The following is a 41,640-nucleotide window of genomic DNA, read 5'->3' on the forward strand; positions in this document are numbered from 1 at the left end:
TGACCGCGACCGCCGATCTGGATGGCGATGAGCTCCTTGCGCCGGACCAGCGCATAGGCCTGCGACCACGAGACGTTGAGGATCTCGGCGACGTCGTCGAGGGTCAGGAAGCGCGGTGTGGGCATCGAGGTCTCCGTCCGGTCGCGCACAGTCTGGCAGCCCCGTCCGGGTGGCATGCGCGCCGTCCACACCCGAACGTGTGGACGGCGACTGCACGGATCAGCGTCCATATCGCATCATCTGCGTCCGACCGTGGTCCACCGGGCTCGTCCACGGGTCGTCGCAGATCGGAGGAACCGCTGGCCGTGACCGCTGCGCGTACCACACCTCCCGCGCCATCGGCAGCCGATCCCGTCCCGGGGCCGGTACCGCGACGGGTCCGCCCGCCGCGGTGGCTGGACCTGCGGTTGGTGCTGGGCGTGCTGCTCGTGCTCGGGTCGGTCCTGCTCGGCGCCCGCGTCGTGTCCGCCGCGGACGCCACGGTGCCGGTCTGGTCCGCCGCGGGTGACCTCGCGGCGGGCACGGTGCTCGCCGAGTCAGACCTCGTCCCGGTCGACGTCCGGCTCGATGACGCGGCCGGCGCCTACCTGGCCACCACCACCCACCCGGAGGGGCGAACCCTCGCCCGGGCCGTCCGCAGCGGCGAGCTGCTGCCGCGTTCGGCCCTGGAGGAACCGGCCGAGCTGGTGCAGCTCGCGCTACCCGTGCAGGCGGGCTACGTGCCGCCGGGCCTGGTGCGCGGTCAGGTGGTCGACGTCTACGCGGTGAGCGACCCGGTCACCGGCGCACGCGCCGACGGCGCCGGGGTGTCCCAGGTCGTCGCAGCGGCTCCGGTGCAGGCGGTGTCCGGCCGCAGCGAGGGCGTGCTGTCGACGGCGACCACCACGGTGCAGGTCGTGGTGTCGGTCCCCCCGCAGGAGGCGCCGGAGGTGCTCGAGGCGATCGGTGGGCGCCCGCTGGTGGTCGTCGTCCACGAGTCGCTGGAGGCCGGGGGCGCGGCGGCCGCAGCGGCGGGCCAGCCGGGCTCGGCGTCGACCGGCCAGGGGTCCGCGCCGACCAGCGCCCGGGACGAGACCGACCCCACCGCGGCCTCGGGGTCCCGGTCGTCCTCGGCGTCGCCGTCCCGGTCGTCGTCGGCCTCGCCGTCCCGGTCGTCGTCGGCCGCGCCGTCGCGGAGCGGTGCGGCGACCAGCAGCACCCCGCAGCGCAGCGAGGCCGCGTCCGCGTCCCGTTCCGGCGGCGCCCCGGAGCCGACGCGCTGATGGCCCTGCAGGTCTTCACCGCCGTCACCGGTGCCGGCTGGGAGTCGTCGCTGGTCGGCGCCCTGGACCGCACCGACCACGGCGTCACCGTCGTCCGTCGCTGCGTCGACGTCTCCGAGCTGCTGGCCGCAGCGGCCACCGGCACGGGCCAGGCGGCCCTGCTCTCGGCGGACCTGCGCCGACTGGACGCCGACACGGTGGCCCGGCTGGCCGCGGCCGGGGTCGCCGTGGTGGGACTGGTCGAGCCCGGCGATGACCGGGCGGTCGACCGGCTGCGGGCGCTCGGCGTCGCCCACGTGCTCCCTGCGGACACCGAGCCGGACGGCATCGCCCGGGCCCTCCGCGAGGCGGTGGCGGGCGGCCTCCCGGCCGGCCGGGACATCGCCGATCCCCGTGCCGCGCTGCCCGCGACGGCCGCACCCGACCAGCCTGCGGACCGGACGGCCGGCCGAGGGCGCGTCGTCGCGGTGTGGGGTCCCACCGGCGCGCCGGGCCGGACCACCGTCGCCGTGGGCCTCGCCGACGAGGCGTCGCGGCTGGACGTGCAGACGCTGCTGGTCGACGCCGACGTGTACGGCGGCGTGGTGGCCCAGGTGCTGGGACTGCTCGACGAGTCGCCCGGCCTCGCCGGCGCGGCGCGCCACGCGGTCGCGGGCACCCTCGACGAGGCCGCCCTCGCACGCCTGGCCTGGGCGGTGCGCCCGCGGCTCCGCGTCCTCACCGGCCTGGCCCGCGCCGACCGCTGGCCGGAACTGCGGCCCCACGGCGTCGCCACGGTGCTCGAGGAGGCCCGCCGGACGGCCGACCTCACCGTCGTCGACTGTGCGTTCAGCCTGGAGGAGGACGAGGAGCTCTCCTTCGACACCGCGGCGCCCCGCCGCAACGGTCTGACACTGACCGTGCTCGAGGCCGCGGACACCGTGCTCTGCGTCAGCGGGGCCGACCCCGTCGCCCTCCAGCGCAGCATCCGGGCGCTCAGCGAGCTCCACGACGTCCTGCCCGACGTCGACCCGGTGATCGTGGTCAACCAGGTCCGGCGGGGACCGGTGCCGGGGGATCCGCGCCAGGAGATCGCCGACTCCCTCGAGCGCTTCGCCGGGCAGGAGGTGGCGTACTTCCTGCCGGCCGACCGGAGGGCCACCGACGCGGCGCTGGCGACCGGTCGGACGCTGGCCGAGGTCGCTCCCGGGTCGCCCCTGCGTGGTGAGCTGCGTGCCCTCGCCGCGGCGGTCACCGGTGTGCGACAGCCGCTGGACGCGCGGCGGTCCCGGCTCCGCCGGCGAGCGGGCTGACGTGTCAGTGGCCCAGCCGTGAGCGGCGGTCCGGGCGGTGCGGCGCCGGGACGGTGGGCCTGCCCCGCCGGTGGCCGGTGCCCAGCAGCGCGTCGTAGCGTGAGCTCCCGACCAGGAGGAGACCGATCGTGGAGCGCCTGACCACCCTGGACGCGTCGTTCCTCTACCTGGAGAGACCCGACAGCCCCATGCACGTCGCCGGGGTGCTCGTGCTCGAGCCGCCGGACGGCGGGGTGGAGGCCATCGCCTCCCTCGTCGAGGCGCGCCTCCCGCTGGTGCCGCGGTACCGGCAGCGGGTCCTGGAGGTCCCGGGGCACCTGGCCAACCCCGTCTGGGCCGACGATCCCGACTTCGACGTCGAGTACCACGTGCGCCGCTCGGCGGTGCCGCGCCCGGGAACCGAGGCGCAGCTGCTCGACCTGGTGTCCCGCGTGACCGCGCGGCCGCTGGACCGTGCCCGCCCCCTGTGGGAGGTCTACCTCGTGGAGGGGCTGGCCGACGCCCGGGTCGCGGTCATCACCAAGACCCACCCGGCGCTGGTCGACGGGCTCGGCGCGGTGGACATCGGTCAGGTGCTGCTGGACGACTCCCCGGACGCTCCGCTGCCCGAGCCCGAGCCGTGGCGGCCGCGGCGGTTGCCCAGTGGCGCGCACCTGGTCCGCGATGCCGTCGCGGAGTACGTGCAGCGGCCGACGGCGGTGGTCGACACCGCCCGGCAGGCGGTCGGCGACGTACGGGCCACCGGCGTGCGCCTGACCGGTGCGGCTCGCAGCGTGGCGCGCACGGCGCGATCCGCCATCTTCCCCGCGCCGCACAGCCCGCTGAACGCCGGCAGCGGCCGTCAGCGCCGGGTCGCGGTGGCGCGGGCGGCGCTCGACGACGTGAAGCAGGTCCGCAAGGCCCACGGTGGCACCGTCAACGACGTGTTGCTGGCGGTCGTCGCCGGAGCGCTGCGGGACTGGTTGCTCTCGCGCGGTCAGGCGGTCGTGGGCTCCACCTCGGTGCGCGCGCTGGTCCCCGTCTCGGTGCAGGGCGAGGGGGAGGAGGCACCGGGCAGCCGGGTGTCCAGCTATCTGGTCGACCTCCCCGTCGGCGAGCCCAACCCGCGGGTGCGGCTCGCGCGGATCAGCTACGCCATGCGCGGGGTCAGCCAGCACGCCCGCTCGGTGGGCGCGGGGACGCTGGTCGCCCTCACCGGCTTCGCCCCGCCGACCCTGCACGCCCTGGGCGCCCGCGCCGCCCGCGGCCTCACCCGGCGGATGTCCAACCTGGTGATCACCAATGTGCCCGGTCCGCAGGTACCGCTCTACGCGGCCGGCGGCCGGATGCTGGAGGTCTTCCCCGTCATCCCGCTCGCCCCCGGTCAGGGCCTGTCGGTGGGCATCACCAGCTACGACGGCCACCTGTTCTTCTGCCTGAACGCCGACCGTGACAGCGTCGGCGACGTCGACGTGCTCGCCGACCTCCTCGAGCAGGAGATCGGCGTGCTGGTCGAGACCGCGGGCTGACCCTCGGGCGGAGGGCCCTCCGCCGGGCCGGGATACCGTCGCGCTGTCCACCAGCGAGGAGGAGCCAGCCCGGTGCGCGTGTATCTGCCTGCGACGACGACCGTCCTCGCGACCCTCGTCGACGACGGCCGCCTGGCCGGTCCGCACACCGCGTTCGCGGTCACCCCGCGGCTGCGCGAGTTCTACGCGGTCAGCGATGCCGAGGCCGACGTCGAGGAGCTGGAGTACGCCGCCCTCCTCGGCGCCGCCCGGGCGAGCCTGCGGCTGATCGACATCGACCCCACCGCGGCCCGGCGTCGTGTCGTGGTCGCCGCCGACGTGCCCGACGAGGCGGTGTCCGAGGTCGAGGACCCCGACGCCGACCGCGGAGCGGTCCGGGTGACCGGCGACATCGCCCTCCGCGACGTCGCGAGCGCGCACATCGACGGGGCCGACGCCGAGGACGACGTGCGTGCGGCGGTCAACGTCGTCCTCGAGGCCGACCTCGGCAGCGAGGACGCGCAGTTCGTCGTGGACCAGGCGGAGGGGCACGAGCTGGCCTGGTACGCGAGCCAGGAGATCGGTGCCGTCCTCGAACTGCTCTGACGGGGCTCGCGGGACCCGGGTCACGGAGCCGCTCCGACCGCCGCGCGGCCCGGCTGCGCCGTCCGGGACGGCGCGCGGCACCGGGCCACCTGCACCCGCTGCGCCGCGCCTGCCGTGACCAGCCACCCCGACCCCGGTCGCTGCGGGACCGGGGCCCTAGGGAGCCGGATCCCCAGCAGGTCGCCGTCTCCCGGGACGGGGCAGAGCAACAGGCCGCTGCGGCGGCGGCGCAGCACCGGGACCGGCCCCCGGTACACCGCGGCCAGCTCGGCCGCCGTCCCGCCGGCGAGGAACACGACCGCGTCGACTCCGGGGTCGGACCCGATCGCGGTCAGGACCGGGGACTCGGCGACGGTGCCGTGGTCGTCGACCACCACCGCGCCCGGCGCCCCGTCCAGCGAGGCGAGCCAGGACCTCCACCCGGCGACGTCCGAGGCGACGACCGAGGTGCCCACGGCTTCCTCGTCCTGCGGGAGCGTCGCCCCGCCGCGGACCACTCGGAGCACCGGGACCCCGGCAGTCGTGAGGCGTCGGGCGAACGCGTCCAGCGCGCTGCTGCGGCCGCTGCCGGGTGGGCCTGCGACGAGCAGCCCTGCGGCGGCGGCCAGGTCGACCTCCAGCACGGCACCCTCGTCCCCGCCGGGCCCCAGCGGCAGCAGCAGACCTCGTCCTGCCTGCGGCGGCAGCACCGGGTCGGCCGGTAGCTCCGGAACGGTCAGCGGGCGGGGGGCGCCCGGCGTGTCCCGCCGCGCCGTCGCTGTGGGTAGGGGACGGGGCAGTGCGAGCTGGCACTCGACACCGTCCTCGCCCAGCAGCGCCCGACCGGGCGGTCGGTGCGCGGGGACGGCGCGGGCGGGGATCCCGGCGACGGCGTAGTCAGCGCGGTCGGGCAGGGGCAGGACCAGCCGGGTGCCGACCGCGCTCGCCAGCCGGCCGCCCGGGACGGCGCGGTCGGCGGTGAGCAGGCAGGTCAGCCCGACCGCTGCGCCGTCGCGGACCAGCCGCAGCAGGGCGGTGGCGCCGTGTCCGGGGTCCGCCTCGTCCAGTTGTGCGCTGAGTGCCTCGGCGCCGTCGACGAGCAGCAGCAGGTGCGGCGCCGCCGGTGAGGTCCGCGCGCGCCGGGCGGTCACCTCCTGACCGAGCCGGTCGAGGAGGCGGACGGTGCGCAGCGGGTCCTCGCCGCCGACCGCCGTCCCCGTGTGCGGCAGGCCTGTGGCGGTGGCCGCCAGGGCCCCGCCGCCGTGGTCGAGGACGTGGACGTGCAGCTCGTCGGGAGGATGCGCGGCGATCGCCTCGGCGAGCACCGTGCGGAGGAACGTCGTCCGGCCGCTGCGGGGTCCGCCCATCGCCAACCAGCCACCGCCGCGGCGCAGGTCCAGCTCGAGTGGATCCTGAAGCTGGCGGTCCGGGCGGTCGACCAGGCCGATCCGCAGGCTGGACCGGCCGGTCGCCTCCTCCGTCCTCCCGGAGGAGGACGACGGCAGGTCCTCGGCGCGGACGACGTCGGGCAGCGTGGGACACCACGGGCGGTGCGGACGCGGGATCCCCGCCTGCTGCGCGTGCCGGGAGAGCACCGTGGCGAGCCGGGCCAGCCCCGAGGGGCCGTCGGGTGGCCCCTCGTCCGGTGCGGCATCCGAGGACGGCCACCGCGATGTCCGTACCAGGGGCGCGTGGCGCCGTGTGCCCCCGGCCGGTCCGCAGACGCGCGCGGCCTGGAACAGCACCGCAGACCCGCCCCCCGTGCGCAGCAGGCCCCGCCCCGGGACGTCGGCCGGCAGGCCGGCCGCGGCGGAGCTGCCCAGCACGTCCCGGGAGTCGGACTCGTCGGTCGTCCGCAGGCAGATGCGCAGCGAGCAGTTGGCGCGGATCTCCGGGGACACGACACCGGCGGGCCGCTGGGTCGCCAGCACCAGGTGGACGCCGAGCGAGCGCCCGCGCTGCGCGATGCCGACGAGCCCGGACACGAAGGAGGGCAGTTCCTCGGTGAGCCCGGCGAACTCGTCGACGACTATGACCAGGCGCGGCAGCGCGACGGAGTCCGGCAGGGCAGGGAGGTCCACCGCGCCGTGCGCGGCCAGGAGGGCTTCACGGCGGGTCAGCTCGGCGCTCAGCGACCGCAGGGCCCGGGCGGTCGACGCCCCGTCGAGGTCGGTGAGCAGACCCACCGTGTGTGGCAGCGACGCCGCGTCGGCGAACGCCGCACCGCCCTTGTAGTCGATGAGCAGGAACGAGCAGCGGTCCGGTGGATGGGCCAGTGCCAGGCTCGCGATCAGGGTCTGCAGCAGCTCGGACTTCCCCGCACCCGTCGTCCCGGCCACGAGGGCGTGCGGGCCGGACCGGCACAGGTCCACCGCGGCCACGCCGGCCGCAGTGCGCCCCAGCGTGGCGACCAGCCGGTCCCGATCCCGGGACCACTCGCCGTCGAGGAGCCCGTCCGGCTCCACCTGCAGGCCCGGGCGTGGCAGGTCGAGCAGGGACACCCGGCGGGGGAGTGCGGCGTCCCGAGCCACGGGGACGAGGCCGGCGAGGTCGCGGGCGAGGGTGGTGGCGACCCGCCGGGGCAGGTGGTCGACGGTCACCTCGGCCCTGCCGGCGCTCCCGGCCCGGTGCAGGACCGCGCTCGTGCCCGTCTCCCCGGTGAGCTCGAGGACGGCGTCGACCGCGACGGGCAGCCGCTGCCGCGACGGTCCGGCGGCCAGGACGACGACCCCGGCCGCTCGTGCCTCCCGGAGTGCCGCCGCGAGCCGGGGACCGACCGGGCGGTCGACCACGACCACCGTCCACCGGGACCCGGTCACATCGGTGGAGGCGTGCGTCTCCGCCGGGGCGCGGGACACCCGCCGTCCCCGCGCCACCACAGCGGCCAACCACCGGAACGGTGCGTCGTCGTCTCCGGGCGCCGGTGTGCCGACGTGCACGTCCTCGTCTGCGAGGTGCGGGAGCCAGCGCATCCACGCCCAGGCGGGAAGGCGTTCCCCGGAGGTGAGCAGCGCCAGACCCACGTCGCCGGGGGAGTGCAGCGTCGCCACCTGCGCGACGATGCCGGCGAGCACGCCGAAGGTGCGGGACCTCGGCCCGGTGACGCCCAGCCCGCCACTCGCCGGCAGTGCCACGACGACGGGGAGGTGGTCCGCGGTGACCGGCTCCCGGGTGCCGTCATCGAGCACCCGGGTCACGACGGTCTCGCCCCGTCCCGTACCGACGCGGACGACGAGCGCATCGGCGTCGCCGCCGGACCGTTGCCAGAGCCCGGTGGTGCGCCGGCGGGCGGCGGTGGCCAGGGAGGCGAGGTCCGGGGACGCCGCCCAGGCCCCGAGCACGTCCGTACGCACCGCCTCGGCGACCCGCTCCTCCGCATCCCGCAGGTCAGCGGCGTGCGCGGCCGCCGCCCGCCGCCCGCTGCGCCGCCCCGTCCACCGGTCGGAGAGCCAGGTGCCGACCGCGGCGACGGGACCGAGCAGCGTGAACAGCAGGAAGTGTGGGGTGGAGAGGGCCCAGGCGAGGGCGAGCCCGGCCACGACCGGGAGGAGGACGGCCACCCAGGCCAGCGGCCGCCGTGGCGAGCCCACGGGCGGAGCGGGGAGGCGGACCTCGACCGGTCGCCGGGGCGGGTCCAGGCGGGGCTGCGGACGCAGCCGGAGCCGTCCGCCGGGAGCCGGCTGCACGGCGGCGGGAGCGCTCCCAGGGGTGGCGGTGGCCAGCGTGGTGGCGCCGATGCGCAGCACCGTGCCGGTCGACCAGGACCGCGGCGTGTCGCCCAGCGCCTCGTCGCCGAGCCGGCTGCCGTTGGTGGACCCCAGGTCGGTGACCGCCAGGTCGCCGGCGCCGACCTCCACGAGGACGTGCCGCCGGGAGACGTCGGGGTCCGCCAGTTCGATCCTGGCCCCGCCGCCGCGACCGACGACGTGCCGGCCACGCGCCAGCGGCAGGGTCGTGCCCGCGTCGGGACCGCCCACCACGTGCAGCTCCAGGGCGCTGGACCGATCGGTGTCGTGGGATCGCGGGCCGGGGCGACCGAGCCCGAGCAGCGCGCCGTGCGCCAGCGCGGGCGAGGTCAGCGGGACCTCGTCCCCCAGCCGTGCCGATCCCGCCCACAGCTGCGCGGCCGGCAGCCGCAAGGCGGCCGCGAGGGCGGGCAGCACGGCACCCAGGCGGTCCTCGTCGGCCGCGGTGACCTCGACGTCCACGGTGTTCTCGGCCGTGACCAGGGACCAGCGACGGGAGGCCGGCGGGCCGGGCTCGGAGCGGGGGTGCACGCGTCGACCCTCGCCCTCGGCTCCGCGGACGTCCGGCGAGCCGGCGGATCTGTGGACGGGCGCCGGGCCTGTGGACGACCGGAGCCGGTCGAGGCGACCGCGGCCCTAACGTCCGCCGTGACCGGGAACGGCCCGGGCCGAGGAGGAACAGTGAAGGTCGACATCGCCACCCTGCAGTCGATGGCCGGGCAGTGCCGGTCCGAGGCCGCCGAGAGCGCCGCGCGCCACGCCACCCTGTCGAGCGGCGTCAACGCGTCGGTCCTCGACGGCTGGACCGACAGCCAGGCCGCCGTGCGCTTCGCCGAGCTCTACGAGCAGTGGCGGCTCAGCGCGCAGGGCGTCAGCGACGCCCTGACCGGCATGGGCGGCCTGATCGACAGCGTCGCCGCCTCCTACCAGCAGCACGAGGCGGAGGTGGCCGCCCGGATCGGCGCGCTGTTGTGACCCCGGGACCGGCGCGCCGTCCTCAGCCCGCGGGAGCGGCGCCCGCGGGCGCCGGGGACGGCCGCCGCCCGGCCATCCGGTCGCGCAGCTGCCGAGCCGCGTCGGGCACCCGTTCCCACGGGAGGATCGAGAGGATCGCGATGCAGTGCGGCAGGAAGATGATCTTGACGCTGGCGAAGACCGCGACGTGGAAGCCGAGCAGGAAGACGACCAGCACCACGCGTGCGCGGTTGGACCAGACCAGCAGCATCAGCGGGGCGAGGAACTCGAGGACGAGCATCGCCCACTGCGCGGCCACCAGCAGGCCGGGGATCTCGAGGGTCCAGTCCGACAGGACCGTGCCGCGGCGCACGATCGCCCGGGCAAGCGTCGAGCCGGTGGCCCAGTCCCAGCCGCCGAAGCGCATCTTCGCCCAGGCGGCCAGGAAGTAGGTGAGCATGACAGTGACGAAGACCGCGGCCATCGCGAAGCCGGCCGCCTCCGAGGAGCGGCGGTCGCGCCAGCCGGCCCGTCCGATGGTCGGCAGCACGGCGAGGGCGACGAGGTAGGCGATCCGGTCGTGGTCCACCTTCCCGTAGCTCATCGCGATGACCATCCACTCGAAGTAGAGGAGGAACACCGCGGTGCCCAGCAGGCGGGGTGCCCGGCCGGTGGCCGCCGCCAGCGCCGCGACCACCAGGGCCCACTGGACGACGTGCACGACCGTGGAGGTGGGGACCGGCAGCGGGAGGAGCTGCCCGACCGTGAGCGGCTGGTAGTACTCGGTCGGGACGTCGGCGTGGGCGCGCACCCACGCCGTGGTGAGGAAGACGTCGACCGGGACGAACAGGTAGGCGATGGTCCGGAAGACCGCGATCCGGGCCAGTGGCACCGGCCGGAACCACCAGCCGTGGCGGCGCACCGCTGCCGCATCGGCGGCCACGGCCGGACCGCCGCCGGCGGAGGGGGTGGCGCTCACGGGGTGCCTCCCACGTCCTGGGTGACGAGGACGCTGTCGGTGACCTCGCCGGTCTGCCGACCGCCCTCGAGCGCGTAGTGGCGCTGCACGACCCGGACCTCCACGAGCGGCTCGGCGTCGGGGTGGTGGGCGGTGTAGGTGTCGGCCAACAGGGCCAGCAGCTCCGGCTCCTCCACCAGGCGGGGCAGCTGCCCCTCGAACTCCGCCCGGCGCAGCCCGACCTCGCCACCGGAGAGGCGGACCTCCTCGCCGTCGGCGGTCATCCCGACCACGCGGGTCGAGACGACCGGCCGGTCGGGGTCGGCGCGGGTCGAGTACATCTTGAACGGCCCGAAGGGGAACGACGCGTCGGTGCCCCACACCGAGCCGGCCAGCAGGAGCACCAGGACGACGACGGTGGCCGCCAGCCGGGCTCCCCGGCCGGCGGGGGAGAGCGTCAGGACGCCTGCCTCCCCGGGGTCGTGGACGGGAGGAGCCGGAGGCACCGGGGCATCGTAGGATCGGCGCCCGTCCAGATGGGTCACCGACGCAGCGTGGTGGGCAACTGGCCCCCCGGTCGCGGGAGCCCCTCCCGTCGTCCGTGCCCCGCCGTCAGCGTCGACACCCGGGAGCGCGGTCCATGCAGTTCGGTCGGTACTACGAGGAGTTCGAGGTCGGGGCCGTCTACAAGCACTGGCCCGGCAAGACCGTCACCGAGTACGACGACCACCTGTTCTGCCTGCTCACGATGAACCACCACCCGCTGCACCTGGACAGCCACTACGCGGCGGAGACCACCGACTTCGGCAGGAACGTCGTGGTGGGCAACTACGTCTACTCGCTGCTGCTCGGCATGAGCGTCCCCGACGTCTCGGGCAAGGCCATCGCGAACCTGGAGGTCGAGTCGCTGCGACACGTGGCGCCGACCTTCCACGGCGACACGATCTACGGCGAGACGCGTGTCCTGGACAAGGCCGAGTCGAGGTCCAGGGACGACCGGGGCGTCGTGCACGTCGAGACGATCGGCTACAAGCAGGACGGCACCGTCGTCTGCACCTTCCGGCGCAAGGTCATGGTGCCCAAGCGTTCCTACGGCGAGGCCCGGGGCGGCGAGCAGCCCGGTCGCCCGGAGCCCGCCGCCCGCGACTGAGCGTCCGGCGGTCAGGAGGGGAGCACGCCCCAGCCACGCAGCGTCTCGACCAGCCGCGGCGTGCAGCGCAGCCGCTCCAGGTCGGCGGCGTCCGCGAAGGTGACCGCGTCCGCGTCGTCCCCGGCCACGGGGACGGCGTCGGGGTCGACCAGTTCGCAGGCGTAGTCGATGACGTCGTAGACGACGTCCGCGCCCGGGATCTGCAGCCGGCCCACCGGCGCGGCGGCCCGCACGGCCAGGCCGGTCTCCTCGAGCACCTCGCGCTCCACCGCTGCCTCGGGCGTCTCCCCGGGCTCGACCCGCCCGCCGGGCACCGACCACAGCCCCCGGCTGGGCTCGTGCCCCCGGCGGATCAGCAGCAACCGGCCGCGGGCGTCGTGCACCACGGCCCCGACACAGGCGACCACGCGCGGTGCGGACGCGGGGGAGCGGGACACGCCCCGCACGGTACGCAGGGCCGCCGCTGTCAGCGCTTGACGAACCCCTCCGGTCACAGGACGGTGATGCCCGATGACTGCCACGACGGTCTGTCCCCGCTGCGGCGAACGACTCGTCGTCCGCCCGGGGAACTCGGCCCAGGCCTGGTGCCACGTGCACGGCGCGGTGACGCCGCTGCACCACACGCTGCTGGTCGCGCACGACGCGATCGCCGCGGTGACGGCCGACGCCCGGGTCCCGGCGTGGGTGCCCGACCCGATGCCGCCGGGCTGGACGGTCACCGGGCTGGCGTGGGGTGGGGAGCCGGGAGCGCGCGCGATCGTCGTCGACTGCGCCGGTCCCGCTCCGCTGGGCGGCTCGGCCGAACTGGTGCTCATCGCCGAGGAACCGGGCACCGGGGTGGGCTGCGGCTACGCGGGGCTGCCCGGGCCCGACCCCGGCGACGTCATCTCCGGCCCCTCCTCGGCCGACGTCAAGGCCGCCGGCCAGCACGCTCCGCTGTGGGCCGTGCCCACCTCCGACGACCGCGCGGCCTTCGTCGGGGAGGCCTTCGGCGTCTGGTTGTGGCTGGTCATGTGGCCGATGTCGGCGGCCTGGCTGCTGGCCGAGCAGTTGGAGCTGCTCGACCTTCGCGAGCGGCTCTACCCCGACCTGCCCCTGGGCCCGCCCAGCGAGCACCTGCTGCCGGGGCCGTGACGGACCGGACCGGATCGGCCCGCAACCCCGGCGGCGTGTCCCCGGAGGGGGTCGTGGGGCGTGTGTTACGCATGGTGCTCGCCGCCGGGACACCCCCGTCCCCGCGCCCCACACAGCACCCGCGGAGGTGACGGTGAACCTCAAGAAGGTCCTCACCTGGCTGGTCGTCGCCTTCGTCGTCTTCTACGTCATCCAGGCCCCCGAGAGCTCCGCGGAGATCGTGCGGAGCGCCGGCACCGCCCTCGGCAACGCGGCGTCCTCCCTCGCGGACTTCGTCGGGTCGCTGGTCTAGCCGCCGGATGACCGGCCCGGCACCGCGGCCCGCCAACGGCCGCCGGCCGCGGTGGAGCAAGGACGCCGACAAGTACCTGCTGCCGCACGAGCAGCCGCCGGTGGTCGCCACCCGGCGGCACTGGGCGGTGCTGATCGTGCCGGTCCTCAAGGCGCTGCCCGTGCTGGTCGTCGGCGGCTGGCTGCTGCTGTTCGGCTCCGGCAACATCGGCACCGCCTTCCGCGACCGCGACAACCGGTTCGCCACGACCGCCGGATTCCTCGTCCTCGTCGGCGTGCTCGTCTACCTGGGCCTGCGCGTCGGTGAGTGGTGGATGCGGCACTTCATCGTCACCAACCGACGGGTGCTGCTGACCAGCGGGATCATCGTCCGCACGGTCGCCCTGCTGCCGCTGCGGCGGATCACCGACCTCACGTACAAGGAGACGCTGTTCGGCCAGGTGCTGGGCTACGGCACCTTCCGCTTCGAGTCGGCCGGCCAGCAGCAGGCGCTCGCGGAGATCACCTACCTGCCGCACGCCGACCAGCTGTACCGCAAGGTCAGCGGCCTGCTGTTCGGCGGTGGCGGCGCGGCGTCCTCCGGCGACGACGAGGGCGACCCCGAGCCGCCGTCCTCCCCGCCCCCGCCCCGCAGCCCGCGCGGCACCGCGGACGACGGACGGCGCGACACCGAACCGATCCCGCGGGTGCGCCCGCCGCGCCGCCGGGTGGCCGGACGGCGGGTGCGGCAGGCTGACCGGTGATGCGGATCGACCTCCACACCCACACGTCGGTCTCCGACGGCACCGAGAGCCCCGCCGAGCTCCTCGCCACCGCGTCCGCCGCGGGCCTGGACGTCGTCGCGCTCACCGACCACGACACGACCGGCGGATGGGCCGAGGCGGAGGCCGCCCGCCCCGCCGGGTTGACCGTCGTCCCGGGCATGGAGCTGTCCTGCCGCTGGTTCCCGGCCGGGTCCCCGCCGATCAGCGTCCACCTGCTGGCCTACCTGTTCGACCCGCAGCACCCGGGGCTGGCCGCGGAGCGGGCGCGGCTGCGCACTGAGCGGCTCGGCCGCGGCGAGCGGATCGTGACCGCCCTGGCCGAGGCCGGCTTCCCGGTCGCCTGGAGCCAGATCGTCGAACGGTCCGGGGGAGGGGTGGTCGGCCGCCCGCACGTGGCCCGCGCGCTGGTCGAGGCCGGTGTCGTCGCCTCGGTCGACGACGCCTTCGCCACCCTGCTGCACCACCGCAGCCCCTACTACGTCGCCAAGGCCGACACCGACGTGCTCGACGGCATCACGCTGGTGCGGGCCGCCGGCGGCGTGCCGGTCTTCGCGCACGGCCTGGCCACCAAGCGGGGCCGGGTGGTGGGCGACGAGGCCATCGCGAGGATGGTGGCGGCGGGGCTGCTGGGCCTCGAGGTCGACCACCCCGACCACGACCCCGACGAGCGCGCGCACCTGCGCGGCCTGGCCGGCGAGCTGGGGCTGCTGGTCACCGGCTCCAGCGACTACCACGGCACCAACAAGACGACGCCGATCGCCGCCTGCACCACGGCGCCCGACCAGCTCGAGGCGATCCTGGCCGCCGGCACCGGCGCCGCGCCGTACCGGGACTGACCCGGCCGATCCGTCCGTGCGCCCGGCTAGCGTGGGAGGCATGCAGGGGGCGCAGCTGGAGATGCCCGGCATGCCGCGGCGGCTGTTCGCGGCCACGCCGAGCAAGCTGGCGACGTTCGCCGACTGCCCGCGCCGCTACCGGTACGCCTACGTCGACCGGCCGACGCCGCAGAAGGGCCCGGCGTGGGCGCACAACTCCGTCGGGTCCGCGGTGCACGCGGCGCTGCGTTCGTGGTGGGACCTGCCGGTGCGCAAGCGCACGGCGGTCTCGGCCCGGCAGCTGCTGTACTCGGTCTGGTCACCGGCCGGCTTCCGCGACGCCGAGCAGGCCGACCGCTGGCGGGCACGGGCGGCGGCCTGGCTCACCGACTACGTGAACGGGCTCGACCCCGGCGAGGAGCCAGTCGGCCTCGAGCGCCAGGTCGCCACCACCACCGAGCGGCTGGCCCTCTCCGGCCGCGTCGACCGGATCGACCAGCGGGGCGAGGAGCTGGTCGTCGTCGACTACAAGACCGGCCGGGTGCCCAGCACCGACGACGACGCCCGGGGGTCGCCCGCGCTGGCCGCCTACGTGCTCGGGGTGCGCCGCACGCTGCGCCGTCCGTGCAGCCGGGTGGAGCTGCACCACCTGCCCAGCGGCACCGTTGCGGCGTTCGAGCACACCGACCGGTCGCTGGCCAACCACGTCCGCCGGGCCGAGGACGTCGCCGCCGACATCGGTGCGGCCACCGCGGCCGTGGAGGCCGGTGAGGACCCGGACGTGGCCTTCCCGGCCGCGCCCGGCCGGCAGTGCGGCTGGTGCGACTTCCGGCCCAGCTGCCCGGTCGGTCAGGCCGCCACCCCGGCGCGGGAGACCTGGAGCTTCCTCGCCGAGGAGAGCTGCTGAGGGGTACTCCCGGGAGCGTCAGGCGCCCTGGGCGCCGCGCACGGCCAGGGAGACCGCGAGCGTGACCATGACGACGGCGATGCCCGCGTCCAGCACGCGCCAGGCGGCCGGGCGGGCGAACACCGGCCGCAGCAGCCGGGCCCCGAAGCCGAGGCCGGTGAACCAGACCGCGCTGCCGGCCGCGGCACCGGTGGCGAACCACCACCGCAGGTCGTCCCACGTGCCGGCCAGTGACCCGAGCAGCACGACGGTGTCCAGGTAGACGTGCGGGTTCAGCCAGGTCAGCGCCAGGCAGGTGGTCACGGTGACCGCCAGCCCGGTCCGGCGGCCGGCCTCGTCGGTGACCAGGGCGGCCGGGCGCGCCACTCGGCGGGCGGCCATCAGCCCGTAGGCGAGCAGGAAGGCCGCCCCGGCGAAGCAGACGACGGTCAGCAGCCGCGGTGCCCGGGTGACCAGCGCACCGGCGCCCGCGGTGCCGGCGACGATGAGCGCGACGTCGGAGAGCAGGCAGACGGCGACGACGGCGGCCACGTGTTCGGCGCGCAGCCCCTGGCGCAGGACGAAGGCGTTCTGCGCGCCGATCGCGACGATGAGCGACAGGCCGAGGCCGAGGCCGGACGCGGTGGCGAGCAGGGCTGCGGGCACGCGGACGACGCTAGGTCGCGGCCTGCCGTCAGCACAGCGCGATGTCCTGCAGGACCTGAAGGAGCTCTAATGACGGTGTGGACCTCGACCTGGCCCAGCTGAGGGCGCTGGAGGCGACCGTCACCGCGGGCACGCTCGACGGCGCCGCTCGGGCGCTGCACGTCACGCCGAGCGCGATCAGCCAACGGCTCAAGGCGCTGGAGGCGGCCACCGGCCGGGTGCTGCTGGTGCGCAGCAAGCCGGTGCGGGTGATCGAGTCCGGGCAGGCGGTGCTGCGGCTGGCGCGGCAGGTGGCGGTGCTCACCGCCGACGCGACCCGGGAGCTGGCCGGCGACGGGACGAGCGGGGCGGTCCCCCTGCCGATCGCGGTCAACGCCGACTCGCTGGCCACCTGGGTGCTCCCGGCGCTCGCGCCCCTCTCGGGCGAGCTCGCCTTCGACCTGCACCGGGAGGACCAGGAGCACACCGCCGTCCTGCTCCGGGACGGGCGGGTGATGGCCGCGGTCACCGCCGACCCCGACCCCGTGCCGGGGTGCACCGTGACCCGGCTGGGCAGCATGCACTACCGCCCCATGGCCACCGCGGCGTTCACCCAGCGGTGGTTCCCCGAGGGGGTCGGTGAGCAGGCGCTGTCCCGGGCGCCGGTGGTCGTCTTCGACCGCAAGGACGACCTGCAGTACCGCTACCTGCGCGCCCGGGGCATCGACGCGGGCACGCCCCCGGTGCACCACGTGCCCGCGTCGGCGGACTACGTCACCGCCGTCCGGCTGGGGTTCGGGTGGGGGATGGTGCCCGTGCAGCAGGAACCGGCCGGGGAGCTGGTCGAGCTCGACCCGGGAGGCACGGTCGACGTCCTCCTGCACTGGCAGCAGTGGAAGCTGCGCTCGCCGTCCCTCGATCGGGTCGCGGCCGCGGTGCTCGCCGCCGCGCGGCGCGAGCTGGACCAGCAGGAGGACCCCGTCCTCCCCACCCCTCGCAGGCCCGGGGCCGGTCCAGGGGCCGACCCACCGGGGTCCTCCCTCAGGCGCTGACCGGCACCGCCTGGGCGACGCGCTCGTACCCGGCCCAGACGATGGGGGAGCGCTGGACCCGCTGCGGCAGCCGCAGCATCCCCAGCCGGAAGGCCCGCAGGGCGGCCGTCGCGGCCGCGTCGGTCACCCCGAACCCGGGCAGCGAGTACATCCGGCGCGCCCACCGGGGCAGGGTGGCCACCGCGAGCGAGGCCAGCGAGCCCCACGCCGGGCGAGCCGGCGTGAGGAACCGCACCCACGCCGGCATCGGCGGGTTGAGCACCATGCGCACCGCGTCCCGGGCCGCGGGGGTCACCCGCAGCGACGGGTGGGTGCCGGCGAAGTAGCCGGCCAGCCCGGCGACCGTCCGGGGCACGTCGTCCTCGGCGCACCCCACCAGGACCGCGGCGGTCACCTGCTCGGCGACGTAGCGGTCGGCGTCGGCGTCCCTGGTCACCACCCCGGCCCGGCGCGCGACGTCGAGCAGCGAGTCGACCTCGCAGCAGTGCACCCACAGCAGCAGGTCGGGGTCGTCGACGCGGTAGGCGCGGCCGTGGACGTCCCCGCCCAGCCGGCGGTGGATGCCGCGGACACGCCGCACCGCCCGCAGCGCCTCCCGCCGGGTGCCGAAGGTCAGGGTGTCGACGTAGGCGGCGGTGCGGGCCAGCCGGGGCCACGGGTCGTCGCGGAACAGGGAGTTGGTGGCCACGCCGTCCATCGCGACCGGGTGCAGCGCCTGCAGCAGGAGCGCGCGCAGCCCGCCGACGGAGAACACCGGGTCGGCGTGCACTCGCCAGGTCACGCTGCCGGGGCCGAAGAACCCCAGCAGGTCCTCCTCCGGCGTCCAGCCGGGCGTCGGGCCGGTCACGACCGCGCTCCCGAGCGCGCGGTCACCGACGCCCAGAACTCGAGGAAGACGGCCAGCGTGGCGGCCGGGTTCTCGATCGCCGGGGAGTGGATGGCCCCGGGGATGACCGCGTGCCGGGCGCCCAGCCTCCGTGCCATGTCCTCCTGGACGGCCGGCGACCAGGCGTCGTCCGCGGCTCCGTGCGCGACGAGCACCGGCACGCCCGTGGCCGCGAGCTCGGCCACCCGGTCGGGCTCGGTGGTCATCGCGTCGGCCATCCCGCGCAGCCCGGCGGCGCTGTTGGCGAGGAACCGGCGGGTCAGGAACGCCCGGGTGGGCGCCGGTACCGCCTGCGCCCTCGGGTCGGTCATGGCCAGCTGCTCGAGGGTCTCGTTGACCAGCGGGACGCCGCCCGCGTCCAGCAGCGGGGACAGGTGGTCGAGCAGGTCGGCCCGCGGCCCGACCAGCCGCGCGGGCCCCGACCCCAGCAGGGTCAGCGACGCGAACAGCGACGGCTCGGCCAGGACGGCGGCCCGGCTGACCAGCCCGCCGAAGCTGTGCCCGACGAGGTGCAGCCCCGCGCGGGCCTCGGCCGCCAGCGCCCGGGCCACGGCCACGACGTCCTCGGCCAGGTCCGCGACGGTGTACCGCGCCGGGTCGTCGGGGCCGGGGGACTCGAACTGGCCCCGCTGGTCGATGGCGACCACCCGGTGCCCCTCGGCGCACAGCGGGCGCAGCAGGGGCGCGAAGTCCTCCTTGCTGCCGGTGTACCCGGCCACCATGAGGACGGTGCCGCGCTCGCCGGTGCCGCCGGTGTCCAGCGCGCTCAGTGGCCCGGCGCCCCCGCGGAAGGTGCGGTGGTGCGCGTCGTGGTCGGCCAGCTGCCGGAGGTCGTCCGGGGCGATGGAGAGGGGGGCGCTGTCGTCGGGGCCGGCGGGCATCACCATGACCCAGTCATACCCCCGCGCGGCCAGGGGCGACGTCGGGGGTCAGCGGTAGGCGAGCACGCGGTCGGCCAGCTGCACGACGACGACCGGGCCGGTGACCGTGGCCACCCCGCCGGTCGGCACCCCGGTCGCCGCGGCACGCCCCACCTCCTCGCCGGACGCGAGGTCGCGGAGGACGACGGCGCCGTCCTCGGGGACCGGCACGGCCGCCTCGGCGGCGGGCTGCCCGCCCTCGGCCGGGCCGCTGGGCAGACCGGTCGCCGGGGTGGACCAGCGCACCGCGCCGGTGTCCTGCTCGACCGCGGAGAGGGTGCCGCCGGCCAGCACCAGGAGGACCTCACCGGCGCCGCGGACCAGCACCGGGCCGGCCCCGGGGACCGGCGAGCCGACCGGGACCCCGTCGCTCCCGGCGAACAGCTGCACCCCGGCGCTCCCGGCCACGGCGACGGTCCGGTCGACGCCGACGAGGGTGGCCCCGGTGTCGGGGACGTCGCGGGTCCAGGCGGCCTCGCCGGTGTAGCCGTCGAACAGCCGCAGCTGCAGCGCCGCCGTCTCGGCGCACCGCTGCAGGACGACGACCCCCGCCTCGCCGACGTCGGCACCCAGCAGGCGGCAGCCCGGGGTGGGCGCCTGGCGCCAGCGGGTGTTGTCCCCGACCGGGTCGAGGGTGACCACCCCGGTCGGCGCGGCGGCCAGCACGATCCCGTCGGTGCTCCGCAGCACCATGTCGGTCCGGAGGTCGACGTTGCGGGTCCACTGGCGCACGCCGGTGTCGGCCGCCAGCGCGACGGCCTCGTCGCAGCGGTCCTCCGTGCGGAAGACCGCGACCACCACGCTGCCGACCGCCGTCCAGTCGCACAGCCGGGCGTTGGCCCGGGTGTAGTGCCAGCCCTCCGCGCCGGTGCCCACGTCGAGCGCCCGGACCCCGTGCGCGCCGCCGACGAGGACCCGGCCACCGTGCACCGTCGCCCGCGGGACGTCGCCGCTGTTGGCCGTCGGGGAGGTCCAGGCCGGGGAGAGGGCGCCGGCCGGCGTCCCGTCGGGGACGCCGGCCGGTGCAGCCGTGGTGCTCTCGGTGGCGGCCGCGTCCGAGCCCCGCCAGAGCAGGGCGGCTACGACGACGAGGGCCAGCGTGGCCGCCGTCCAGACCCACACCCGCAGCGGCGGACGCCCGGCCCCCTTGCCGGGTCCCCCCGCGGCCCCGTCCCGAGGCTCGTCCCGAGCGTGCGAGGCGTGAGCAGGACGGGGTCCTTCCCCGGTGGGGGGCAAGGGGGTCCTCTCTCAGGCGGCGGGCTCGGCCGAGCCGCGATTGGCGCCCCCGCGGCGGCGACGGCGGCGACGCGGCTGGCCAGCGGCGCCCTCACCGGACCCGGCCGTCGGGGCCGCGGGCGCATCGGAGCCGGCGCCCGGCTCGGCGGCAGCGGCGATCGCGGCGGCACCACCGCCGCGGGTGCGCCGGCGCGGGCGGCTGCTCCGGCCACCGGCCGGCTTGTCGGCGTCCTCACGGGCCGGGCCCCGCCCGGCGGAGCGGGTGCGCTTGCCGGTCTCGCCGAGGTCCTCGAGGGTCTCGGCGTCCAGGCCCTCGCGGGTGCGCTGGGCCCGCGGCAGCCGGCCGGTCGCACCCTCGGGCACGTCGAGGTCGGTGTAGACCCACGCCGAGGTGGAGTAGGTCTCGCGGGGCTCCTCGAAGTCCAGCCCGAGCGCCTTGTTGATCAGCTGCCAGCGCGGGATGTCGTCCCAGTCGACCAGCGTGACGGCGACGCCGGCCTGACCGGCCCGGCCGGTGCGGCCGATGCGGTGCACGTAGGTCTTCTCGTCCTCGGGGCACTGGTAGTTCACGACGTGGCTGACGCCGGAGACGTCGATGCCGCGGGCGGCGACGTCGGTGGCGACCAGGACGTCGACCTTGCCGCTGCGGAACGCGCGCAGCGCCTGCTCGCGGGCGCCCTGGCCGAGGTCGCCGTGCACGGCGGCGGCGGCGAAACCGCGCTCGACGAGCTCGTCGGCGACCTTCTGCGCGGTCCGCTTCGTGCGGCAGAACACCATGACCAGGCCGCGGCCGCGGGCCTGCAGCACGCGGGCGAGCAGCTCGGGCTTGTCGAGGTTGTGCGCGCGGTAGACGAACTGCGTCGTCTGCGGGACGGTCGAGCCCTCGTCGTTGCCGTGCGCCCGGATGTGCGTCGGCTGGGTCATGAACTGGCGGGCCAGGTTCACGATCGGGCCGGGCATGGTCGCGGAGAACAGCATCGTCTGCCGCTTGTCCGGGACCATGCCGAGGATCCGCTCGATGTCGGGCAGGAAGCCCAGGTCGAGCATCTCGTCGGCCTCGTCCAGGACGAGCACGCGGACCTTGCCGAGGATCAGGTGGCCCTGCTGCGCGAGGTCCAGCAGCCGGCCCGGCGTGCCCACCACGACCTCGACGCCGCCCTGCAGCGCCTGGACCTGCGGCTCGTAGGCGCGGCCGCCGTAGATGGCCTCCACGCGGATGCCGCGCTTGGCGCCGGCGGTGGCCAGGTCGCGCGCGACCTGCACGCACAGCTCACGGGTGGGGACGACGACCAGCGCCTGCGGGACGCCGTCGCCGCCCTCGGCCGCGGGGACGACGCGCTGCAGCAGTGGGACGCCGAAGCCGAGCGTCTTGCCGGTGCCGGTGCGCGCCTGGCCGATGAGGTCGTTGCCGGCCAGCGCCAGCGGGAGCGTGAGCTCCTGGATGGCGAACGTGCGGGTGATGCCCACCTCGGCCAGCGCCGCGACCACGTCGGGGTGGACGTCGAAGTCGCTGAACAGCGGCGCGTCGTCGGCCACGGGGGCGCCGCCGAGCTCCTCGGCGGCCTGCTCGAGGGCCTCGGGCGCCGGTGCGCCGGTCTCGGCGCGCTCGGTGTCGGGCGTGGTGGGGAGGGTGTTGTCGATGGAGGTCAGTGCTCTCGCCTCTGGTTCGCTGGGGGACCGGCCGCGGCGGCGGGAGGCCGCGTCGCGCCTGTCCCGGTCGGTTGTCGCGGGATCAGTTCCAGCGCCGACGCGGCCAGCAGACCGGGCGTCGGATCGGCCCGGGAGACAGCCCCGGAGGGCGTCGTCCAGCGGTCGTCAGCGCACAGATACACAAGCGAACCGAGCGGCTCGCCGATTCCCATCGTAGCGTGCGCAGCGGTTAGCCTCTCCGCGCCGCGCTGCCCGGGAGTCTCGGGGGTCACCCGTCCGGGGCACGCGTGCCCCCTTCCACCGAGCACAGGAGCCGCCCGTGACCGCGGTCGACCCGCGCGCCGTCGTCGACCTGCTGGGGGTCCTGGCCTACGCGGAGCTGACCGCCTTCGACCGGCTCGCCGAGGACGCTCGGCTGGCGCCCACGCTGTCCGGCCGGGCCGCGCTGGCGCAGATGGCCGCCGCGGAGATCGGCCACCACGGCCGGCTCACCGCCCGCCTCACCGAGCTCGGTGCCGACCCGGCCGCGGCGATGGCGCCGTTCGTCGCCGCGCTCGACGCCTTCCACGAGAGCACCCGTCCGCGGACCTGGCTGGAGGGCCTGGTCAAGGCCTACGTCGGCGACGGGCTGGCCGCCGACTTCTACCGGGAGATCGCCGCGTTCCTGCCCGACCCGGACCGCGCGCTGATCCTCGACGTGCTCGCCGACACCGGGCACGCGGACTTCGCCGTCCGCGAGGTCCGGGCGGCCATCGCCGCCCGCCGGACCGTCGCCGGCCGGCTGGCGCTGTGGGGACGGCGGCTCGTGGGGGAGGCGATCACCCAGTCACAGGCGGTCATCGCCGAACGCGACCAGCTGGCGCGGCTGATCATGGAGGGCACCGGCGACCTGGCCGGGATCGGGCGGCTGATCGAGCGGATCACCGCCGCGCACACCGAGCGGATGCGCACCCTCGGGCTCAATCCCTGATCGGCGGCCTCCGGCCGACACCGCGATGACGTGGCGGTCCGCCGGACCGCACCGCGGCCAGGTGTCGTCCCCGGTCTGCAGCTGTCCCGCCCCTCCTCGCGGTGGCCTCCGGCCTCCGCTCAGCGGGACGCCTCGCAGGGCGACCTCCGTTGCGCGCGGGCTCCAGGTGTCCTGGGAGACGGCGACGGGGCGCCCCCCACGTTCGTGAGGGACGCCCCGTCGGGCCCGGTGTCAGCTGCCGGCGATGAAGCCGACGCGGCGCTGGTCGGCCTGGGCGATCTCCACGTAGGCGATCCGGTCGACCGGCACCAGGATCCGCCGGCCACGGTCGTCGACCAGCGTCAGCAGGCCGTCCTTGGTGGCGCCGGACATGGCCTTGGCCACCTCGGCTGCGATCTCGTCGGGGGTGCTGGGGCTGTCGATGACCAGCTCCCGGGGGGAGTGTTGGACACCGATCTTGACTTCCACGGGGGATGCCTCCTCGAGTTGCGCGGCTGCGCACCACGCTAGTGCAGCCGACATCCCCCGACCTGCGGCGCAGCTGCGCCGACAGCGAACGGTCGGTCGCGCTCAGTGCGCGCCGGGGTCGCCCTCCAGACGTGGCCACCCGGAGATGCCGCGCCACGACAGCGCGGTCATCAGCGACACCGCCTCGTCGCGGGACACCGTGCCCTTGCGCGGCAGCCACCAGCGGGCGCTGGTCTCGGCCAGGCCGGTCATCCCGGAGGCGAGCAGCAACGAGCGCTCCCGGTCCAGGCCGGTGTCGGCCTCGATGACCTCGGCGATCGCCTCGACACACGCCCGGTGCCCGCGGTCGGCCAGCCCCCGGACCTCGTCGTCGTTGCGCAGGTCGGACTCGAAGACCAGCCGGAAGGCCGCACCCTCGGCGTTGACGAAGTCGAAGTACGCCCCGACGGCGCCGTTCACGCGGGTGCGGTTGTCGTCGGTGCCCTCCATCGCCTCGCGCACCCGGTCGGTCAGGGAGGTGACCTGCTGCTCCAGCAGGGCCAGGTACAGCTCCCGCTTGCCCGGGAAGTGCTGGTACAGGACGGGCTTGCTGACGCCCGCCCGGTCGGCGATGTCGTCCATCGCGGCGGCGTGGTAGCCCTGCGCGACGAACACCTCCTGCGCCGCCTGCAACAGCTGCAGCCGCCGGGCACCCCGCGGCAGGCGGGACGAGCGGCGGACGGGCTCAGGTGCAGGTCGAGGCAGTGACATGACGCCCGGATGTTACCGGCGGGTCACCGGTGGACGCGCCGCCCGTGGTGCTGACCTACCGTCGGCGGGTGACCTCGTCCCGCCCCGACCCGACCTCGGCCCCGCCCGCACGCCTGTCCACCGCCCGGCTGCCCCATCCCGGAGCGTTGCCGGCGCCGTGGCCGGGGGAGCCGGTGTCGGTGCGCGGCGGCGAGGTCTTCGTCCGGCGGACACCGTGGGCGGGGCCGGCCGACGGTCCCCGGGACGGCGCCCCCCGGGAGCGCGCGCTGTACGTGCACGGCCTGGGCGGGGCCTCGACGAACTGGACCGACCTGGCCGCGCTCCTGGCCGTGCGGTTCGACGGCTGGGCGCTGGACCTGCCCGGGTTCGGCCGGTCGCACCCGCCGTCGCGCAGCTCCTACTCCATCCGGGGGCACGTGCAGGCCGTCGTCGACGTGCTGGAGCGGATCGCCGCCGAGCCGGGGGAGGCGCAGGGCCGTCCGGTGCACCTGCTGGGCAACTCCCTGGGCGGGCTCGTGTCGCTCATCGTGGCCGCCCGCCGGCCGGACCTGGTCGCCACGCTCACGCTGGTGTCCCCGGCGATGCCGGTGTACCGGGTGCCGGCGGCGTTCAGCCGCACCCTGCTGCTGCTCCTCCTCCCCGGCGTCCCGTCGATCGCCGAACGGCGGCTGGCCGGGGTGACCCCCGAGCAGCAGGTCCGCGGGATGGTGCAGATGTGCTTCGGCGACCCCTCCCGGGTGCCCCGGGTGCGGCTGCAGCAGGCTCTGGCGGAGATGCGCGAGCGCGCCGAGCAGCCGTGGGCCGTGCGGGCGCTGACCCGGAGCATGCGCGGGTTGATCACCTCCTACCTGCGGGTCGGGGCGGCCAACGCCTGGCGCATGGCCCGGTCGCTGCGCCCGCCGACGCTCGTGGTGTGGGGTGACCGCGACCGGCTGGTCGACCCCGCGCTCGCGCCGCGACTCGCCGGCGCCGTCCCCGACGGGCGTCTGCTCCTGCTGGAGGGGGTCGGCCACGTGGCGATGATGGAGGCGGCCGAGCCGACCGCCCGGGCTGTCCTGGCCCTTGCCGAGGACGCCGCCGAGGACGCCGCCGAGGACGCCGCCGCTTCCCTCCCCGACGCGCGAGCCTGCTGAGGGCCGTCACCGAGACGGCTCGGTCCGGTACGCGCCGTGACCGGAAGCTCTCCACGGAGGCCCCTCGCTCGTGAGAACCTGACCGGGTGAGCCCCGCGGACGCCCCTCCCGGCCGCGGGCCGGACCGGCGTCCCGGACCCCCGTTCCCGCCGTCCGCCGCGCCCCGCCCCTCCGCGGGCGAGCCGCCGCGGGGCCTGCCCCGCCGACCGCCCCCGCCCGGCCGCGGTGTCGACCGGATCCCGCCCCCGACCGGCCGCGGTGGCGACCGGATCCCGCCCCCGACCGGCCGCGGTGGCGACCGGATCACGCCCCCGCCCGGCCGCGGTGGCGACCGGATCGTCCCTCCGGGCGCCCGCGGTCGCGAGCCCCGGGTCGTGCGCGCTGGCGTCGAGGGCCGGCCGCGGCCCGCTCGGGGGAACTCGCCGCGACCCCCCCGGGAGTCGGCGGACCGCCGTCCGCCCCCGTCCGCCCGGCGGCGCGGCCGGCTGCGCCGGTTCATGGGCCGGTGGGGCTGGCGGGCCTACGCGATCCCGCTGCTGACCGTCGCCACCGTGCTGGTCCTCGCCGACCTGGCGGTCACCGGGACGACGTCGCAGCCCGCCGGGTCGGCGGCGTCCTCCGCACCCGTCGCCCCCTCCGGGCAAGCCGCACCCCAGGCGGTCGCCGAGCCGTCGGAGGGAGCCGAGCCGTCGCAGCCGGCCGGGCTGTCGTCGGAGGCAGGGCCCTCCGCAGGAACCGGACAGGCCGAGGGTGACGTCGGCCCGACCGGAGCGGCGGCACCCTCGACCGGCTTCGTGCAGAAGGGGGCGGGCACGGTCACCGTGGTCCCCGGGACCTCACGGGTCTACGGCACCGGGCCGCTGGAGCGGTTCGTTGTCGAGGTCGAGGACGGGATCGGGGTGGACGGCGCGGCGTTCGCCGCCGCGGTCGAGGCGACCCTCGGCGACCCCCGCTCGTGGGGCGCCGGCGGCCGGATGTCGTTCCAGCGGGTCGGGCCGGAGGAGGCCGCGGCCCGCGCCTACGACTTCAAGGTGACGCTGATCAGTCCCGGCAACATGGAGGTCTACTGCCCCGGCGTGGGCACCGGTGGCTACACCTCCTGCCGCTACGGGGACCGCGCGGTGATCAACCTGGCCCGGTGGGAGACCGCCGTCCCGGACTACCAGGGCGACGTCGCGACCTACCGCCAGTACGTCGTCAACCACGAGGTCGGCCACGCGCTGGGCAACGGCCACCAGCAGTGCCCCGGCCGGGGGCAGCTCGCGCCGGTCATGCAGCAGCAGACCCTCGGGTTGCAGGGCTGCGCGAAGAACGCCTGGCCCCACCCGTGACCTCCGCCGGGATCAGGTGACCTGATCCCGGCGCGTCGTCCGGCACGGTGGACGGTGGGGGAGGACGCGCTCCGGTGGGGGAGGAGGCGCTCCGGCCGACACCGCCACCCGCGGGTGGGAACAGCCCCGCGTGTCAGGCTGTTGTCCCGACGAACTCCGGCCCCCCGCGGGTCGCTGTCGAGGAACTGAGGAGCAACCCGTGTCCCTGCCACCCCTGGTGGAGCCCGCCGCCGACCTCTCGATCGACGAGGTCCGCCGGTACAGCCGGCACCTGATCATCCCCGACGTCGGCATGGACGGTCAGAAGCGGCTGAAGAACGCCAAGGTGCTCGCCGTGGGCGCCGGCGGTCTCGGCTCGCCGGTGCTGATGTACCTGGCCGCGGCCGGTGTCGGCACGCTCGGCATCGTCGAGTTCGACGTCGTCGACGAGTCCAACCTGCAGCGGCAGATCATCCACGGCCAGTCCGACGTGGGCCGGTCCAAGGCCGAGAGCGCGCGGGACTCGATCAAGGAGATCAACCCGCTGATCGACGTCCGGCTGCACGAGACGCGGCTGGACAGCGACAACGTGATGGAGATCTTCAGCCAGTACGACCTCATCGTCGACGGCACCGACAACTTCGCCACGCGTTACCTGGTCAACGACGCCTGCGTGCTGCTGAACAAGCCGTACGTGTGGGGCTCGATCTACCGCTTCGACGGCCAGGTCTCGGTCTTCTGGAACGAGCACGGGCCCAACTACCGCGACCTGTACCCGGTGCCGCCGCCGCCCGGCATGGTCCCCAGCTGCGCCGAGGGCGGCGTGCTCGGCGTCCTGTGCGCGACCATCGGCGCGATCCAGGCGACCGAGGCGGTCAAGCTGATCACCGGCATCGGCGAGACGCTGCTCGGCCGGCTCATGGTCTACGACGCCCTGGAGATGACCTTCCGGACCATCAAGGTCCGCAAGGACCCGGAGGCCGAGCCGATCACCGGGCTCATCGACTACGAGACCTTCTGCGGTGTCGTGTCGGTCGAGGCCCAGGAGGCGGCCGCCGGCTCGACGATCACCGTCGACGAGCTCAAGGACATGATGGACGCCGGCAAGGACTTCCAGCTGATCGACGTCCGTGAGCCCAACGAGTACGAGATCGTCTCGATCCCGGGCGCCAAGCTGCTGCCCAAGGACGAGATCCTCTCCGGGCGGGCCCTGTCCGAGCTGCCGCAGGACAAGCCGATCGTGCTGCACTGCAAGACCGGTGTCCGCTCCGCCGAGGTGCTCGCGGCGCTGAAGAACGCCGGCTTCTCCGACGCCGTGCACGTCCAGGGCGGCGTGACGGCGTGGGCGACGCGGATCGACAAGACGCTGCCCACCTACTGAAAGGACCTCGTCCCTCCCCACGACGCGCTTCGCGCGCCGCGGGTCCTGGGACGAGGCCGTTCCAGCCCCTCGCCAGGTGGCCGTTCCGGTAGGTCACGAGGGCCCGGGTCGCTCCTCGAGGGAGCGGCCCGGGCCCTCGCGCTGTCTACTGACCTCGTGTCAGAGATCTCGCCGTCGGAACTGATCGAGCTCTTCCAGCGGGCACAGGCCTCGTTCACCGACCGGGTCGACGCGGTGGGGCCGGGGCAGTGGGAGGACCCGTCCCTGCCCGGGTGGACGGTCGCCGACCTCGTGGCCCACCTGGTGGACGAGGCGCTGTGGGCACCGCCGCTGCTCGCCGGTGAGCCGTTCGACCTGATTGACGGCCGGTTCCCCGACGAGACGCCGGACCTCCTCGGCGACGACCCGCTCACCGGCTGGGAGAGCGCCGCCGATGCCGCCCTGGCCGCCTTCGCCGAGGACCACGCGCTGCTGCGCACGGTGCACCTGGCCCGCGGGCCCCTGCTCGCCGCGCACTACATCGAGGAGATGACCGCCGACCTGACGGTCCACTCGTGGGACCTCGCCCGGGCCACCGGCGGGGACACCGAGCTCGACCCGGTGCTGGTCACCGCCGGCCTCGTGGTCGCCGACCGGCTGCCCGAGGACGGCGTCCCCGGGCTGATCGACCCGCCGCTGGACGTGCCGGCCACCGCCGATCCGCAGACCCGGCTGTTGGCGCGGTACGGCCGGAGGGGGTGACCCACGGAGGGGCGGAACGGCCCTCTCCCGGGATCGGCGACCTCTAAGCTGCGGGCGCTCTCCAACCAGCAGGAGGTCCCCGCATGAGCACGCCGCCACCGGGTCAGGGTCCCTACGGCCCGCCCGGTCCCGAGCAGCCCGGACAGGGAGGCTGGGGTCAGCCCCCGGGTGGTCCCGGTGGGCAGGGTGGCGCGCCGCAGGGCGGCGGCCCCTACGGTCAGCCCGGGCAGCCGGGCCCTCACGGGCAGCCGGGGCCCTACGGTCAGCCCGGGCAGCCGGGGCCCTACGGGCAGCCGGGTCCGTACCGGCAGCCGGGTCCGTACGGGCAGCCGGGGCCCTACGGTCAGCCCGGGCCGCCGGGTCCGTACGGGCCGCCGGGTGCGTACGGGCAGCCGGGTCCGTACGGGCCGCCGGGGCCCTACGGGCAGCCCGGTCAGCCGGGGCAGGGCAAGGGCGGTCGCGGCCTGGTCATCGGCCTGGTCGCCGGGCTCGTGGCGGTCATCGCCATCGGCGCCATCCTCTTCCTCAGCCTCCGTCAGGACGACGACCCGGCGCCGGTTGCCGAGGGCACGAGTTCCGCGACCACCTCCGCGTCGAGCGGCTCGTCGACCTCCCGGTCCTCGCCGAGCAGTTCGTCGTCCACCGCGCCGGTCCCGGCGGGGGGCGACCTCCTCGCGATCCTCCCGGCGGACATGACCGGCTGCACCGAGGAAGCACCGGGCACCGACGGCGACATCGCACACGCCACGTGCGGGGCGAGCGCCACCCAGCCCGGCGCGGCGGCCGGCGCCTTCTGGCAGTACGAGGACCAGCAGACGCTGGAGACGGTCTTCTTCAACGACGTCTCCGACCTCGGCGTGGCCGAGCAGCCGGAGGGTCAGGACTGCAGCACCGCTCCCGGGATCCAGCGCTGGACGTTCGAGGACAACTCCGGTCTGGCCGCGTGCTGGATCAGCGCCGAGGACGGCGTGGTGAACATCGTCTGGACCGACGACGACGCGTTGGTCGAGGGCCTGGTCAGTGCACCCGGTACGACGCAGGCCGACCTCGCGGCGCTGTACACCTGGTGGACGCAGAACAGCAACTACCAGCTGTGACCCCGCCGGAGCCGCCCGGAGGACGCCCGTCCCCGGGCGCCTCCGCGCCCCCGGAGGACGTCGACGAGGCGGTGTTCGACGCCGTCGAGCAGATCCCGCCGGGCAGGGTGAGCACCTACGGCGCCATCGGACGGCTGGTCGGGGTCGGGCCGCGGCGGGTGGCCCGGGCGCTGTCGCAGGGCGGGGGCGCGGTGCCGTGGTACCGGGTGGTGCGCGCCGACGGGTCGGTCGCCGAGCCGGTCCGGGTGCGGCAGCTGGAACTGCTCGCCACCGAGGGCGTGCCCGTGCGCGACGGCCGGGTCGACCTCGCCGCCGTCGGCTGGCCCTGACTCCCACCTCACCAGCCACACCGGTTCCGGACCTGTCGGCCGCCCGTGGTGTCATCGAAGGGTGGTGGCACTGCGGGGGGCAGAGGGTGCGCCGGTCTACCGGCTCGTGCAGAGCGACCCGGCACCGGTGGCGCCGCCCCGGCTCGACCCCACGCAGCAGGCGGTCGTCGACCACCCCGGCGGGCCGCTGCTGGTGCTCGCCGGCCCGGGCACCGGCAAGACGACGACGATCGTCGAGGCCGTCGCCGCCCGGATCGACCGCGGTGTGGACCCCGAGCAGGTCCTCGTCCTCACCTTCAGCCGCAAGGCCGCCGCCGAGCTGCGGACCCGCATCACCGCCCGGGTGGCGCGCACCATCCGGGAGCCACTGGCCCGCACCTTCCACTCCTACGCCTACGGGGTCCTGCGCCGGGCGGCCCTGCTGCGCGGCGACCTCCCGCCCCGGCTGCTCACCGCGGCAGAACAGGACGCCGTCCTCGCGCAGCTGCTGCGCGGTGACGTCGAGGAGCAGGGGGCGGTCCGCTGGCCGGCGTCCCTCGCCCCGGCCCTGGCCACGGCCGGGTTCCGCACCGAGCTGCGCGAGCTCCTGCTGCGGGCCACCGAGCGCGGCATCGGGTCCGACCGGCTGGCCGCCTGGGGCCGCGAGCTCGGGCACGAGGCCTGGGTGCACGCCGCCGCGTTCGCCGAGCAGTACGAGGCCGTGACGGCGTTCGCCACCGCCGGCCGGGGTGACGCCGCGGGCTTCGACCCGGCCGAGCTGGTGCGCGAGGCGATCGCCGAGCTGGCCGCCGACCCCGAGCTGCTGCGCCAGGAGCGCGCCCGGGCCAGCTGGCTGTTCGTCGACGAGTACCAGGACACCGACCCCGCGCAGGTGGAGCTGCTGGAGCTGCTGGCCGGCGGAGGCGGCGACCTGGTCGCCGTGGGCGACCCCGACCAGGCCATCTACGCGTTCCGCGGTGCCGAGCCGCGGGGCATCGCCGAGTTCCCGGACCGGTTCCGGCACGCCGACGGGCGGCGCGCCCAGCAGGTGTCCCTGGGGGTGTGCCGCCGCTCCGGGGCGGAGCTGCTGCGGATCAGCCGCAGGGTGGCCGAGGGCCTGCCGGGCCCGGCCCAGCACCGGCGGCTGCAGCCGGCAGAGGGCACCCCCGACGGCGCCGCGGAGGTGCACGTCTTCGGCTCGGCCGCCGTCGAGGCCGCCTACGTGGCCGACGTCCTGCGCCGGGCGCACCTGCTCGAGGGCGTGCCGTGGTCGCAGATGGCCGTCGTGGTCCGCACCGCGGTGGCGCTCGGCCCGCTGCGGCGGGCGCTGACGTCGGCCGGCGTCCCCTCGGCCATCTCCGCCGACGACCTGCCGCTGGCCGCCCAGCCTGCGGTCGCCCCGTTCCTCGGCGCGCTCGACGCGTTGCTGCCCGGCTCCGACGGGACGCCTCCCGGCCTCGACGAGCCCGCGGCCGAGGCGCTGCTGGCCTCGCCGCTGGGCGGGGCGACGGTGCTGGACCTGCGCCGGCTGCGCCGCGCGGTCCGCATCGCGCTGGCCCAGCAGGGCGTCGACGCCGCCGAGCGGGGTGCGCCGCTGGCCACCGCCGTGAGCGACGAGCTGCTGCTCGAATCGCTGCCCGAGCACGTGGCCCGCCCCGCGCACCGGGTCGCCGGCGTCCTCGCCGCGGGACGGGTGGCGCTGGCCGCCGACGGCAGCGCCGAGGACGTGCTGTGGGCGATGTGGCAGCGCAGTGGGCTGGCCGGCCGCTGGGCGCGGACCAGTGCCGCCGGCGGAGCCGCGGGGGCGGTGGCCGACCGCGACCTCGACGCCGTGGTGGCCCTCTTCGACGCCGCCGCGGGCTTCGTCGACCGGCTGCCCTCGGCCGACGTCCGCGCCTTCGTCGACCACCTCGCCGCCCAGGAGCTGCCGGGCGACACCGGCGCGGCCCGCGCCGCCAACGACGAGACGGTCCGGCTGCTCACGGCGCACGCCTCGAAGGGCCTGGAGTGGGACCTCGTCTGCGTCGCCGGCGTGCAGGAGGGCGTCTGGCCCGACCTGCGCGAGCGCCTCTCGCTGCTCGGCACCGAGGAGCTCGTCGAGCGCGCCGCGGGGGTGGACGGCGCCCGGGTCGACCGCCGGACGCTCGCCCTGGCCGAGGAGCGGCGGTTGTTCTACGTCGCCTGCACGCGGGCCCGGCGCCGGCTGGTGGTGACCGCCGTGCAGGGCGCGCTCGACGGCGCCGAGGCCGGTGCGACCGCCTCCCGCTTCCTCGACCTGGTCGCCCCGCCGCCGGACGACGGCCGCCCGCTCACCGACCTGCCCCGCTCCCTGACCCTGCCCGCGCTCGTCGCCGACCTGCGCCGGGCGGTGACCGACCCGCACACCCCCGCCGCCCGCCGGTCGGCCGCCGCGGCGGTGCTGCGCCGGCTGGCCGAGGAGGGCGTGCCCGGCGCAGCCCCCGCGCAGTGGTGGGGGCTCTCGCCGCTGTCCGATGACGCGCCGCTGGTGCCGGCCGAGGCGACCGTCCGCGTGCGGCCCTCCGCGATCGAGACCTTCCAGCGCTGCCCGCTGCGCTGGGTGCTCGGCGCGGTGGGGGCCGAAGCCTCGCCGGACGCCACCCGCACCGTCGGCTCGGCGGTGCACGCCGTCGCCCAGCGGGTCGCCGAGGGGCTGCCGCCGGCCGAGGCGCCGGACGCCCTGGCCGCCGAGCTCGACACGCTCGACCTCGGCCCCGGGTGGTCCGACCAGCGCCAGCGCGCCACGGCCCAGCAGATGCTCGACCGGTTCCTGCGCTGGCACGCGGCCAACCGGCGCGAGCTGGTCGCCGCCGAGGAGGACTTCGACGTCGTCGTCGGCCGGGCGCGGCTGCGCGGGCAGGTCGACCGGCTCGAGCGCGACGCCGAGGGCCGGCTGGTGGTCGTCGACCTCAAGACGGGCAAGACGGCGGCGAAGAACGTCGAGGAGCACGGGCAGCTGGCCGCCTACCAGGTGGCTGTCGCCGCCGGCGCCTTCGGGGCCCACGGCACCGCCCCCGGCGGCGCCGCGCTGCTCCAGGTCGGCACCGGTGCCAAGGCCAAGGAGCAGCACCAGGAACCGCTGCCCACCGACGTCCCGGTGGAGCAGACCCCCGCCGGCGAGCTCGTCACCGCCGTCGGCGAGGGCATGGGCGCGGGCGTCTTCGAGGTGCGCACCGGCGCGCACTGCCAGCGCTGCCCCGCCCGCCGCAGTTGCCCGATGCACGAGCGCGGCCGGCAGGTGACCGCGTGAGCCGACCTGGCGGGAGCGCTGCGTCGGCGCTCGCCGTCCCCGCGGGGACCTCCGCATGACGTCGGAGCAGCTGTCCTTCGACGACCTGTTCGGCGTCGACGCCGACCCGGAGCCGCAGCCCCGGCGGCAGCTCACCCCGGCCGAGGTCGCCGCGCGCTGCGGGCTGGCCTACGCGCCGTCGCCGGAGCAGGCCCGCGTCGTCGCCGCACCGGCCGACCGGCCGCTCGTGGTGGTCGCCGGCGCCGGGTCGGGCAAGACCGAGACGATGGCCGCCCGGGTCTCCTGGCTGGTCGCCAACCGGGTCGTCGAGCCCGAGGCGATCCTCGGCCTCACCTTCACCCGCAAGGCCGCCAGCGAGCTCGGCGAGCGCATCCGCATGCGGCTGGGTGCCCTGGCCCGCCACCCGGACACCGAGGCCGACCTCGAGCAGCGGCTGGACATCGCCCAGCCGACCGTCGCCACCTACCACGGCTACGCCGCGTCCCTGGTCGCCGAGCACGGCCTGCGGATCGGCGTGGAGCCCGGCGCCGGGGTCCTCGGCCCCGCCATGTGCTGGGGGCAGGCCGCCCAGGTGGTCGCCGCCTACACCGGCGACATGGAGGACGTGCAGCTCTCCCTGCTCACCACGGTGGAGGACGTGCTGGCCCTGGCCGCGGAGATGGGCGAGCACGACGTGACGCCCGCCGCCCTGCGCGCCTGGACCGCCCGGCTGGAGGCGCAGGTCGCCGGCTACCCGGACGCCCCGCGGAAGAAGGGGCCGTACAAGGAGGTCCAGGAGCTGCTCGCCCGGCAACGGGCGAGGGTCGCGTTGCTGCCGCTGGTGGAGGCGTTCGAGGCCCGCAAGCGGGCCATGGGGTCGATCGACTACGCCGACCAGGTCGCCTCCGCCGCCCGCATCGCCGTCTCCGCGCCGGAGGTCGGCCGCCGCGAGCGGGCGCGCTGGAAGGTCGTGCTGCTCGACGAGTACCAGGACACCAGCGTCGGCCAGCTGCGGATGCTGGAGGCGCTCTTCGGCCGGGAGACCGGCCACCCCGTGCTCGCCGTCGGGGACCCCCGTCAGTCGATCTACGGCTGGCGCGGCGCCTCGGCGGGCACCATCGAGCGCTTCGCCCGCACCTTCCCGGGGGTCCGCGGGCGGGGTGCCGAGCGGCTGACCCTGGCCACCAGTTGGCGCAACGACGAGACCGTGCTCGCCGTCGCCAACGCGGTGTCGGCGATGCTGCCGCCGCCAGAGGTGCCGCTGCCCGACCTCGCGCCCGCGCCCACGGCCGGCCGCGGCGCGGTGACCGTGGGCCTCTACGACACCGTCGCGGAGGAGACCGCGGCGCTGGCCGACCGGCTCGCCGCCTGCTGGCACGGCACCGACCCGGTGGTGACCCGCCGCGCCGACGGGCGCCCCCCGACGGTCGCCGTCCTGGCCCGGACCCGCAAGCAGCTGCCGGGGATCGCTGCCGCACTGCGCGAGCGGGGCCTGCCCGTGGAGGTCGTGGGCCTGGGTGGACTGCTCGAGGTCCCCGAGGTCTCCGACGTCGTCGCCACCCTCACCGTCCTCGTCGACCCCACCGCCGGGGACGCGCTCGGGCGGCTGCTCACCGGCGCCCGGTGGCGGATCGGCCCGCGCGACCTCGCCGTACTGGAGGCCCGGGCCCGGACCCTGGTGCACTCCCGGCGGCCGCACCGCGAGACGCCCGAGCCCGGCACGCCCGAGCCGCCGCAGGAGCGGGGCAGCATCGTCGAGGCGCTCGACGACCTCGGCGACCCGGAGGACTACTCCGCCGAGGGGTACCGGCGGCTGCGGCGGCTGGGCGCGGAGCTCGGCCAGCTGCGCACCCGGCTGGGCGAGTCGCTGCCCGACCTGGTCGACGAGGTGGCCCGCACCCTCGGCCTGGAGACCGAGCTGGCCAGCGCCCCGGAGGTCAGCCCGGCCGGCGCCCGCGCCCACCTCGACGCCCTGCACACCGTGGCGGCGCAGTTCACCGAGCTGGCCGAGCTGCCCTCCCTGCCGGCCTTCCTCGGGTACCTCCGGGACGCCGAGGAGCGGGAACGGGGGCTGGAACCGGGCGAGGTGGCGGTCAACCCCGAGGCGGTGCAGCTGCTGACCGGGCACTCGGCCAAGGGCCTGGAGTGGGACGTCGTCGCCGTGCCCGGCATGACCGTCGACCAGTTCCCCGCCAAGCCCGGCGCCAGTGACTCCTGGATCAAGGACCCCGGCGCAGTGCCGGTCGACCTGCGCACCGTCGACCGCGAGGAGCTGCCCCGGCTGCGCCTGCCAGTGCCCGGCTCAGGCGACCAGGCGGCGGTCAAGCAGGCGCTCGAGCGCTACGTCGAGGACTGGAAGGAGTTCGGCACCGGCGAGGAGATCCGGCTCGGCTACGTCGCCGTCACCCGCGCCCGCCACCTGCTGCTCTGCTCGGGCAGCTGGTGGCGCGACGGGGTCAACCCGTGCGGGCCGTCGTCCCTGCTGCACACCGTCCGCGAGGCCTGCGAGGCCGGCGCGGGCACCGTCGTGCAGTGGGCGGAGGCCCCCGAGGAGGGCGCGGAGAACCCGGCGCTGGCCGAGTGGCCGGTCGGCGTGTGGCCGGCCGACCCCCTGGCACCGGGACGGCGCCGCGCGCTGGCCGCCGCCGCCGAGCTGGTCACCGGGTCGGCGCCGCACCCGCTGGACCCCGACACCCGGCTCGGTGACCCCGACCCGCTGGTCGACCAGTGGGTGCGCGACGCCGACCTGCTGCTGCGCGAGCGCGCGGTGGCCGCGAGCCCCACCGTCGACGTCCCGCTGCCCTCGCACCTGTCGGTGTCGGCGCTGGTGACCCTGCGCCGCGACCCGGCGGAGCTGGCCCGCCGGCTGCGCCGGCCGATGCCGGCAGCACCCGCGCCGCTGGCCCGGCGGGGGACGGCGTTCCACGCCTGGCTCGAGGAGCGGTTCGGCGCCGCCCGCCTGGTCGACCTCGACGACCTGCCCGGCTCCGGTGACGAGTTCGCCGCCCCCGACAGCGCGCTGGCCGAGCTGCAGGCGGCGTTCCTGGCCAGCGAGTGGGCCGACCGGCAGCCGGTCGAGGTCGAGGTGCCGTTCGAGACGCCGCTGGGCCCGCTGACCCTGCGCGGCCGGATCGACGCGGTGTTCGCCGACGCCGACGGCGGCTACGAGGTGGTCGACTGGAAGACCGGGCCGCCACCCTCGGGCGCCGAGCTGGCCGCGGCCGGTGTCCAGTTGGCCGCCTACCGCCTGGGCTGGTCGCGGCTGACCGGCGTCCCCGTGGAGCGGGTCAGCGCCGGGTTCCACCACGTCGCGGCCGGGGTGACCGTCCGGCCGGTCGACCTGCTCGACGAGGCCGGCCTGCTCGCCCTGGTGTCCGGCACCGCCCGCTGACCACGTGAGCGGGCGGCGGCGGGCCCACTCCGGGGGTCGTCCTCGCGCTCCCGGGGGCCCGCAGTGCCCCAGGAGCGGGAGAACGACGCCCACGGCACCGTCATCGCGTCAGGGGTGTGGCGTCCTCGTCCGTGGGGACGCGGAGCCGCACACTCACGACGACGCGGTGCGATCCAGGATCGCGGTGGCCAGCGCCTCCGGGGCCTGTTCGGGGATCCAGTGGCTGACCCCGGCCAGCTCCACGAACCGGTAGTCGCCGGTGACCTGCTCGGCGCAGCCCTCGGCGGCGGTACGGCCGACCGCCACGTCGCCGTCGCTCCACACGTACGTGGTCGGCACGTCCACCCGGTCCACCGGCGTGCTCGAGCTCATCGCCCGGTACCAGTTGAGCGCGGCGGTCAGCGCCCCCGGCGCCGACAGCACCGCCACGTACTCGTCGACGGCCTCCGCGGGGACGGCGTCGCCGAACATCCGCCGCAGCCGCCGGGCGCCGTCGGCCAGCAGCACCTCCTCGGCCTTGCCCTGCTGCCAGAACAGCCGGATGTAGGCCGAGCGCTCCTGCTGCTCGGGGTCCGAGCGCCACGCGGCGGTGAACGCGCCCGGGTGCGGCACGGACACGGCGGTCAGCGAGCGCACCCGGTCGGGGTGCCAGGCCGCGAGCGCCCACGCCACGTTGGCGCCCCAGTCGTGACCCACGACGTCGGCCCGCGGGACGTCCATCGCGGTCATCAGGTCGGCGGTGACCTGAGCCAGGTTCGTCAGCGCGTACGCCTCCACCTCCGCCGGGCGGGCGCCGGGGGAGTAGCCGAGCTGGTCGACGGCGTAGGTCCGCAGCCCCGCCTCGGTGAGCAGCGGGGTCACCGCCGCCCAGGACCCCGACGTCTCCGGGAAGCCGTGCAGCAGCACCACCGGGCGGCCGTCGTCGGGTCCGTCGGCCCGGACGTCGAAGGTGAGGTCGCCGACGTCCACCTGCAGCAGGGCTCCGGGCATGCCGCCGACGCTAGCCGGGGACGGCGTCCCGCGCGCCCGCCGCTACGGTCGGACGTCGTGGGCAGCCCCGAACGCGACTACGTGACCGCGCACCTCGACGACCTGCACACCGACCTCGACGCCTGGTTGCGGATCCCGTCGATCTCCGCCGACCCCGCGCACGCGCCCAGCGTCGCCGCCAGCGCCGAGTGGCTGGCCGAGGCGTTGCGCCGCACGGGCTTCCCCACGGTGGAGATCTGGCCGACCCCGGGCGCCCCGGCGGTGTTCGCCGAGTGGCCCTCCGCGGACGAGGGCGCCCCGGTGGCCCTGGTCTACGGCCACCACGACGTCCAGCCGGTCGACCCGCTGGAGCTGTGGGAGCACCCGCCGTTCGAGCCGACCCGCGTGGAGGGCCCGGACGGGCCGGAGCTGCACGCCCGCGGCGCCATCGACGACAAGGGCAACGTCGCGATGCACCTGGTGGGCATCCGGGCACACCTGGCCGCCACCGGCCGCCAGACGCCCGCGGTCACCGTGAAGCTGCTGGTCGAGGGCGAGGAGGAGTCCGGTTCCCCGCACTTCGCCGACCTGCTCCGCGCGCGGGCCGACCGGCTGGCCTGCGACGTCGTGGTGGTGAGCGACACCGGCATGGCCGCCCCCGACGTCCCGAGCGCCGTCGTGGCGATGCGCGGGCTGGCCGACGCCGAGGTCACGCTGCGGGGTCCCGCGGTCGACCTGCACTCCGGCTCGTTCGGCGGCGGGGTCCCCAACCCGCTGCACGCCATGGCGACGCTGATCGCCAGCCTGCACGACGAGCGGGGCCGGGTCACCCTGCCCGGCTTCTACGACCGGGTGCGGCCGCTGACCGATCGCGAGCGCGAGCTCATGGCCCGGGTGCCCTTCGACGAGGAGGCGTGGCTGGCCGGCCCGGCGGCCTCCCGCGTGGCCGCCGGCGAGGAGGGGTTCAGCACGCTCGAGCGGATCGGCGCGCGGCCGACCGCCGAGGTCAACGGCATGTGGGGCGGCTACACCGGCCCCGGTCACAAGACGATCATCCCGGCGGCGGCGCACGCCAAGATCACCTTCCGGCTGGTCGCCGACCAGCGCCCCGCCGACCTCGCCGAGCAGGTCCGCGCCTGGGTCGCGGCCAACACGCCCGAGGGCATCGAGGCCGACGTGCACGTCCCGGCCGGCGGGGTCTCCCCCTGCGCCAGCGACCTGGACTCCCCGGCCATGGCCGCCCTGCTGGCCGCCATCGGGCAGGCCAACGACCGCGACCCTGCCGACGTGCTGTTCACCCGCGAGGGCGGCAGCGGGCCCGAGGCCGACCTGGTCGACGTCCTCGGCGCACCGCTGCTGTTCCTCGGCGCCGGCCTGCCCACCGACCGCATCCACTCGCCCAACGAGCGCGTGCTGCTGCCGATGCTGTACCGCGGTGCGGAGGCGGCGGCGCACCTGTGGCGCGAGCTGGCGACCGTGGAGTTCCCGGCCCGGTGACCGCGCCGCCGGACGGGGAACGCTTCGGCCCGTACCGGGTGCTCGGGGTGCTCGGGCGGGGCGGCATGGGCCAGGTGCTGCGCGCGCACGACGCCGAGCACGAGCGGGACGTCGCGCTCAAGGTGCTGCACCCGCAGTGGGCGCAGGACGAGGGCTTCCGCGACCGGTTCCGCCGGGAGGCGCGCATCGCCGCCCGCCTCAACGAGCCACACGTCATCCCCATCCACCGGTACGGGGAGATCGACGGGCAGTTGTTCCTCGACATGCGGCTGGTGGAGGGGGAGGACCTCGACTCGCTGCTGCGCCGCGCCGGCCCGCTGGACCCCGCGCGCGCCGTCGACCTGGTCGGCCAGGTCGCCCGCGCGCTGGACGCCGCCCACGCCGGCGGGCTGGTGCACCGCGACGTCAAGCCGTCCAACGTGCTGCTGGTCGCCCGCGCCGACGGCCGGGACCTCGCCGGGTCCGTGGCGGGGGAGGACTTCGCCTACCTCGCCGACTTCGGCATCGCCCGGGGCGCGGACGACGGTCCCGGCGCCGCGCTGACCGCCACCGGGACCGCGGTCGGCAGCACCGAGTACATGGCCCCCGAGCGCTTCGCCGCCGTGCCGCCGGACGCCCGCGCGGACGTCTACTCCCTGGCCTGCGTGCTGTTCGAGCTGCTCACCGGGCGCCGGCCGTTCGCCGGGGGCGACCCGGTGGGCCTGATGGCCGCCCACCTGCACGCGCCGCCGCCGGCGCCGTCCTCGCTGCGTCCCGGGCTGCCGCGGGCGCTCGACGAGGTCGTGCTCCGCGGGCTGGCCAAGGACCCCGCCCAGCGGTGGCAGACCGCGGGTGAGCTGGCGGCCGCGGCCCGTGCCGCCCTCGCGTCCAGCGGCGTCCCGGTGCCCCGCACGGACGCCGCACCCACGGCGGTCGGCGCGGGGGACGGCGGCCGGGTGGTCACCCGACGGGAGCTCGCCGCGGCGCCCCTGACGACCTGGCCCCCGCCCACCCCGCCGGCCGTCGTGGACGAGGTGGGCGTGGGCTCCCGGCGCTGGACGCCGTGGCTCCCGTGGGCGGTCGCGGTCGCCTCCCTCGTCGCGGTGCTCGTCCTCGCCGGCCTGCTCGTGACGACCGACCGGCGGGCCGACGGAGCCGCCGACGACGCGGCGCGAGCCGCCGAGCGGCTGCTCGTGCTGACCCTCCCCGAGGGGGTCGACGCCGCGCGGTGCACCGTCGCGGAACCGGCCGGGACGCGGCTGCGGCAGCTGAGCTGCCCGGCGGGCGACCTCGACGACGACGGCGCCCCGGCCGGGACCTACACCGTCTTCGCCGGGGAGGGCGCGGCCGCCGCGTTCGCCGCCCACGTGCAGGACGCCGGGCTCCGGGAGCTGGACGACGAGTTCGAGTGCGGCAGCGGCGAGGACGCCCACGGGTGGGTGCGGCTGCGCGACTACGAGGACCGGCCTGTCGGCCGCCTCGCCTGCTCCGTGGACGCCGACGGCGACGCCGAGCTGCGCTGGACGTGGGACGACCTGGGCACCCTGGGGCTGGTCGAGCTGCGCGGTGGCGGCGACGACGGGCTGTCCACGCTGCGCTGGTGGTGGGCCGACGCGGCGGACCGTCGGTGACCGGGACACCCGGCCGCCGGTCCTAGGGTGCAGACGTGAGCGGAGGAGGGCAGGCAGGAGGCGCCCCGGCGGGCTGGTACCCCGACCCGGACGGCGCCCCGGGGATGGTGCGCTGGTGGAGCGGGGCTGCCTGGTCGGACGTGACCACCCCCGCCGGACCCGGTGTCGCCGTCCAGGCGCCGGTGCGGGTCCCGGCCACCCCACCGACCCCGCCGTCCGCGCCGGCGTCCCCGCGCCGCGGGCGCACCGGGTGGGTCGTCGGGCTCTCCGTGCTCGGCGTGGTGCTCGTCGTGCTGATCGGCTTCCTCATCGGCCGCCCGTCGGGCGGCGCGGCCGACGAGGGCGAGCAGGCCGGTGGCCCGCCGGTGGCCGCCGGTCCGACGTTCCCGCCGGGCACGGTGCGGATCGTCGACGAGGCCGCCGGCATCGCCTACCCCTTCCTCGGCGACGGCTGGTACGAGTACGACCAGGGCCAGGTCGTCGAGACGGCGTCGGTCGCCGGGCAGTTCTTCACGACCCAGGACCTCACGCCCGACGGCGGCACCTTCATCGCCCAGTGCACCTCCGGCCCGCTGGTCGAGCAGTTCGGCTACGCCGGGCCGGGGAGCCTGCAGTCGACGCTCGCCCAGGTCGCCGACAGCGTGCGCACCAACTACTACCCGGCGCCCAACGAGCGGCGGGTCCTGCGCGACGAGGGCCGCACCGTCGACGGCGCGGCGGCGCACCTGTTCGAGTTCGACCTGTCCTGGGACGTCGAGGGCTACGACGCCACCGGTGAGCGGGCGGCACTGCTGCTGGTCGACGTCGGCCGTCCGGCGCCGGCGCTGCTCTACGTCTCGATCCCGAACACCCACGCGGAGCTGTACGGCGTCATCGACCGGGTCATCGACGCCGTCGAGGTGCTGTGATCCCGCGGTCCTCCGGACCGCACCGCGGCCCGGTGCCGTCCCCGGCCTGAGCGGAGCCGATCCCCGTGTCCCGGTGGGGGACCCTGCGGGCCCCGCGACCGGTCCACCGCGGCCCGGTGCCGTCCCCGGCCTGAGCGGAGCCGATCC

Annotated in this window: 37 protein-coding genes (1 of these 37 cut by a window edge); 24 read left to right on the top strand and 13 right to left on the bottom strand. The window is 76.3% G+C overall.

Features of this window, described 5'->3' with window-relative positions:
- Window positions 1-125: the 5' portion of a helix-turn-helix domain-containing protein gene (locus tag ACI79C_RS17380; protein WP_456946924.1), read on the bottom strand. The gene continues 163 nt to the left of window position 1, outside the view; 125 of the gene's 288 nt are visible here — the first part of the coding sequence; the start codon lies at window positions 123-125; its stop codon lies off the left edge, out of view.
- Between the two features lie 294 nt (window positions 126-419).
- Between ACI79C_RS17380 and ACI79C_RS17385 the strand changes: the two genes are divergently transcribed.
- From ACI79C_RS17385 to ACI79C_RS17400, 4 genes are all read left to right on the top strand, one after another.
- Window positions 420-1,262 (top strand): SAF domain-containing protein, encoded by an 843-nt coding sequence (locus ACI79C_RS17385; RefSeq protein WP_456946925.1) that lies wholly within the window; start codon window positions 420-422, stop codon window positions 1,260-1,262.
- A complete protein-coding gene (locus ACI79C_RS17390) occupies window positions 1,262-2,554 on the top strand; it encodes an AAA family ATPase (RefSeq protein WP_456946926.1) in 1,293 nt (430 codons plus the stop codon). The genes ACI79C_RS17385 and ACI79C_RS17390 overlap by 1 nt, the downstream gene beginning before the upstream one ends.
- Before the next feature lie 128 nt (window positions 2,555-2,682).
- Window positions 2,683-4,062, top strand: coding sequence for a WS/DGAT/MGAT family O-acyltransferase (locus ACI79C_RS17395; protein WP_456946927.1), 1,380 nt, complete (start codon window positions 2,683-2,685; stop codon window positions 4,060-4,062).
- A gap of 78 nt (window positions 4,063-4,140) precedes the next feature.
- A complete protein-coding gene (locus ACI79C_RS17400; RefSeq protein WP_456946928.1) occupies window positions 4,141-4,647 on the top strand; it encodes a DUF6912 family protein in 507 nt (168 codons plus the stop codon).
- 20 nt (window positions 4,648-4,667) lie between these two features.
- Here ACI79C_RS17400 and ACI79C_RS17405 read toward each other — a convergent pair whose 3' ends face one another.
- The gene (locus ACI79C_RS17405) at window positions 4,668-8,903 is read right to left on the bottom strand and encodes an FtsK/SpoIIIE domain-containing protein (RefSeq protein WP_456946929.1); all 4,236 of its coding nucleotides are present in this window, start codon (window positions 8,901-8,903) and stop codon (window positions 4,668-4,670) included.
- 150 nt (window positions 8,904-9,053) lie between these two features.
- Here ACI79C_RS17405 and ACI79C_RS17410 point away from each other — a divergent pair, with 150 nt between their 5' ends.
- Window positions 9,054-9,347: a WXG100 family type VII secretion target gene (locus ACI79C_RS17410; RefSeq protein WP_456946930.1), complete on the top strand. Its 294-nt coding sequence runs from the start codon at window positions 9,054-9,056 to the stop codon at window positions 9,345-9,347.
- A gap of 22 nt (window positions 9,348-9,369) precedes the next feature.
- Here ACI79C_RS17410 and ACI79C_RS17415 read toward each other — a convergent pair whose 3' ends face one another.
- Together ACI79C_RS17415 and ACI79C_RS17420 are read right to left on the bottom strand one after the other, a co-directional pair.
- A complete protein-coding gene (locus ACI79C_RS17415) occupies window positions 9,370-10,305 on the bottom strand; it encodes an MFS transporter permease (protein WP_456946931.1) in 936 nt (311 codons plus the stop codon).
- Entirely contained in the window at window positions 10,302-10,790 is a 489-nt protein-coding gene (locus tag ACI79C_RS17420) for a hypothetical protein (RefSeq protein WP_456946932.1), read from the bottom strand. Before ACI79C_RS17420 ends, ACI79C_RS17415 begins: the two co-directional genes overlap by 4 nt.
- A gap of 134 nt (window positions 10,791-10,924) precedes the next feature.
- On the opposite strand from ACI79C_RS17420, the gene ACI79C_RS17425 reads away from it, so the two are divergent.
- A complete protein-coding gene (locus ACI79C_RS17425) occupies window positions 10,925-11,434 on the top strand; it encodes a MaoC family dehydratase (RefSeq protein WP_456946933.1) in 510 nt (169 codons plus the stop codon).
- Between the two features lie 11 nt (window positions 11,435-11,445).
- Here ACI79C_RS17425 and ACI79C_RS17430 read toward each other — a convergent pair whose 3' ends face one another.
- The gene (locus ACI79C_RS17430) at window positions 11,446-11,871 is read right to left on the bottom strand and encodes an NUDIX hydrolase (RefSeq protein ID WP_456946934.1); all 426 of its coding nucleotides are present in this window, start codon (window positions 11,869-11,871) and stop codon (window positions 11,446-11,448) included.
- Between the two features lie 73 nt (window positions 11,872-11,944).
- Here ACI79C_RS17430 and ACI79C_RS17435 point away from each other — a divergent pair, with 73 nt between their 5' ends.
- The 5 genes from ACI79C_RS17435 (at window position 11,945) to ACI79C_RS17455 (ending at window position 15,345) form a co-directional block, all read left to right on the top strand.
- Entirely contained in the window at window positions 11,945-12,568 is a 624-nt protein-coding gene (locus tag ACI79C_RS17435) for a DUF6758 family protein (protein WP_456946935.1), read from the top strand.
- Window positions 12,569-12,701: 133 nt separating this feature from the next.
- Window positions 12,702-12,860, top strand: a complete 159-nt coding sequence (locus tag ACI79C_RS17440; protein ID WP_456946936.1) for a hypothetical protein — start codon at window positions 12,702-12,704, stop codon at window positions 12,858-12,860.
- Window positions 12,861-12,867: 7 nt separating this feature from the next.
- A complete protein-coding gene (locus ACI79C_RS17445) occupies window positions 12,868-13,602 on the top strand; it encodes a PH domain-containing protein (RefSeq protein ID WP_456946937.1) in 735 nt (244 codons plus the stop codon).
- A complete protein-coding gene (locus tag ACI79C_RS17450; protein WP_456946938.1) occupies window positions 13,602-14,459 on the top strand; it encodes a PHP domain-containing protein in 858 nt (285 codons plus the stop codon). Before ACI79C_RS17445 ends, ACI79C_RS17450 begins: the two co-directional genes overlap by 1 nt.
- Window positions 14,460-14,499: 40 nt before the next feature.
- The gene (locus ACI79C_RS17455; RefSeq protein WP_456946939.1) at window positions 14,500-15,345 is read left to right on the top strand and encodes a RecB family exonuclease; all 846 of its coding nucleotides are present in this window, start codon (window positions 14,500-14,502) and stop codon (window positions 15,343-15,345) included.
- A gap of 18 nt (window positions 15,346-15,363) precedes the next feature.
- Here the strand turns inward: ACI79C_RS17455 and ACI79C_RS17460 are convergent, their stop codons facing one another.
- Entirely contained in the window at window positions 15,364-15,990 is a 627-nt protein-coding gene (locus ACI79C_RS17460; protein ID WP_456946940.1) for a LysE/ArgO family amino acid transporter, read from the bottom strand.
- 77 nt (window positions 15,991-16,067) lie between these two features.
- Here ACI79C_RS17460 and ACI79C_RS17465 point away from each other — a divergent pair, with 77 nt between their 5' ends.
- Entirely contained in the window at window positions 16,068-17,021 is a 954-nt protein-coding gene (locus ACI79C_RS17465; protein WP_456946941.1) for a LysR family transcriptional regulator ArgP, read from the top strand.
- Here ACI79C_RS17465 and ACI79C_RS17470 read toward each other — a convergent pair.
- From ACI79C_RS17470 to ACI79C_RS17485, 4 genes are all read right to left on the bottom strand, one after another.
- Window positions 17,011-17,868: an oxygenase MpaB family protein gene (locus tag ACI79C_RS17470; RefSeq protein WP_456946942.1), complete on the bottom strand. Its 858-nt coding sequence runs from the start codon at window positions 17,866-17,868 to the stop codon at window positions 17,011-17,013. The genes ACI79C_RS17465 and ACI79C_RS17470 overlap by 11 nt on opposite strands.
- The gene (locus ACI79C_RS17475; RefSeq protein WP_456946943.1) at window positions 17,865-18,794 is read right to left on the bottom strand and encodes an alpha/beta fold hydrolase; all 930 of its coding nucleotides are present in this window, start codon (window positions 18,792-18,794) and stop codon (window positions 17,865-17,867) included. The genes ACI79C_RS17470 and ACI79C_RS17475 overlap by 4 nt, the downstream gene beginning before the upstream one ends.
- 42 nt (window positions 18,795-18,836) lie before the next feature.
- Window positions 18,837-19,949, bottom strand: a complete 1,113-nt coding sequence (locus ACI79C_RS17480; RefSeq protein WP_456946944.1) for an outer membrane protein assembly factor BamB family protein — start codon at window positions 19,947-19,949, stop codon at window positions 18,837-18,839.
- Between the two features lie 126 nt (window positions 19,950-20,075).
- On the bottom strand, window positions 20,076-21,599 hold the full coding sequence (locus ACI79C_RS17485) for a DEAD/DEAH box helicase (RefSeq protein ID WP_456946945.1): 1,524 nt from the start codon (window positions 21,597-21,599) through the stop codon (window positions 20,076-20,078).
- Between the two features lie 433 nt (window positions 21,600-22,032).
- On the opposite strand from ACI79C_RS17485, the gene ACI79C_RS17490 reads away from it, so the two are divergent.
- Window positions 22,033-22,683 carry a ferritin-like fold-containing protein gene (locus ACI79C_RS17490; protein ID WP_456946946.1) on the top strand — a complete coding sequence of 217 codons (651 nt, stop codon included), beginning with the start codon at window positions 22,033-22,035 and terminating at the stop codon, window positions 22,681-22,683.
- 231 nt (window positions 22,684-22,914) lie between these two features.
- On the opposite strand, the gene ACI79C_RS17495 is transcribed toward ACI79C_RS17490, so the two are convergent.
- Together ACI79C_RS17495 and ACI79C_RS17500 are read right to left on the bottom strand one after the other, a co-directional pair.
- The gene (locus ACI79C_RS17495; RefSeq protein WP_456946947.1) at window positions 22,915-23,151 is read right to left on the bottom strand and encodes a DUF3107 domain-containing protein; all 237 of its coding nucleotides are present in this window, start codon (window positions 23,149-23,151) and stop codon (window positions 22,915-22,917) included.
- Window positions 23,152-23,253: 102 nt separating this feature from the next.
- Window positions 23,254-23,901, bottom strand: coding sequence for a TetR/AcrR family transcriptional regulator (locus ACI79C_RS17500; RefSeq protein WP_456946948.1), 648 nt, complete (start codon window positions 23,899-23,901; stop codon window positions 23,254-23,256).
- A gap of 68 nt (window positions 23,902-23,969) precedes the next feature.
- Between ACI79C_RS17500 and ACI79C_RS17505 the strand changes: the two genes are divergently transcribed.
- The 8 genes from ACI79C_RS17505 (at window position 23,970) to ACI79C_RS17540 (ending at window position 36,509) form a co-directional block, all read left to right on the top strand.
- Complete coding sequence (locus ACI79C_RS17505; protein ID WP_456946949.1) at window positions 23,970-25,034, top strand: alpha/beta fold hydrolase; 1,065 nt, start codon at window positions 23,970-23,972, stop codon at window positions 25,032-25,034.
- A 497-nt stretch (window positions 25,035-25,531) separates the two neighbouring features.
- The gene (locus tag ACI79C_RS17510) at window positions 25,532-26,365 is read left to right on the top strand and encodes a DUF3152 domain-containing protein (protein ID WP_456946950.1); all 834 of its coding nucleotides are present in this window, start codon (window positions 25,532-25,534) and stop codon (window positions 26,363-26,365) included.
- Window positions 26,366-26,564: 199 nt separating this feature from the next.
- Complete coding sequence (moeZ, locus tag ACI79C_RS17515; protein ID WP_456946951.1) at window positions 26,565-27,725, top strand: adenylyltransferase/sulfurtransferase MoeZ; 1,161 nt, start codon at window positions 26,565-26,567, stop codon at window positions 27,723-27,725.
- A 156-nt stretch (window positions 27,726-27,881) separates the two neighbouring features.
- Complete coding sequence (locus ACI79C_RS17520) at window positions 27,882-28,466, top strand: TIGR03086 family metal-binding protein (RefSeq protein ID WP_456946952.1); 585 nt, start codon at window positions 27,882-27,884, stop codon at window positions 28,464-28,466.
- 692 nt (window positions 28,467-29,158) lie between these two features.
- The gene (locus ACI79C_RS17525) at window positions 29,159-29,563 is read left to right on the top strand and encodes a hypothetical protein (protein WP_456946953.1); all 405 of its coding nucleotides are present in this window, start codon (window positions 29,159-29,161) and stop codon (window positions 29,561-29,563) included.
- The gene (locus ACI79C_RS17530) at window positions 29,560-29,892 is read left to right on the top strand and encodes an MGMT family protein (protein ID WP_456946954.1); all 333 of its coding nucleotides are present in this window, start codon (window positions 29,560-29,562) and stop codon (window positions 29,890-29,892) included. The genes ACI79C_RS17525 and ACI79C_RS17530 overlap by 4 nt, the downstream gene beginning before the upstream one ends.
- A 61-nt stretch (window positions 29,893-29,953) precedes the next feature.
- Window positions 29,954-33,139 (top strand): ATP-dependent helicase, encoded by a 3,186-nt coding sequence (locus ACI79C_RS17535; RefSeq protein WP_456946955.1) that lies wholly within the window; start codon window positions 29,954-29,956, stop codon window positions 33,137-33,139.
- Between the two features lie 55 nt (window positions 33,140-33,194).
- Entirely contained in the window at window positions 33,195-36,509 is a 3,315-nt protein-coding gene (locus ACI79C_RS17540; RefSeq protein ID WP_456946956.1) for an ATP-dependent helicase, read from the top strand.
- A gap of 153 nt (window positions 36,510-36,662) precedes the next feature.
- On the opposite strand, the gene ACI79C_RS17545 is transcribed toward ACI79C_RS17540, so the two are convergent.
- Window positions 36,663-37,499: an alpha/beta fold hydrolase gene (locus ACI79C_RS17545; RefSeq protein WP_456946957.1), complete on the bottom strand. Its 837-nt coding sequence runs from the start codon at window positions 37,497-37,499 to the stop codon at window positions 36,663-36,665.
- 57 nt (window positions 37,500-37,556) lie between these two features.
- Here ACI79C_RS17545 and ACI79C_RS17550 point away from each other — a divergent pair, with 57 nt between their 5' ends.
- From ACI79C_RS17550 to ACI79C_RS17560, 3 genes are read left to right on the top strand one after another with little or no spacing between them, the layout of a single operon-like run.
- Window positions 37,557-38,975 carry a M20/M25/M40 family metallo-hydrolase gene (locus tag ACI79C_RS17550; protein ID WP_456946958.1) on the top strand — a complete coding sequence of 473 codons (1,419 nt, stop codon included), beginning with the start codon at window positions 37,557-37,559 and terminating at the stop codon, window positions 38,973-38,975.
- Window positions 38,972-40,585 carry a serine/threonine-protein kinase gene (locus ACI79C_RS17555; protein ID WP_456946959.1) on the top strand — a complete coding sequence of 538 codons (1,614 nt, stop codon included), beginning with the start codon at window positions 38,972-38,974 and terminating at the stop codon, window positions 40,583-40,585. Before ACI79C_RS17550 ends, ACI79C_RS17555 begins: the two co-directional genes overlap by 4 nt.
- Before the next feature lie 35 nt (window positions 40,586-40,620).
- On the top strand, window positions 40,621-41,493 hold the full coding sequence (locus ACI79C_RS17560; protein ID WP_456946960.1) for a DUF2510 domain-containing protein: 873 nt from the start codon (window positions 40,621-40,623) through the stop codon (window positions 41,491-41,493).
- Window positions 41,494-41,640 lie beyond the last annotated feature (147 nt).

It is taken from the genome of Geodermatophilus sp. SYSU D00697 (assembly GCF_054050175.1).

Coding starts and splice junctions, on each gene's coding strand:
- ACI79C_RS17390 (WP_456946926.1), top strand. CDS start 1,262: ATGGCCCTGCAGGTCTTCACCGCCGTCACCGGTGCCGGCTGGGAGTCG.
- ACI79C_RS17425 (WP_456946933.1), top strand. CDS start 10,925: ATGCAGTTCGGTCGGTACTACGAGGAGTTCGAGGTCGGGGCCGTCTAC.
- ACI79C_RS17435 (WP_456946935.1), top strand. CDS start 11,945: ATGACTGCCACGACGGTCTGTCCCCGCTGCGGCGAACGACTCGTCGTC.
- ACI79C_RS17445 (WP_456946937.1), top strand. CDS start 12,868: ATGACCGGCCCGGCACCGCGGCCCGCCAACGGCCGCCGGCCGCGGTGG.
- ACI79C_RS17450 (WP_456946938.1), top strand. CDS start 13,602: ATGCGGATCGACCTCCACACCCACACGTCGGTCTCCGACGGCACCGAG.
- ACI79C_RS17455 (WP_456946939.1), top strand. CDS start 14,500: ATGCAGGGGGCGCAGCTGGAGATGCCCGGCATGCCGCGGCGGCTGTTC.
- ACI79C_RS17475 (WP_456946943.1), bottom strand. CDS start 18,794: ATGGTGATGCCCGCCGGCCCCGACGACAGCGCCCCCCTCTCCATCGCC.
- ACI79C_RS17500 (WP_456946948.1), bottom strand. CDS start 23,901: ATGTCACTGCCTCGACCTGCACCTGAGCCCGTCCGCCGCTCGTCCCGC.
- ACI79C_RS17510 (WP_456946950.1), top strand. CDS start 25,532: ATGGGCCGGTGGGGCTGGCGGGCCTACGCGATCCCGCTGCTGACCGTC.
- ACI79C_RS17525 (WP_456946953.1), top strand. CDS start 29,159: ATGACCGGCTGCACCGAGGAAGCACCGGGCACCGACGGCGACATCGCA.
- ACI79C_RS17540 (WP_456946956.1), top strand. CDS start 33,195: ATGACGTCGGAGCAGCTGTCCTTCGACGACCTGTTCGGCGTCGACGCC.
- ACI79C_RS17545 (WP_456946957.1), bottom strand. CDS start 37,499: ATGCCCGGAGCCCTGCTGCAGGTGGACGTCGGCGACCTCACCTTCGAC.